This is a genomic window from Altererythrobacter sp. MTPC7 (assembly GCF_042851395.1).
Taxonomy (GTDB): domain Bacteria; phylum Pseudomonadota; class Alphaproteobacteria; order Sphingomonadales; family Sphingomonadaceae; genus CAJXSN01.
The window spans coordinates 56,884-100,449 of sequence record NZ_BTGS01000012.1 but is presented as its reverse complement, the minus strand read 5'-3'; the positions used below and the strand labels follow the sequence as shown (position 1 = coordinate 100,449).

Sequence of the window (43,566 nt, the reverse complement as noted above, 5' to 3'; positions counted from 1 at the left end):
ACCCTATTGGAGTCTCTATTTTTCGTAACGTTCAGGGTCAGAATTGACCCAGAGATGGCTCCGATTACTCCGGAAATGATTTCGCTACCATATTGCGCAAAGAAGTTTTCCAATTCGACCCCCGTCCACAAATTTGAAGGCGATAAAGCCACAGATGTGTGGAAAGTCAATCAAGCGAGAATGAGTGCGCGAAATTGACACTGTGGTTTAATTCCACCGCTCATCCTTCAACCGCCGCACCCTCGCTTCATCGGTCTACTCACCCTTCTTCCCCACGAACAACTCATGCTCCGGGTCGTGATAGGCGCAGTAGCCGTTCGCCTCGTCCTCATCCAGCTGCGCCTCGTGCGCTTCCAGCAGGGTGCGGGCGCGGGGGCTCATCAGGCTCAGGTGCTTCTCGCGCGCCGCGTCGAGTTTCGCGTCGATCGCGTCCAGCACGGCGTCCTCGCTTTCCAGCGTGACGCGGCGTTCGTCCTCCCATTCCTTCCTGCATTCGGCGCGCCACTGCTTCTTCAGCCGCGCCATCTCCATCTTGCCGACGGCGTTCAGGCCTTTCGCCCGGCCTTCCGTGAAGCGGTCCGGTGCGCGGTTCCTCAGCATGAACATCAGCAGGCGGTCGTTATAGACCGTGCGGCTGCCGACCAGCTCGCCATAGGAATAGACCGGCACTTCCACCCCGTTCAGCGCGCGGTCCATGGCGACGTCTTCGACCCGCTGCATCCCCAGGTCGACGGCGGCGGTCCAGGCGGCGGCGAACTCCTCCGCCCCGGGCTGGCGGCGCAGGTAATATGCGCCGACCGTGCTGCGGCGCACCTGCTTGCAGGCGGACGCGACGGAGCCGGTGTCGGCCAGCGCCTCGATGAAGGCGCGTTGCACCTCGGGCTTCCACCCGTTGCTGCGGTCCACCTTGCGGGGCACGGGGGTGAAGCTGGCGATACGCCCGGGAAGGCGATCGGGGAGAGTGGCGGAGTGTTCGGGTGCGTCGCTCATCCGCCCGGATGAAGCACATCACGGACCCTGTAGGACAGCGAATAGGGTTGCCCGCCGGACAACCCTTCGCGCGCTGACTTGTCGCTTACGGCCGCGTCTGTCCGTCGCCGTGGACGAGGTATTTGAAGCTGCAAAGCTGCTCCAGCCCCACGGGGCCGCGGGCGTGCATCTTGCCGGTGGCGATGCCGATCTCCGCGCCCATGCCGAACTCGCCGCCATCGGCAAACTGGGTGGAGGCGTTGCGCATCACGATGGCGCTGTCGATCGCGGTCATGAAAGCCTGCGCCGCGGCGTCGTCTTCCGCCATGATGGCATCGGTGTGGTGCGAGCTGTGGCGATCGACCCAGTCGATGGCTTCATCCAGGCCGTCGACGATCTTCACGGAAGCGATGGGATCGAGATATTCGGTGTTCCAGTCGGCGTCGGTCGCAGGCTTGATCCGGCTGTCGATGCCGACCGCTGCCTCGTCGCCGCGCAGTTCGCAATCCTCGCCCATGATCTCGGCAAGGCGGGGGACGAAGTCTTCGGCCACGGCCCGGTCGACGACGATGCTCTCCGTTGCGCCGCATACGCCGGTCCGGCGCAGCTTTGCGTTGCGGATGATGGTCGCAGCCTTGTCGAGGTCGGCGCTTTCGTGGACGTAGCTGTGGCAATTGCCGTCGAGGTGGAGGAGGGTGGGGACGCTCGCCTGGTCGCGCACCAGTTCAACGAGGCCGCGCCCGCCGCGCGGGATCACGAGGTCTACGAACTTGTCCGCCCTCAGCAGTTCGGCCACGGCGGCGCGGTCGGTGGTCTGCACCGTCTGGACGGCGTTGCGGGGAAGGCCCGCGGCTTCCAGTCCCTGCTGCATGCAGTCGACGATGACGCGGGAGGAGTGGCGGCTCTCGCTACCCCCGCGCAGGATCACGGCATTGCCGCTCTTCAGGCACAGCGCGCTGGCATCGGCGCCAACATTCGGGCGGCTTTCGTAGATCATGCCGATCACGCCGATGGGCACGGCCACCCGGTCGATGACAAGGCCGTTGGGCCGCTCGAACGTAGCCAGCTTGCGGCCCACCGGATCGGGCAGTTCGGCGATTTCCTCCAGCGCGGAGGCCATGCCCCCGATCCGTTCTTCATTGAGGCGGAGGCGGTCGATGAAGCTTTCGGGCTTCTTCCCCTCGACGCTGGCAACGTCCTTGTCGTTGGCGGTGATGATGGCGGAGGACTGGTCGCGCAGCGCCTTCGCGGCTGCGTGCAGGGCGGTGTTCTTCGCCTCGGTGCTGGCAGACAGCAGAGCGCGGGCCGCGTCGCGGGCCTTCGTGCCGAGTTCGTGGATGTGGATTTGCGGGTCTAGGGTCTGGTCGTTCATATCTACCTCAATATCTGGTTCGTGCGCGCGTTCCGCTGCTCCGGCGAGAAATGTCGTGATCGCTGCGCCGTTCAGCGCAGTTCCACCGCGCGTTCATAGGCTGCGGCGAGACAGGCTTCGAACTGGCGCGACATGGTGCCGTCGCCGTTGAGCGCATCCAGTCCGGCAGCGGTGGTCCCGCCCTTGCTGGTGACGGAATTGCGAAGATCTCCCAGCGTGCTGTCCGACTGGTCCTGTGCCATGGCGACCGTGCCCGCCATGGTGCCGAGGACCAGGTCGCGCGCCTGCTCATCGGTGAAGCCCATGCCCTTGGCCGCTTCGACATAGGCGCGGGCCATCTCGAAGATGTAGCCGGGACCGGATCCGGCGACCGCGGTCACGCGGTCGAGCTGGTCTTCCCCGTCCACGACGATGGCCGTGCCCGTCCGGTCCATCATGGACTGCGCGTGGCGCAGGTGATCGGTGGCGGTATCGGGGCTCGCGCAGATGCCGCTCACCCCCTGGCCGATGGCGGCGGGAAGGTTCGGCATCACGCGAATGACGGGTGCGCCGTCCAGCAGACCGGATATGCGGTCGATGGAAGCACCGGCCGCAATCGAAAGGACGTAACCGCCGTCCGCCAGGTGGGCGACATAATCGGGTAGCACGTCGCCGATAATCTGTGGTTTTGTTGCGACGATGACGACGTCGAAACGCTCATCCGAAAGGGAGGATCTTTCCTGGAAAAGACGAACCCCGTCCGGGGCCTGCATCAGGCCGGGATCGACGATTGTGAATTGTTCGTCGCCTTGCTTCCAGTATTCAAGCAAAGCGCTGCCCATCTTACCGCAACCGATAAGTAATACGTTTTTAGTAATAAGTTATACCTCGAATGTCTTGAATTCATCTCCTGCCAAGGAGACTTTTCGTGAACTGAATTTGGATGGATCGGTTCCCCGCGACGAAGCGATGTGTCAGGGGAAATCGGTTTAATCTATCCTTGTAGTATGCCTCGTTTCACCTACATGGCGGGGCGAGATTTTTCAAGGCTGCGCGCCCATGATGCCGCAGTGCAACATACAGGATTTTACATTGGCTGCCCAACGTAACGTCGTCGTCAAGATCGGCTCCACCCTCATCGCGAACAGCGATTCCCTCACGCCGCGCTTCGGGTTTCTCCAGCGCCTGCTGGAAGACATTGCCAGGCTGCGCGAACGGGGCACCAATGTCATTCTGTGCAGCTCCGGCGCCGTGGCTCTCGGTTTGAAGAAGGTAGGGGAAACGCCGGAGACCGCCGGCGTCAGCGACAAGCAGGCGGCTGCTGCCTGCGGGATGCCGGTGCTGCTCAACGTCTACAAGCAGGTGGGCCACGAATACGGGTTCGAGATCGCGCAGATCCTGCTGACGCTCGGCGATTTCGAGGATCACCGGCGCTTCCTCAACACCCGCAACACGGTCAATCGCCTGCTGGAAGCGGGCATCATGCCCATCGTGAACGAGAACGACACGATCACGACGGAGGAAATCCGTGTGGGCGACAATGATCGCCTGGCAGCCAAGGTCGCGCAGATGACCGATGCGAAGGATTTCATCATCCTGACCGAGGTCGACGGCCTCTACGACCGCCACCCGGACGAGGAAGGCGCGAAGCTGATCGAGGAAGTGACGGAAGTGTCACCTTACATGGAAGCGACCAGGGGTGTCAGCTCGCTCGGCACGGGCGGTATGACCACCAAGCTGATGGCTGCCAACATGGCGCAAGAGGCAGGCTGCACGACCTATATCGCGCATGGCGAGGCGGATCGCCCGCTGTCGAGCGTGCTCGACGGGGAACGCAGATGTACCCGTTTCATCGCGCATTCCGATCCGATCTCCGGCTGGGAAAGTTGGATCGCCAACCGGTTGCAGATGGCAGGCAGCCTCGGCGTCAGCGAAGAGGTCGCCGCCGAGATCGCCGCCGGGGACCGGGCCATCCGCCGGTCGGACATCCTGTCGATCGATGGCGATTTCACCCGCGGCGACGTTCTGCATATCTACGATCCCAAGGGCGTCGAGCAGGCACGCGGCCTGTCCGACTTCACTTCGGAGGAGCTGCGCGTGATGGTGGTCAACCCGCATCTCGATGCCAGCGAATTGCTGGGATACAAGACGAAGGGCGAGGTCATCCGCGCGAAGAACCTCGTCTCGCTGGAAGGGCGCCATCTCCTGTGGGACGCGCCGGAAACCGAGGATGGCGGCGTGGTCGCGCCCGGGTAGGCGATATCCCCGGCCGCCGCGGCGGGGTGACGTAACTTCACTTGGCGTTCACGCAGACGCTGGTTATAGGCTGGCCCCATGATTTCCCGCTCCCGCATCCTTCGCAGCGGCAAGACCGCGCTCGTCGCCGGTACGCTGGCCGTTTCCCTGTCTGCCTGTGCGTCGCTCGGCGGCGGAGGTGGCACCGAGGTCGGCGACACCGCCTACATCGCGCGCGACGTCGAGACGCTTTATGCCAATGCGAAGCTGCGGCTGGACCAGGGCAATGCCCGGATTGCCGCCCCGCTGTTCGACGAGGTGGAGCGCCAGCATCCCTACAGCCCGTGGGCCCGCCGTGCCCAGCTGATGAGCGCATTCAGCTATTATGTCGGGCAGGACTATACCAAGGCGATCCAGAGCGCCCAGCGCTTCCTGACGATCCATCCGGGTAACAAGGATGCGCCCTATGCATTCTACCTGATCGCGCTCAGCTATTACGAGCAGATCAACGATATCCACCGCGACCAGAAGACGACGGAGCAGGCGCTTGCCGCGCTGAACGAAGTGCAGCGCCGCTATCCCGATACGCAGTACGCCGCCGATGCGCGGCTGAAGATCGACCTCGTCAACGATCACCTCGCGGGCAAGGAAATGGAAGTCGGCCGGTTCTACCAGAAGACCGGCAAGTGGCTGGCCTCGCAGATCCGGTTCCAGAACGTGGTCGAAAACTACCAGACTACCAGCCACGCGGCAGAGGCTCTCTATCGCCTGACCGAGAGCAGCCTGGCGCTGGGCGTTCCCACCGAGGCGAAGAAATACGCGGCCGTCCTGGGTGCGAATTATCCGGGCAGCGAGTGGTACGACAAGGCCTACGACCTGGTACAGCGTCACGCGGCGGACACGACTGTCGGTTAAGGGTATCCGTGCCGGGAACCCCCGGCAGGTTACAGCATTACATTCCTGCGGGCCGGGCCCCTCTGGCAGGTGTTGAAAGGCATCTGTGATGTCGGACCGCATCGGATTGCCGATGCGCTGCCGGGTAAAATCCCTCCCCCACAGCACCCGGCGCGCACGGCGGTCCGATCGTTCTGTCTCGATCGAGGAGCCTGCCGTGATGCGCCAACCTGTATCCAATTCCCCCGCCGCTGCGGGTCGCCAGATGGCGGCGCCGCTTCCCCCGTCTCCTTCGGCCAAGCCCGCCGGGCGGGCATTCTCCGGCGGGTCGAACCTCTTCCCGCTGCAGGATACGCCGATGGTTCGGCAGGCGCATGCGTCTCGCCGGGAGGCGGACGATGGTTAAGGCCCGCGCGGTCAAGGCCATCGCCCCGATGCTGCGCGATTTCCTGCAGAAGGAAAGCGCAGGCGGCATCACCCTGATCGCCGCAGCCCTTCTTGCGCTGGTGGTCGCCAACAGTCCGCTGGCGAGCGGATATACAAGTCTTCTCGATACACCGGTCATTGCAGGCGTCGGCAGCTTCGTCATCGACAAGCCGCTGCTGCTCTGGATCAATGACGGTCTGATGGCGGTGTTCTTCTTCCTCGTCGGACTGGAAGTGAAGCGCGAGATACTCGGCGGCCAGTTGTCGAGCTGGAACAAGGCATCCCTCCCGCTTTCCGCCGCGATCGGCGGCATGGTGCTGCCTGCCATCGTGTTTCTTGCGATCAATAACGGTTCGCCTGCCAACCAGGCGGGCTGGGCCATCCCGGCAGCGACGGACATCGCCTTCGCGCTCGGCATCCTTGCCCTGCTGGGGCCGCGCGTGCCGGTCGCGCTGAAGGCTCTGCTGCTGGCCATCGCGATCATCGACGATATCGGCGCAATCACCATCATCGCGCTGTTCTATTCGGGCACCATCGACACGGTCATGCTGGGCCTCGGCGCTGGCGTCTTCGCCCTGATGCTGGTGGTCGGCCGGATGCGGGTCGCCTCGTCGATTCCCTATGTCCTGCTGGCAATCCTGATGTGGGTGTTCGTCCTGAAATCGGGCGTCCATGCCACGCTCGCAGGGGTTGCCGCGGCGTCTGCCGTGCCGATGGCTGCAGCCAATGGAGAGCGTCCGCTGGAACGCATGGAGCATGCGCTCCACCCGTGGGTCGCCTTCCTTGTCATTCCCATTTTCGGTTTCGCCAATGCCGGGGTCGGCCTTGTCGGGGTGGACCCCGCGGATATCCTCGCGCCGCTTCCCCTGGGAATTGCTCTGGGGCTTCTCGTGGGCAAGCAGCTGGGCATTCTCGGCTTTGGCTGGCTGGCGGTGAAGGCCGGGTTCGCCAGCCTGCCGGAAGGCGTGAACTGGCGTCAGGTGCACGGCGTATCGCTGTTCGCCGCCATCGGTTTCACCATGAGCCTGTTCATCGGCAATCTCGCCTTCGACAGTGCAGCGCAGGTCGACGCGGTGAAGCTCGGCGTGCTGCTCGGCTCCACCATTGCGGCGGTCGCCGGGTATCTGGTGCTGAAATCGGCCCTGGACAGCGCCGATCCCGTGTCTGGCATTTCGGCTGGCGAAGCGGGCGAGCCGGAAGGACTGCGTTCGTGAAGAAATGCACAATCGGGCGCGCGCCTTTCGGTGACGCGCCCGATTTGCTGCGGTATAGACCGCCGCGATGCTGACCAGACTGTCCATCCGCAACATCGTGCTTATCGAGGCGCTCGACCTGGATTTCGGGCGCGGGCTGGGCGTGCTGACGGGGGAGACGGGCGCGGGCAAGTCGATCCTGCTCGACGCGCTGGGCCTCGTCCTCGGTAACAGGGCCGACAGTGGCCTGGTGCGCGGCGGCGAGGCGAAGGCCAGCGTCACCGCGACTTTCGAATTCGCCAACTGGCCGCGGCTCATCACGGATGCGCTGGACGATGCCGACATCGAGGTCGAACCGGGCGAGCCGCTGATCATTCGCCGCCAGGTGAAGGCTGATGGCGGTTCCAAGGCCTTCGTCAACGATCAGCCGGTCGGCGTGGCGCTGCTGCGCTCGCTCGGCGCGGCACTGGTGGAGCTGCACGGCCAGCACGACGATCGCGGCCTGGTCAATCCGCGCGGCCATCGCATCCTGCTCGACCGGTATGCCGGCGCCGATACGGCCAGGGTCGCGCGCGCCTGGGAAAGCTGGCGACAGGCGAGCGAGGCGCTGTCCGCCGCGCGCACCGCCATCGACGATGCGAAGGCGGAGGAAGACCTGCTGGTTGCCCATCTCGCCGAACTGACTGCGCTGGAACCGCAGGCGGGCGAGGAAGCGCGCCTGGCGGAACAGCGCGCCCTGATGCAGAAGGGCGAGAAGCTGGCCGGCGATCTGGAGGAATTGCGCCATGTCTGGGACGGGTCCGATTCCCCGCTGGCCGCGATGCGGTCCGCCGCCCGCAGGCTCGACCGGCTGGGGCCGGAGCATCCGCTGCTGGCCGAGGCGCTGGCTGCGCTCGACCGCGCAGTGATCGAGGCGGGCGAGGCCGAGGACAAGCTGAACGCGGCGGCAGAGGCCCTGGTCCACGATCCGCAAGCGCTCGACATGGCGGAGACGCGATTGTTCGAACTGCGCGCTCTCGCCCGCAAGCATCGCTGCGAAGTCGACGAGCTGCCGGAAAAGATGCGCGCTTTTCGCGCCGCGCTCGATGCGATCGAGGGCGGGGAGGCGGAACTGGATGCGCTGGAACTGGCCGCCAGGGAAGCCGGCATGACCTATCGCGGCGCTGCCGAGAAACTTCACGCCGCCCGGCTGAAGGCGGCAGCGCGGCTGGACAAGGCCGTTGCCGCCGAACTCGCCCCGCTGAAACTGGACGCCGCGCGTTTCCGCACCGCGATCGAGATCCTGCCCGAAGACAAGTGGGGCGCAAACGGAATGGATGCGGTCGAATTCCTCATCGCAACCAATCCCGGTGCGGATTTCGCCCCGCTGGGCAAGATCGCGAGCGGCGGCGAACTGTCCCGCTTCATCCTCGCGCTGAAGGTCGCGCTGGCAGAGCAGGGCGGGGCGGCGACGGTCATCTTCGACGAGATCGACCGCGGTGTCGGCGGCGCGGTGGCCAGCGCCATCGGCGAACGGCTGGCACGTCTGGCGCAGGACGGGCAATTGCTTGCAGTGACGCACAGCCCGCAAGTCGCGGCCCGTGGGCGCACGCATTACATGATCGCGAAATCGTCCACCGGCACTGTCACGAAGACCAGCGTCGCCCGCCTCGACGAGGCGCAGCGGCGGCAAGAAATCGCGCGAATGCTCTCGGGCGCCGAGGTTACGGACGAGGCGAGGGCACAGGCCGACAGGTTGCTGGAGGGGGTGTGATGACGACTTGGAAAATTACCTCAGGCCGAGGCAGTCGCTATACTGACGAATTCGTGGACGAGGGTGTTGTCGCCGTCGCGTTGGATCCAGACACAGACTTTGTGTCATGCGCTTCCAAGGAAGAGATCGCTGCTCTGGTTTCGGCACGGCATCCGTTGATGACCGACCGACAAATTTCCGTCGCTGCCAGCCAGCACTGGCGTTTTTTGAACGAGGTGAACATCGGTGACTTAGTGCTGGTATATGCTCCGCAAACCCGGCTCTATCATTATGGTGAAATTTTGAGCGACGCTTCGTTCGCTTTAGGGAGAATTCCTGAGCATCCAGTCGTCAGACATGTCAATTGGCGAGGAACGGTTGAACGTGACGCGTTATCGACAACCACGAAAAACAGTCTGGGCGCAATTCTGACACTATTTAAGGTGCCACACAATGCTGCGACTGAAGTCGCGCATGTGTTCGCGGGAGAGTTAGAGTCGCATTCGGCTGGTGATCAAACTGAAGCCGAACTTGAAGAAGTGGTCGATCCTTTCGCCGATATCGAAGAGCTTGCACTTGAGCGGGTGAAGGACCGCATCAACTCGCTGGACTGGGACGATATGCAGGAGCTTGTAGCATCGTTATTGAGAGCACTCGGTTATCGAACTTCAGTTTCGGCAGTAGGACCGGATCGAGGCAAAGATATCGTGGCCTCACGCGACGGATTTGGATTTGAACGCCCTCGCATCGTGGTCGAGGTGAAACACCGACGCGGACAGATGGGATCGCAGGAAATTCGTAGCTTCCTCGGTGGCCGACATGCGGATGATCGCGGTCTTTACGTCAGCACGGGCGGTTTTACGAAAGATGCTCGATACGAAGCGGAACGAGCATCGACTGTCACACATTTAATGACCCTCGATGAGCTGGCTAAGGCAATTGTCGAACAGTACGACAGGCTTGACCAAGATGGGCGGCGTTTGCTTCCGCTCACGAAGATTTATTGGCCAGGTTGATGACCTCTTCCACCGAAGCCGACGCCGCCAACGAATTGATGCGGCTGGCTCGCCAGATCGCGAAGCACGACCGGCTGTATCATGCCGAGGACGAGCCCGAGATCACGGACCAGGAATATGATGCGCTGGTCCGCCGGAATGCTGAACTGGAGGAGGCGTTTCCGCATCTTGTGAGAGACGATTCGCCCAGCCGGAAGGTGGGCCATGCGGTCGCTGCGTCTCCCTTGAGCAAGGTGACGCACGAGGTTCGCATGATGAGCCTCGACAACGCGTTCGCGGACGAGGAAGTCGCCGATTTCGTAGCCCGTGTCCGGCGCTTCCTGTCGCTGGGGGAGGACGAGGCAATCGCCTTCACGGCAGAAGACAAGATCGACGGCCTGTCCTGTTCTCTTCGCTACGAACAGGGAAAACTCGTCCGCGCCGCGACCCGGGGCGATGGGCAAGTGGGCGAAGACGTTACCGCGAACGTGGCGCATATTCCCGATATTCCCCAGACGCTTGAAGGCGAATGTCCCGACATTTTCGAGATCCGGGGCGAGGTTTACATGGCGGCGGCGGACTTCCTCGCCCTGAATGCGCGGCAGGAAGAGGCAAGAGAGAAGCTGTTCGCCAATCCGCGCAATGCCGCTGCCGGTTCGCTGCGCCAGAAGGATGCAGGCGTGACGGCGAAACGACCGCTGAAATTCTGGGCCCATGGATGGGGTGCGGCCTCGGCGGAGCCGGGGGAAACGCAGGTCGATGTCGTGCGCCGGATCGAAGGCTGGGGCGTGCCGGTCTCGCCGCTTTTCACGCGGTGTGAAACGCTGGAGCAGATGCTTGCACATTACGAGAAGATCAACGAGCAGCGCCCTGATCTTCCTTATGAAATCGACGGCGTCGTCTACAAGGTCGACCGCCTGGACTGGCAGAAACGCTTGGGCTTCGTGGCCAAGGCGCCGCGCTGGGCCATCGCGCGCAAGTTCCCGGCGGAAAAGGCCGAAACGGTGCTGGAGGCAATCGACATCCAGGTCGGGCGGACGGGCAAGCTGACGCCGGTCGGCAGGCTCGCGCCGGTACTGGTCGGCGGCGTGACCGTCACCAATGTGACGCTGCACAATCGTGACGAGATCGAGCGACTGGGCGTGCGGCCGGGCGACAGGGTCCGCGTGCAGCGCGCCGGGGATGTCATCCCCCAGGTCGTCGCCAATCTGACGCCGGAGGAAAAGCGCGAGGCCTTCAGCTTTCCCGATCACTGCCCGGAATGCGGCAGCGAAGCGGTCGCGGAAGAGGGCGAGGTCGATGTGCGCTGCACGGGCGGTCTGATCTGTCCGGCGCAGCGCACGGAAAGGCTGAAACATTTCGTCAGCCGCGCAGCCCTCGACATAGACGGGCTGGGCGAGAAGACGATCGCTCAGTTCTTCGCCCTCGGCTGGCTGGAAAGCCCGGCCGACATCTTCCGCCTGCGCGCGCGTCGCGGCGACATTCTCGCGCTCGATGGCTGGAAGGAAAGGTCTGTGGACAAGCTGTTGGCATCGGTGGAAGACCGGCGCCGGCCCGACGCGGCTCGCCTGCTCTTCGGCCTCGGCATACGGCACATCGGTGCCGTCACGGCGCGCGACCTGATGAAGCATTTTCACGAATTGCCCGCCCTTCGCGCCGTTGCCGAGAAAGCGCGTGCGGGAGACGAGGGCGCGGTTTCCGAGCTGACCGATATCGACGGCATCGGCAGCGCGGTGGTCGAGGCGCTGGGGGACTTCTTCCACGAGGAGCACAACCGCGCGGTGTGGGACGACCTGCTGAGCGAAGTCTCGCCGCCGCGTTTCGAGGTCGAGACGCTGGACAGCCCCGTCGCGGGCAAGACGGTCGTCTTCACCGGCAAGCTGGAAACGATGAGCCGCGACGAGGCCAAGGCGCAGGCCGAAAGGCTGGGCGCCAAGGCAAGCGGTTCGGTCAGTGCCAAGACGGACCTGCTGGTGGCAGGCCCGGGCGCCGGATCGAAACTGAAGAAGGCGGAGGAACTGGGCATCGAGGTGATGGACGAGGCAGGCTGGGCCGATCTGGTGGCGAAGGCCGGTTGATGCTGGCCGAACTCCACCCGCAGGCGTTACGCATTGCCGGATTGCTGCGGGAGCGCGGCGAGACCATCGCCGTGGCCGATGGCGCGACCGGGGGCATGATCGCGGCATCGCTGCTGACCGTGCCGGGCGCGCTCGATTTCTTCGTCGGGGGCGGGGTGGTCTATTCCCTGCGCGCCCGCGATGTCTTGTTCGCCAAGCCGCGCGAGGCCTATCGCGGGATGCGGGGGGCGAGCGAGGAGTATGCGCTGCTGCAGGCGCGGTCCATCCGCGACAATTTCGGGGCCGACTGGGGCATCGCGGAAAGCGGATCGGTCGGCGGATCGAGCCATCCGAGCGGTGCTCCGGCCGGGCAGAGCTGCGCAGCGCTTGCCGGGCCCGGCGGCGAATGGACGGCCATGACGCAGACCGGCCGTGACGACCGGATCGCGAATATGGAGGCGTTCACCAGGGCCGCACTCGATCATCTCGAGGCGGTGCTGGCGGATCCGGCCTAGTCGGCCGGCATCAGGTGTATCTCGCGCACGTCGGACGTCTCGCGCTGTTCGATGGCGAAGACCACGGCATCGGCAATATCCTCCGGCTGCAGCTTCGTCGGCTTGGCCTCGTCGAAGAATTCGGTGTTGACCATGCCGGGCGTGATGACGGTGCAGCGTCCACCCCATTCGCGCATTTCCTCGGCCAGGTTCCCGGCGAAACCCTGCACGAACCACTTGGTCGCACTGTAGATGGAGCCCTTGAAATGCTCGCGCCCGGCCTTGCTGCCGGTGACGACGAACATGCCCTTGCGCTTCTTCAGTTCGGGCAACGCGGCATGGGCGGTGTAGAGAACGGCGAGGATGTTGAGATGGATCATGTCGTGCCACTCGTCCGGATCGCCGTTTTCGACGCCGGGATTGGACACGCCCTTGCCGGCATTGGCGAACACCGCGTCCAGCCCGCCGTAAGTTTCGGTCGTCTTCGCAATGGCCGATTGCAGCGCGTTGCGGTCGGTCACGTCGCATTCGATGGCGAGCGCTCCGTCGCCGATCTCTTCCGCCAGTTCTTCCAGCCTGTCCTTGCGCCGGGCGAGCAGGACGACATTCCACCCCTTCGCCGAGGCGGCTCGTGCCGTGGCGGCTCCGATGCCGGACGATGCGCCGGTGATGAGAAGGGTGCGGGGTGTCGTCTGGGTCATGGCAGGCTCTCTTTGTCGGGCAAGAGGTGGGTTCGTGTCGGCAATGCGGGAGCGGGGGCAGGGGTTCCATCTGTGGAGCAGCGGGGCTGCTGCGGAACAAAACGGCTGCGGATCGGGTAGGGAAGGCAGATGATTAAAAGCCCTGCTATTTCCGCACGATCCGCCCGGTTCCTCCTGCTGGCCGCAATTGTCCTGCCCGCCGCCGCCTGCAGTCCGGTGGGTGATGGCGGCGAGGAGGCAGTCGCCCCGTCGCTGGAAGAGCGGATAGAGGAAGTCGCCGAGAAAGTGACCGACGAGCTATCGGCCGAAGCGCAGTGGCTGGATGACCGGTTCTTCGAAATCGGCAGCACGTTCGACGGCTATCTCGGCATCGCGATGACCGACATGCAGACAGGCGAAGTCGTCCACTTCAATGGCGAGGAGGCGCTGCCACAGCAAAGCCTGAGCAAGCTGTGGGTCGCGCTCGCCGCTTTCGACCAGGCGGACGATGGGAAACTCGGCCTTGAAGACCGCGCAACGGTGACCTTCTCCGACCTCACCGTGTTCCACCAGCCCCTGCGCAAGCAGGTGGTCGCAAACGGCAGCTTCACCACCGATTACGCCGACTACATCCGGCGCGCGCTGACAGAAAGCGACAACACAGCCAACGACATGGTCCTGAAAGCCGTAGGCGGCCCCGACGCCGTGCGGGCGGTGCTTCGCCGGAAAGGGCTGGAGGGCATCCGTTTCGGTCCGGGCGAGCGGCGGATGCAGGCCGCGATTGCCGGGCTGGAGTGGGACCAGCGCTATTCCGTCGGCAAGACCTTCTTCGAGGTACGGGACGAGGTGCCGGACGCCGTGCGAAAACCGGCCTTCGATGCCTATGTCGCCGACCCGGTCGACGGGGCGCAGCCGGTGGCGATCGCCAGCGCGCTGGCGAAGCTGGCGAATGGCGAATTGCTGTCGCGCGGCAGCACCGATGCCTATCTCTCTCTGCTGGACGATGTGAAGAGCGGACCGAACCGGCTGAAGGGCGGATTGCCGCCCGAATGGTCGATCGGCCACAAGACCGGGACGGGGCAGGTGTTCGACCCCAAGCCTGTCGGCGGACCGGCAGAGCAGGCCGGATACAACGATGTCGGCATCCTGACCGCGCCCGATGGCAAACGGTATTCGGTCGCGGTCATGATCGGGCGGACGGCCCGGCCCGTGCCCGAACGCATGGACCTGATGCACGAAGTCGTCGGCGCCATCGCAGCCTATCACGGGCGCGTGACCGGAGGGACGTCAGAAAGCGCGTCCTAGACGTGACGCCTCCTGCGTAGCCACAGGATCGACCAGTCGCCGTTCACGATGCGGCCTGCGAAACGGAACCCTGCGCGCAGGTAAGCGGCGCGCACGGCTTTCTCCTGCGTCTCCAGAAGACCGGCCAGGACGATATGGCCGCCCGGCACGACGCTGCCGGCAAAGTCGGGTGCCATCTCGATCAGGGGCCGGGCCAGGATATTGGCCACCAGCAGGTCGTAGGGTCCGCGCGCTGCCAGCAGCGGATCGTGCATCCCGTCGGCAGTCAGGACGAGCAGCTCACCTGCCTTCGATCCCAGGGGCACGGCGTTGGTCGCCGCATTGTCCAGCACCACGTCCTCGCACACGGGATCGATATCCGATGCGGTCGCCTGCGCCGAAGGCCAGAGCGCCATCGCGCCGAAAGCCAGCAGACCGGTTCCGGTCCCGATATCGGCAAGGACGCGGGGGCGCACGCCGCGTGTCCGCATCGCGGCCATCATGGAGAGGCAACCGGCGGTCGTTTCATGCTGGCCCGTGCCAAATGCCTGGCTCGCCGGGATGACGAGCGGGATCGAGCCGTCGTCCGGGGCAGGATGGTCGGGCGTGCGGACATGGAAAGGCCCGGCACGGATCGGGTCGACGCCCTGCTGGCTCAGCGTGAGCCAGTCCTCCTCCTCCAGCTTCTCGGTCTCGGCGGGCGGTGCGCCATCTGTGAACAGGTCGCCCAGTGCCATGCGGTCGGCGGCGTTCGGCTTACGCGGCAGCCATGCCTCGAACACCCAGTCGTCGGGCCGGTCCTCGGCAATTTCGCGGCCGGAGACGACGATCTCGGCATCCCAGTCGAGCACCATTTCCTGCATCGCCAGCGCATCGGTGACGACCGTTTTCGGGGCGTGGATGGAGTATTTCCAGCTTGGCATAAAAGTCCGTTCCTACCTGACGTAGCTGGCGCCGTTGGCGTCCAGCGTCGCGCCGGTGAGGCTGGGCGGGGCGTCGAGCGCGCAAAAGGCGATCAGGGTGGCGATCTCCTCCGGCTCGGCCACCTTGCCGAGCGGAATATCCTTCAGCAGGTCCGGCCCGCCCCGGCTGGCGAGATAATCGCCCGCCATGGACGTATCGGTAAAACCGGGGGCGATGGCGTAGCTCATGATTCCGTCGGCGGCGTGGGCGCGGGCAATGGTCTTGTGCAGGGCCAGCATCTCGCCTTTCGCCGCGGCATAGTGCCAGTGAGCCGGGGAATCGCCGCGATGCCCCGCACGGCTGGCAACATGGACCAGGCGGCCCGGCCTGCCTGCCTCCAGCCAGTGCTGCACGGCGAACCGGCTGAGCTGTGCGGCCGATGTGAGGTTGATCCGCAGCGTGTCCTCCCACGCGTCGAGCCAGCGTATGTCTGCCGAGTTCAGCGAATTGGGATCGAACAGGCCCGCATTGTTGACGACGACGTCGATCGAACCGCCAGCGATCTCCAATGCTTCCTCCCGCAGCATTTGCGGCGCACCGGGCTGGGTGAAATCGGCGGCAATCATGCCGTCCCCGCCGCGCGTGGAGTGGCCGATTACCGTGCAGCCGCGCCCTTCGAGGGCGCGAAGCGCGGCAGCGCCGATCCCCCTGCTGGAACCTGTCAGAAGTATGGTCGTCATGGCATCCCTCCCTAACGACTGGGCCGCACCTGTCGAGGCCAGCCTGCGAAGCTTTCCGCCCGTTTCGGTCATAACGCGCGGGAAAACCGCCCCTATGGCCATAGGCCCTGCTTGCATGGATGGCACGGTTCGCTAAGTGGCGATGCAAGACCTGTCACATCCACGCGCGCGCAGACGTGCGCCACGCGAAGAAGAAGATCGATTGCCATGGCCAACAGACCGCTATCCCCGCACCTGCAAATCTGGAAATGGGGGCCGCACATGCTGGTTTCCATCCTGCACCGGATCACCGGCGACGGGATGGCGATCGTCGGCCTGGCCGTGTTCCTGTGGTGGCTGGGTGCCATGGCCAGCGGGCCGGACGCCTACGGCCTTTTCCAGGCGGTGATGACCTCGCCCATCGGCTACCTTGTGCTGGTCGGGCTGACCTGGGCATTCTTCACCCACATGATGAGCGGGCTGCGCCATTTCGTCCTTGATATCGGGGCCGGGTACGAACTCGACACGAACAAGCTGTGGTCGATCCTGTCGCCCGTCATTGCCATCATCCTGACCGCCGCCTTCTGGGCGCTGGTCGTCTTTTTCTAAGGGGCACGCACCATGGGTAACGGTACATCCATCGGCCGCGTTCGCGGTCTGGGCAGCGCCCACGAAGGCGCGCATCACTGGCTGATCCAGCGCTTCACCGCGATCGGCAATGTCGTGCTGATGATCTGGTTCATCGCCAGCATTCTGCTGATGCCCGACATGAGCTATTCAACGGTCACCGAATGGCTGTCCGCGCCGGTTTCCGCAGCGGCCATGGTCCTGCTGATCATCAGCGTATTCTGGCACGCCCGGCTGGGCCTGCAGGTCCTGATCGAAGATTATGTCCACGAGGCAGGCACGAAATTCGCCGTGCTCGCCCTTCTCAACCTTGCTGTCATTGCGGGCGGCGTTTTCGGCATCTTCTGTGTCGTGAGCCTCGCCCTTGGAGGAGCCGCCTGATGGCGACCGAAACGAACACCACGCCCGCTTACTCCATTATCGAGCACCAGTTCGACGTCGTCGTCGTGGGTGCCGGCGGTTCCGGCCTGCGCGCCACGATGGGCGCGGCCGAAGCGGGGCTGAAAACCGCCAATATCTCGAAAGTCTTCCCGACGCGCAGCCACACGGTCGCAGCGCAGGGCGGCATCGCGGCCAGCCTCGGCAACAACACGCCCGACCACTGGTCGTGGCACATGTACGACACGGTGAAGGGCGCCGACTGGCTGGGCGACCAGGACGCGATCGAATATCTCGCGCGCGAAGCGCCGCAGGCCGTGTACGAGCTGGAGCATGCAGGCGTCCCGTTCAGCCGTAACAAGGACGGCACGATCTACCAGCGTCCGTTCGGCGGCCACATGCAGAACATGGGCGAGGGGCCGCCGGTGCAGCGCACCTGCGCCGCCGCCGACCGTACCGGCCATGCCATGCTCCACGCGCTCTACCAGCAGAGCCTGAAATACGACGCGGACTTCTTCATCGAATATTTCGCGCTCGACCTGATCATGGAAGATACGCCCGACGGCAAGGTGTGCCGCGGCGTGATCGCGATGTGCCTCGACGACGGTACGATCCACCGCTTCAAGGCGCAGGCCGTTGTGCTGGCAACCGGCGGCTATGGCCGTTGCTATTACACCGCGACCAGCGCGCATACCTGCACCGGCGACGGTGGCGGCATGGTGCTGCGTGCCGGCCTGCCGCTGCAGGACATGGAGTTCGTGCAGTTCCACCCGACCGGCATTTACGGCGCGGGCGTCCTCATCACCGAAGGCGCACGCGGCGAGGGCGGCTACCTGACCAATTCCGAAGGCGAGCGTTTCATGGAACGCTATGCCCCGTCGGCAAAGGACCTCGCCAGCCGCGACGTCGTCAGCCGTTCCATGGCGCTGGAAATGCGCGAGGGGCGCGGACACGGGGCGGAAGGGGACCACATCCACCTCCATCTCGACCATATCGACCCGAACGTGCTGGCCGAACGCCTGCCGGGCATTACCGAAAGCGGGAAAATCTTTGCCGGTGTCGACCTGACCCGCCAGCCGCTGCCGGTGACGCCGACCGTACATTACAACATGGGCGGTATCCCGTGTAACTATCACGGCCAGGTCGTGGTCGGTGTGGCAGGCGATCCGGACAAGGTCGTGCCGGGCCTCTACGCCGTTGGCGAAGCGGCCTGCGTGTCGGTGCACGGGGCCAACCGTCTTGGCTCGAACTCGCTGATCGACCTTGTCGTGTTCGGCCGTGCGACCGGCCTGCACCTGAAGGAAACGCTGACCCCGAACGCCTCGCAGGACGCGCTGCCGAAGGACAGCAGCGACCTCGCGCTCGGCCGCCTCGACCATTTCCGCCATGCCGATGGCGATCTGCCGACGGCCCGCATCCGCGAGAACATGCAGAAGACGATGCAGAAGCATTGCGCCGTTTTCCGCGACACGGAAACGCTGGCAGCCGGCAAGAAGCACCTGGCCGAGATCAATCTGACGATGGCGGACATCAAGGTGTCCGACCGCTCCCTGATCTGGAACAGCGACCTGATCGAGACGCTGGAGCTGGACAATCTGATGTCGCAGGCCAGCGTCACCATTGCGAGCGCCGACAACCGCAAGGAAAGCCGCGGTGCCCACGCGCACGAGGATTATCCCGAGCGCGACGACAAGCAGTGGATGAAGCACACCATCGCCTGGTTCGATGGCTGGGGCGGCGGCGCGAAGGGCGCGGGCAAGGGCGACATGAAGATCGATTACCGCCCGGTCCACGAATACACGCTGACCGACGACGCGACCTATATCGAACCGAAGAAGCGCGTTTACTGAGTATCACCGGGCCGGGCGGCGGGGATCATTACTCCAGCCGCTTGGCCTCGACGATCTCGACAGGCTCGGCCAGCATCTGGCCCTTCATCCAGCCGATACCCTTGTCGGGATCGACCGGCGCCGCGTGAATGGCCTCTACCACGTCCATTCCATCCGTGACGAAGCCGAACACGGCATAGCCGTTCTGCCAGACGGGATCGGACGAGGCCGGGTCGGCGTCCATGCCGGGATTGTCCTGCAACTGGATCGAGAAATCGCCGGTCGCGGTGCCCGGCTCGCCCATCGCCATCGACAGCGCACCGCGCGAATGGGTCAGTCCGGTTTGCGTGGTCGGCTCGTGCGCGATCGGGCCAAGAATACGCTCCGGGTCGTTCTGTGTCCCTGCCTGCACCAGTCCGTTCGGCTGATCGCCCCAGTCCAGTCGCATGGCGCGGTAGAAGACCGTCCCGTCGAAGCGATCCTCGTCGACATAGCGCAGGAAATTCCCGGCAGTGATTGGCGCGCGTTCAGTCTCCAGCGCGATGACGATATCGCCCATGGTCGTCTCCAGCACCACGTCGACCGTTTCGGCGGCGGTGCCGGGTTCCATGCCACGTTGGGTGCCGGGTGAGGGCTCCTGCGCCCACAGCGAAGCGGGAAGGGCGAGGGCGGCGAGGGCTGCGAATCGTATGTTCATGCAGGGCAGGCTATCAGAGGCGGCAATGAAGCGCTCCCTGCCTCTTTTCGTGACCGCTGCCATGATGGCTGCCTGCACCACTTCGCTTCCTGCATCGGGCGAAAGCGGGGAAAACCGTTTCTACACTCAGCAGGTCGAGGCAGCCGGCATCCCCATCCGCGCGTCCGCCGCCACCGATCCGGCGGCGCTTTCGGCGGCGAAGGCCATGGTGGAGGGCATGCTCGCCCACCGGCCCGATCTGGCGCGCTGGCTCGCCGCGAACGATTACCGCGTCGCTATCATCGCCGAGGAGGAGACCATTCTCGACGTGCCGGAAAACGCGCACTGGACAAAACCTTCGCCGGACGACCCCCGCCTTACCCGTTGCGAGCGCAAGCATTACTCCGAACGCATCGGGTCCCTGACCGATGCGGCGTACTGGAATGCCCGCGCGCGCGGTATCGGCGGGCCGCGAACCGTCGGCAGCGAGGAAGATATTCTGGGGCTGCGCTCCAGCCGGTATTTCGGGGAGACGATCTTCGTTCACGAATTCGCGCACAATGTCCTGTTCGCGGTAGAGGGCGCGGACCCGGCGCTCTACCGGCAGGTAGAGGCAGCCTACGCCAATGCCCTGGCAAACGGCCTGTGGAAGGACGAATACACCGTCACCACGGTGCAGGAATACTGGGCGGAAGGCACCCAGTTCTGGTTCGACAGCAACCGGTTGCAGGCCTTCGACGGCAGACCGATCCTGAACCACCGCGATGTCGCGGATTACGATCCGGCGCTCTATGCGGTCCTCGCGGCGGCCTATGGCGACAATCACAGCCTCGCCAGCGACCCGTTCCATCTCAGCGAAGCGCGCATTCCCCCGGGCCCGCTGCCGCGGAATACTGCCGAGGTCTGTTGAAGCCTCAGATCACACCGGCAATCAGCCCGCGTTCCTCGGCTTCGTTGCAGTCGATATACCAGTTGTCCGGCGCCTTTTCGCGCAGCTCCTCGAAATCGACATCGCTTCCGTCGACGATGGCGCGAAAGCCCTGTTCCTCGATGTGGATGGAATGCTCTATCTCGTTGAGTGCCGCCTTCAGCTGCGCGGTGCAGCTGCGCAAGGGGCCGGACAGGTTGATGGACTTGGCAATCTGGCGCTCGTGCAGCAACAGGCTGCATCCATCGGCAAGGAAACGATTGGCGATCGGGAAGCTCGCCATGAAGGTCGCGCCCGCGGAATAGACGGCCGCCTTGCCCAGGGAATAGATTTCCCGCCCTGCATCGCGCAGCAGTCGCAGATCGTCGCCCATCGCCCTTGCGACTTCCGGATTGCCGCCCAAGGTGGTCAGTGCGATGACGAGCGGCCCGTCGCCGGGGGCCGCCGATAGCTGGTTGCGAAACTCTGCATACATCGCCTCGTCGACCGAGCCGATCAGGCGAAGCTGCGGGGATGACAGGATCAGGTTGCGGGTGTCTTCATCAATCGTGGGCATGACAGGGAAAGGTCTGGCGAAGCCGGTTCGTTCCTGCAGGATCGTTATTTCTGCCATTCAAAAGACATTCATTTCGTCGCTCTCAAAGCACGGTTCATCGATGCGGAGAGAGTTATGAGAATACAGAGATCGCCCGGGATAAAGCTCCTGTTCGTCGGACTGGTCGGCTTCGTCCTGCTGGTTCCGCTGCTGATGGTCTATGCGCTGGTGAGCGACAGGCAGCACCAGGCGCGCACCGCGCAGGACAGTATCACGCAAGGCTGGGGCGGGCCGCAGATGCTGAGCGGGCCGGTGCTGGTCGTGCCTTATGACGAGGTGACGACCCAGACGGAGAACCGCGGCGGGCAGGTCGTGACCCGCGAGGTGACCAGCCGGCGCGAAGTGGTCATCGCCCCGAGCCTGCACCGCGTTTCCACCGATCTGGAGCCGGAGGTGCGGCGCAAATCGATCTACGAAACCGTGACCTATCTGGCGGCGACCAACGGCGCTGCGCGCTTCGTCCTGCCGGACGATCTGGACCGGCTGGACGTGGAGCGATCTTCGCTTCGCCTTGCGGAAAGCGAGCTACGCTTCGGCGTGTCCGATCCGCGCGGCCTGCAAGGCGATGCCTCGGCTGAGGTCGGCGGCGAGACGGTGGCGCTGAAACCGGGCAGGGGACCGATGGAGAGCGGCGGCTCGGGGTTCCACGGTTATGTCGAGTGGGACGGCGAGGGGCCGCTCGTGCTAGATTACAACTTCACGCTGCGCGGCAGCCGGGCCCTGTCGCTCGTGCCCAATGGCGGGCAAACCGAATGGTCGGTCGAATCCACCTGGGCCCATCCCAGCTTTGCCGGCGGCTTCCTGCCGGATACCCGCTCCATCGGCGATGACGGGTTCAAGGCGAACTGGTCGGTCGCGAACCTTGCGCTAGGCCGCTCGCTTGCCTCGACCAGCGATACCGGCATCGTGGTCAATGCAGGGTCGGTCCCCATGCCGCCCCCACCGCCTGCGCCAAAGATGAGGGGCTACGGCGAGGCGAGCTTCCCCGCGCAAAATGCCGAGGTGCGGCTGGTCGAACCGGTCGATCTCTACAGCCAGGTGGACCGCAGCGTGAAATACGGCTTCCTCGTCATCGGCTTCACCTTCCTGACGTTCCTCATGTTCGACCTCGTCGCAGGGGCGCGCGTGGCAGCGGCGGAATATCTGCTGACGGGGGCAGGGCTGGTTCTGTTCTTCGTGCTGCTGCTGGCTTTCGCAGAGGTCATCGGGTTCGCCGCAGCCTTCGCTGGCGCGACGATCGCCATCGTCGGACTGCTGACAGCCTATAGCGCGGCGGTGCTCGGTACGCGGAAGCGGGCCTTCACGGTCGGGGCGATCCTGCTGGGGCTTTATGCCGCGCTTTACGTCCTGCTCAGCCTGGAAGCCTATTCCCTGCTGGTCGGATCAGTGCTGCTGTTCTTCGCGCTGGCAGGGGTGATGTATGCGACCCGCGGCATCGATTGGTCGAGCGTCGGTGGACGCAAGGACTCGGAACCGATGCTGGAAGAGGAAGGCTGACCGCCGCTGCCTGATCGGCAGACGCGGCGACGATGTGAAGGGGGCGGGGCTCTAGTCCTCGTCCCCTTCCTCGATCGCAGCCGTGATGACCTCCTGCGGGACGGGCGCGGTGGAGATCGGGCGGGCCGGAACCATGCAACCCTGGCTCAGCCCCAGTCCCTTCAGATATCCCCTCCGGGTGGACCCTGCGAGGATCGCGGTTTCCAGCGAGCGCTGGCGCTCGGCGGCGCCGGTCACCTCGCGGATGATGCCGCGAAAAGGAATGAGGGACCCGATGGCGCCCTGCGCGACCTTTTCGGGCGTCAGCCCTTCCTGCTTCGCCAGCGTATCGAAGTCGGGGCCCAGCACGCGGGTCAGGCGGGTGATCTCGACATTGATCGCCGCGCAGCCCGTCAGCGTGTCGCTGGCATAGGGGTTTGCCACCGCTTCCAGCAGGACGGGCGGAATGTCCTGCGGATCGATATTCAGGATATCGAGCGGCGTGCGCGCCACGTCGCGCATGTTCGGGCCGTCGGTGACGATCTCGTCATCCTGCGCGCTGGCGGGCATGGCGAGCAGCGCCGCAAGCGCCGCGCCGAGTGCTGTCTTACAGGTTCTGGAAATAGGCATCGCACACCGTATCATCTGCACTTTCCAAACCGCGCCGCAGGGCGTCCATGCGCTGCTGGCTGGTTCCGTGGGTAAAGCTTTCCGGATTGACCCGCTGACCGGCCTGCCGCTGCAGCGTGTCGTCGCCGATGGCGCTCGCCGCGCGCAGACCTTCCTGCATGTCGCCCGGTTCGATCAGGTTGCGGTTCTTGCCCGCCCAGACCCCGGCATAGCAATCCGCCTGCAGTTCCATGCGCACCTGCAATTCGTTGGAGCGGCGCGGGTTTTGCGCCTGCGCGCTGCGGATCTGCCCGGCCAGGCCGGTCAGGTTCTGGATGTGGTGGCCGTATTCATGCGCCATCACGTAGAGCCGGGCGAAGTCGCCGCCTGCGCCCATGCGCTGTTCCAGCGTGTCGTAGAAACTGGTGTTGATATAGATGCCCTTGTCGGCAGGGCAGTAGAACGGGCCTGCCGCTGCCGGCGCATTGCCGCAGCCCGACCGCACGCCGCCGCCCGTATAAAGGTCCAGCACCGGCTGTTCGAACGGAATGCCGGCGCGCTGGAATTCGGGCGCCCATGTCTGGTTGAGGGATTGCAGGGCATTGCAGGCCTCTGTCGCGTAGGGACCGCGGGTGCAGATTTCCTGCTCGTTCGTGCTGGCTTGCACGCTGCCTGCGCCGGTGGTCTGCTGCACACTTTCCACGAGGCCGATCGTCTGGATCGGATTGATACCGAAGACAAGCGCACCGACGGCCGCTAGGACGATCGTGCCGCAGCCGATCTTTCCCCCGCCACCGCCGGGAAAACCGCCGCCGCCCCCGCTCGATCGGACATTGATATTGCCGGTATTGAACGGATTGAGCCGCATCATATTCCCCCTGGAGTGGTTGCCCCGACCCTGTTGGGACTGGACACGCCGTGCATAGGCCGCAAAACGGTATTTCCCAATAGCTTGGTCCGACCCTTTCACAGCAAACCCCAAGAGGCCTTCAATGTTCCTGTCCGGCAAACGCGCTCTCGTCACCGGTTCGACGTCCGGGATCGGCCTCGCCATCGCGCGGTCGCTCCATGCCGGAGGGGCCGAGATCGTCCTCAACGGCTTTGGCGACGAAAGCGAGATCGCCGCATTGACGCAGGAATTGTCGGCCAGCCATTCCGCCGCCGACCTGACCGATGCCGATGCCATCGAAGGCATGATGAAGGATGCGGGCGGAATCGATATCCTGGTCAACAATGCAGGCATGCAGCACGTCGCGCCGGTAGACGAGTTCCCGCCCGCGCAGTGGGACAGGATCATCGCCCTGAACCTGACTGCGGCCTTCCACACGGTGCGCCATGTGGTGCCCGGGATGAAGGAGAAGGGCTGGGGCCGCATCATCAACACGGCGAGCGCGCACTCGCTGGTCGCATCCCCTTTCAAGAGCGCATACAATGCCAGCAAGCACGGCATCGCAGGCTTTACCAAGACCATCGCGCTGGAACTGGCGCAGACTGGGGTGACGGCCAACTGCATCAGCCCCGGCTATGTCTGGACCCCGCTGATCGAGGGGCAGATTCCCGACACGATGAAGGCCCGCGGTCTGAGCCGGGAAGAGGTCATCAACGATGTCCTGCTGGCGAAACAGCCGACCAAGAAATTCGTCCAGCCGGAAGAAATCGGCGCGCTTGCCGTGTTCCTGTGCCGCGAGGAAGCTGGCAATGTGACCGGCGCGAACTGGAGCGTCGATGGTGGCTGGACGGCCGAATAGCCAGCTTGGCTTGGCGGCGGCTCGGGCGCAGGGGGCACGGATATGAGAAGAACAATCGCAGTCCTGCTCGCGCTTGCCCTTGCGTCCTGCACGACCGTAACCCGCGATGCAGGCGAGCTTGCGCTGGTCCGGACCGCACTTGGCGGCCATATCGCGGAGCTTTCGCGCGCCGAATACGGAGGACGCCTGCCCGGCAGCGAAGGCGACCGGAAGACGCGCGCTTACATCGTCTCGGCGCTGCGATCCTACGGCCTCGACGCTGGCATGCGCGGGTCGTGGGAGCAGCCGGTCGAAATCCCGGTGGAACGGTACCGGCAGATGGGTATCGACCTTCCGGAAGGCGTGGAGACGCTATCCAGCGCGAATGTCGTGGCCCGCCTGCCGGGCACGCAGATCGGTAGCGGAGCCGTCGTCCTGACGGCACATTGGGACCATCTGGGCAATTGCGGCCCGCCCGCCGCGCCCGACCGTCTGTGCAACGGGGCGGTCGACAATGCGAGCGGGGTCGCCGCCTTGCTGGAAATCGCACGCCGCATGGCGGAAGGCGGCCCGGCAGAGCGCGATATCTATTTCGTCGCCACCACGGGTGAGGAAGCCGGCCTGGTAGGGGCAAGAGCCTTTGCCGAAGATCCGCCGACGCCGCTGCCCACGATCGTTGCCGCATTCAACCTGGATTCGACCGCCATCGCGCCGGAGGGGACGCCCGTCGCCGTGCTCGGCTGGGGACAGACCGCGCTCGACAAGGGGATCGAACAGGTGGTGGAGGCGGCGGGCAGGCGGCTGTCGATCCGTCCGCAGCAGGAACGCTGGGTCCCGCGGCAGGACGGGTATGTGCTGCTTCGCCGCGACGTGCCGTCGGTGCTGGTCTCCAGCAGTTTCGCAAGCGATGCCGTCATCAATTCCTTCGTCGATACGCATTACCACCGCGCGACCGACGAATGGGGCGATCACGTCGAACTGGGCGGTGCGGCGCAGGACACCCTGCTCCATGTCGACTTGCTCCGCCATTTCGGCAGCACCACCAGTTACCCCGTCGGGGACGACTGACACGACAGGCCTAGCGGGACGGGCGCGCAGGGGTTAGAGGGCGCTGCACGATTCTCTCCCCATGCAGGCCCGGACAGCGGGCGAAAGGCGCATCGTGTCACGCAGCGAAATTCCCCTCGGCCTTACCTTCGACGACGTCTTGCTTCGTCCGGCGGAAAGCGACGTCCTCCCCTCCATGGCCGACACGCGGACCATGCTGACGAAGGCCATCGGTCTCAACATCCCCGTCGTCTCCAGCGCGATGGATACCGTTACCGAAGCGGACATGGCGATTGCCATGGCGCAATTGGGCGGGATCGGCGTGCTGCATCGCAACCTGACGGTGGAGGAACAATGTGCCGCCGTGCGCGCGGTCAAGCGGTTCGAAAGCGGCATGGTGGTGAACCCGATCACCATCTCGCCCGACGCGACGCTGGGCCAGGCGCAGGAGATGATGACACAGAACCGCATCAGCGGCATCCCGGTGACCGATCGCGGTGGCAAGCTGGTCGGCATCCTGACCAATCGCGACGTGCGGTTCGCGGAAAACCCGCAGCAGCCCGTGCGCGAGCTTATGACGACGGAGAACCTCGCCACCGTGCCGCTCGGCACCGGTCAGGAAGAGGCGCGCCGCCTGCTGCACCAGCGCCGGATCGAGAAGCTGCTGGTGGTGGATGACGGCGGCAAGTGCGTCGGCCTCATCACGGTGAAGGATATCGAGAAGGCGGTCGCTTATCCCGACGCGACCAAGGACGAAAGCGGCCGCCTGCGCGTGGCTGCGGCGACCACGGTCGGGGACAAGGGTTTCGACCGCACGCAGGCCCTGATCGACGCGGAAGTCGACGTCGTCGTGATCGATACCGCACACGGCCACAACGCCGATGTCGGCAAGGCGGTCGAGCGGGTGAAGAAGCTCAGCAATTCGGTCCAGGTCATCGCCGGGAACGTCGCGACGGCAGAAGCGACGAAGGCGCTGGTCGGCGCAGGGGCGGACGGCGTGAAGGTCGGCATCGGGCCGGGCTCCATCTGCACCACGCGGGTTGTGGCAGGCGTAGGCGTCCCGCAGCTGACCGCGATCATGGACAGCGCCGAGGAAGCGGCCAGATCGGGCGTGCCCGTCATTGCCGATGGCGGCCTTCGCACCAGCGGCGATGCGGCGAAGGCCCTGGCGGCCGGCGGTTCCAGCGTGATGATCGGGTCGATGCTTGCCGGTACCGAGGAAGCGCCGGGCGAGACGTTCATCTACCAGGGGCGCAGCTACAAGAGCTATCGCGGCATGGGCAGCGTGGGCGCCATGGCGCGCGGCAGCGCCGACCGCTATTTCCAGCAGGACATCAGCCAGCAGAAACTGGTGCCCGAAGGGATCGAAGGGCAGGTCCCCTACAAGGGGCCGGCGAAGGATACCGTCCACCAGCTCGTCGGCGGGATCAAGGCAGCCATGGGCTACACCGGCAGCAGGACGATCGAGGACCTGCGCACCCGCGCGCAATTCGTCCGCATTACCGGCGCGGGCCTGACCGAAAGCCACGTCCATGACGTCGCGATTACCAGAGAGGCACCAAATTATCCCACGCGCTGAACCCCGTTCCGCCAGCAGGCAGGTAAACCGATGACCCCCGCGGCCCGCGTTCAGGCGGCAATCGAGATACTGGACAATGTGATTGACGGCGCGCGTGGCAACGGTGCGCCCGCCGACAGGATCATCGCCAATTGGGCGAAATCCAATCGCTATGCCGGGAGCAAGGATCGCCGCGCAGTGCGCGAACTTGTCTATTCCGCCATCCGTGCCTGCGGCCCGATCCCCAAGACCGGCCGCGTCGCCATGCTCCGCCTGGCGGAAATGGACGAGACCATAGCGGCGCTGTTCGACGGCTCCCAATACGGCCCGCATGCCATCGGCCGGAACGAGAAACCGGCGCAGGGTGGCGTGGCTCCGGACTGGCTGGTCGAACGCCTGGCCGCATCCGGCGTCGATGCGGCGGCGCAGGAAGCCCTGCTTGGCCGCGCACCGCTCGACGTGCGCGTGAATGCGCTGAAGGCCGATCGCGGAGGACTGGAACTGCCGGTCGCGGGCGAACATCTCGCCCCGCCGCAGGCGCTGCGTTTCGAGCAGGGCACGCAGGTCGAACAATGGCCCGAATATCGCGAAGGAAAGGTCGAGGTTCAGGATCTGGGCAGCCAGTATGCCTGCCTCGCAGCGGAGGTGAAGCCGGGCGAAACCGTCATCGACCTGTGCGCCGGGGCAGGGGGCAAGACCCTCGCGCTGGCAGCGGCGATGGAGAACCGCGGCACGCTGGTTGCCAGCGATACGGACCGCAGCCGGCTGTCCAGGCTCGCCCCGCGTGCCGAGCGGGCAGGGGCAGGCATGATCGAAACCGTGCTGCTCGATGCAGGGCGCGAGATGGACGCGCTCGGCCAGTATCGCCGGGCGGCCGACTGCGTGTTCGTGGATGCGCCCTGTTCGGGCATCGGCACGCTTCGCCGCAAGCCCGAGGCGAAATGGCGGCTCGATTCGCGCAGCCTCGACCGGTATGCCGGTATCCAGGACAAGCTGCTCGACATCGCGGCGGAGCTTGTACGGCCGGGCGGGCGGATCATCTTCGTCACTTGCTCGCTGCTGGATGAGGAAGGTGCGAACCGGTTCGAGGCGTTCCTCGAACGCGCGCCGGGATGGCAGGCGGACACGCGCAAGCTGGGCGCGGGCAAACCGCGGGGGAAGGGTTTGCGCCTGACACCGTCTCACGACGGGACCGACGGATTTTTCATCGCCCGTGCAGCATTGCCGTGTTAGGCCTGTGACCTATGGTCGCACCTGACCCTACACACCCTGTGCGAGACCCCTCTCGCTGGAAGGACCTGCTGATGCGTTTCGCCCCTGCTGCCGCTGCCCTGTCGCTGGTTTTTGCCATGCAGGCGAGCGTGGGTTACGGGGCTGAGCGTGAACCCGCACCGCGCGCGGCGCAGCTTGTCGCGGAAGGGCGCGCAGCTCTTGCCGGCGGGCAGCCGCAGGCCGCAACCGACGCGTTCGAGGCGGCGCTGGCCGTCGATCCGGGCTATACGCCGATCTATCTCGATCTGGCGCAGGCCGCGCGCCGCGAAGGGCTGCAAGGGAAGGCCATCGCCTATTACCGCGAGGTGCTGGACCGAGATCCCAACGACTACGCGGCGCTGTCCGGCAAGGGCGCGGCGCTGGTCGAAAAAGGCGCGATCGAGAAAGCGCGAACCACCCTGTCGCAACTGGAATCGCTGTGCGGTGCCGGCTGCCCGGAAACGCGCCAGCTGGCCGCGATCATCTCGCAGGGGCCCCAACCACGCGTCCTGACCGCAGAGGCCGTCATGCCCGACGCGCAGGTCACGCAGAGCAATTGATGTGACGGACTGGCCAAGGGCCGGTTACGGATTTCATTGCTACCTCTCCCTTGCCAAGCTCTTGGCTAGGGGACCTCAGGTCGCTGAGGCGATTTGCGGCGCAAATTCCTTGACCACGGCGGCATAGACGTCGCGTTTGAACGGGACGATCAGGTCGGGCAGCTTTTCGGGCTCGACCCATTCCCAGCATTCGAATTCCGGCGGATCGTGCGCTTCCAGATCTATGTCGCTATCCTCACCCAGGAAGCGGGCGAGGAACCAGTGCTGTTCCTGTCCGCGGTACTTGCCGCCCCACAGCTTTCCGATCAGATCTTCGGGCAGGTCGTAGCGGACGGGCTTGGGCAATTCTGCGATGATTTCGACCTTGTCGCCCGAAACGCCGGTTTCCTCCGCCAGCTCGCGTAAAGCGGCCTCGCGCCGGTCCTCGCCCGGATCGATCCCGCCCTGCGGCATCTGCCAAGCGCCGAGGTTCTTCGAATCGAGCCGCTGGGCGGCGAAAACCTTTCCCTTGCTGTTGAACAGCATGATGCCTGCACAGGGGCGGTAGGCGGTCACTTCGCTCATGCTGCCGCGCGCTCCAGCTTCACACGGATCGCGCCGAGGAACGCCTCCAGGTCGGCCTGGCCGCTGGGGATCGCTTTCCTCAGCGTCGTGAACCCGTGAATGATGCCGGGAAATTCGAAATAGCTGACCTCCGTCCCCTGCTGGATCAGGTGGGCGGCATATTCGCGGCCCGAATCGCGCAAGGGATCGAGCCCGGCGGTGCAAATGACGGTCGGCGGCGTGTTCGAGCAGTCGCCGAGGATGGGCACGTTGCGCGGATCGTCCGCCGGTCCGGCATATTGCTCCGTGAACCACGCCATCGCCGCGCCCGTCAGCAGGAAACCGTCGGCGAAGCTGGCAAAGCTGTCATGCTGGCTCACATCGCTGGCGACCGGATAGATCGGTGCCTGCACCACCACCGGCACGTCGGCCGGGTCGGCCATCAGCTGGTTGGTGGTGACGATCGTCAGGTTGCCGCCTGCACTGTCGCCCATGATGACGAGGCCGGTGACCTCGCGGCCAAGCTCCGCCGGCGCCGAGGCGACCCAGCGCGCCGCAGCCTCGCAATCGTCGGGCGCGGCGGGGAAGGGGTGTTCTGGCGCAAGGCGGTAATCGACGGACACCACCGGCAAGTCGAGTGCGTGGGAGATCTCGGTGCACAGATTGTTGTAGACCTCCAGGTCGCCGATCACGAAGCCGCCGCCATGCAGGAACAGCACGATCGGCGAAGGGCCGCGGCTTTCCTTCACGTCGTAAAAGCGCAAGGGGATGTCGCCTGCCGGTCCCGGGCAGGTCAGGTCCTTCTGCACGGCCAACTCGCGCGCCGGCGCTTCTGCGATAGCGCCCATTGCGCGCATCTGCTCGCGCCCCTGCACGGCGCCGACTTCCTCCACGCCCTGTCCGTTCATGGCTTCCAGCATGTCCAAGAAGCCGCGAACATCGTCGCGCACGTAATGTTCGATATCGGCCATGGTCTCTCTCCTCGCGATTGTTTTCTTTGACCGCTGCGATAGGCCGCCCGCGCTTCGCAATTCAACCGTCATGGACAAGTGGCACAGAAAAACTTGATTGCCGCGCCCCGGACGCGCACCTAGGTCGCCAGCCACATGAAAGGCCGCGCTCCCGGAACAGGGCGGGCGTGCGCGGAACAACAGGACGATTTATGGCAACGCAGGCGGCTCCCCGCGACGACGCACAGGAAACTCCCGAAGCAGTGGTGGTCCGGTTCGCCGGCGACAGCGGCGACGGGATGCAGCTGACAGGCGGGCAATTCACGCTCAGCACCGCGCTGGCAGGCAACGACCTGGCGACTTTCCCCGATTTCCCGGCGGAAATCCGCGCGCCGCAGGGCACGCTGTTCGGCGTGTCGGCCTTCCAGATCAATTTCGGCAGCCGCCAGATCAACACCGCGGGCGACGCGCCCGACGTGCTGGTCGCGATGAACCCGGCAGCGCTGAAGGTGAACATCGCCTCGCTCAAGCCGGGCGGGCTGGTGATTGCCGATACCGGCGCCTTTACCAAGCGCAACCTGGAAAAGGCGAAATACGAGGCGAACCCGCTGGAAGATGGCAGCCTCGCCAAATACGACCTGCTGGCGTTCGACATTTCGGAACGCACGATCGAAGCGGTGAAGCCCTTCGGCCTCGGCAACAAGGATGCGCTGCGGTCCAAGAACATGTGGACGCTGGGTCTTGCGCTGTGGATGTTCGACCGTCCGCGCGATCCGATCCACCAGTGGCTGCGGGACAAGTTCAAGCGCAAGCCGGAAATCGCCGACGCCAACATTGCCGCGCTCGATGCGGGCCATGCCTATGGCGAAACGGCGGAGCTTGCCGGTCCGCTGAAACAGCTGGCCATGCCGCCGGTCGAAAGCGCGCCGGGCCTTTACCGCACGATTACGGGCGCGGAGGCCGTGTCGCTCGGCCTGGTCGCGGGCGCTCAGCTGGCGGAGCTGCCGATGTTCTTCGGCGGCTATCCGATCACGCCTGCATCCGCGATCCTGCACCACCTCGCGCGGCTGAAGGAATTCGGCGTCACCACCTTCCAGGCGGAAGACGAGATCGCCGCGATCTGCGCCGCCATCGGGGCGAGCTATGCCGGATCGCTGGGTGTTACTTCGTCCTCGGGCCCGGGCATCGCCTTGAAGACCGAGGCGATGGGCCTTGCCATCATGACCGAACTGCCGCTGGTCGTCGTCAACTCGCAGCGCGGCGGCCCGTCGACCGGCCTGCCGACCAAGACCGAGCAGAGCGATCTCTATCAGGCCGTCTATGGCCGCAATGGCGATGCACCGATGCCGGTCATCGCTGCGCGCAGCCCGGGCGACGCGTTCGAATGCGCGATCGAGGCGTGCCGTATTGCGGTGAAATACATGACCCCGGTGATGCTGCTGACGGACGGTTATATCGCCAATGCGGCCGAGCCGTGGAAGGTGCCCGATCCCGCCAGCTACGATCCGTTCCCTGCCAAGTTCATGGAAACGAAGCCCGGCGGCGACGATGCCGAATTGCTTCCCTACGCGCGTGACGAGAAGGGCGCTCGCCCCTGGATCAAGCCCGGCACGCCCGGCCTGATGCACCGCATTGGAGGGATCGAGAAAGCGGCGGGCACCGGTCATATCGATTACGCGCCCGACAACCACCAGGCCATGACCGACCAGCGCCGCGAGAAGGTGTCGGGTGTCGAAGTGCCGGACCAGGAGGTCTGCCGCGGCAACACGTCCGGCAAGCTGGCCGTTGTCGGCTGGGGCAGCACCTACGGCCCGATCCACCAGGCCGTGGGCCGCGCCATCGCCAAGGGATGCGACGTGGCGCACATCCATGTCCGCAACATCTGGCCGCTACCGGCCAATCTGGGCGATCTGCTGCGCGGCTACGACCATGTGCTGGTCCCGGAAATGAACACCGGCCAGTTCAAGACCGTGCTGCGCGACCAGTTCCTGATCGACGCGCAGCCGCTGACGAAGACCAGCGGCCAGCCCTTCGCCATCGCGGAGCTGGAAGCCGAGATCGCAAAGTTTTTCGACGACATTCCCGGCAATGAAGGCGGTCAGGTGGCGGTCAATGACGACCAGCTTCCCAGCCCGGAGACGAACTGATGAAAAACAACAGAACTCTCGTTTTTGCCGCTCTGCTGGCTTTCGCCCTCGTCCTCATCATGCTTTTCCGGTCCTGACCCCATGAACGCTCCTGCAAAAATCGAAACTACGCTCAAGGACTGGGAAACCGACCAGGAGGTGCGCTGGTGCCCCGGGTGCGGGGACTATGCGATCCTGAAGGCGGTGCAGCGCACGCTGCCGCAGCTGGGAGCGGACCCGTCGAACACGGTGTTCATCTCCGGCATCGGCTGCTCTAGCCGCTTCCCCTATTACATGGAAACCTACGGCTTCCACACGATCCACGGCCGCGCGCCTGCGCTGGCGACCGGTGTGAAGCTGGCCAATCCCGATCTCGACATCTGGCTGGTGACCGGCGACGGCGATGGTCTGTCGATCGGCGGCAATCACATGCTCCACGTGCTGCGCCGGAACGTGAACATGCAGATCATGCTGTTCAACAACGAGATCTACGGCCTGACCAAGGGGCAGGCATCGCCCACCAGCCGGGTCGGCACGAAGAGCCCGTCCAGCCCCATCGGTAGCGTCGATTACCCGGCAAACCCCTGCGCCTTCGCACTGGGTGCAGGTGCGCGCTTCGTGGCGCGCGGCTTCGATGTGTCGAAGAAGCTGCCCGAAGTGCTGACTGCCGCCCATGCGCATCAGGGCGCGGCCTTCATCGAGATTTTCCAGAACTGCATCGTCTACAACAAGGATGTTTTCGACGATTTCGCCGCGCCCAAGGGTGCGGAAGACCGCCAGCTCTGGCTCGAAGACGGCGAGCCGATGCTGTTCGGCAGCGAGAAGTCCGGCGGCGTGAAGGGCCTTGCCTTCGATGCGGAGAGCCTCGCGTTCAAGGTCGTCGATGTTGTTGATGGCGACTGGCAGTCCGCCGGGGTGCGTGTCCACGATGTAAAGAACCGCGTCATGGCGCACCTTTTGTCGGAACTGGAATTCGGCGAGTTTCCCATGCCGATGGGCGTCCTCTACGACGATCCCGCCCCGACCTTCGAAACAGCCGTCAGCGCCGAGCGCGAGCAGGCCAGCGCAGGCAAGGAAGCGAACCTCGCCAAGCTGCTCGGCACCGGGCAAACCTGGACAGTGGACGGCACGGCGCAGGACCCGGTGTAACCCAGCGCCCGGTCGATGGATAACCTGACCCACTCCCTCGTCGGCGCATTGATTGGGCAGGCGGGGCTCAAGCGGAAGACCGGGCTGGCCATGCCCGCACTGATCATCGGTGCGAACCTGCCCGATGTCGATGCGGCGTGCTTCTTCTGGCTGGAAGGGCAGGAGCATCTCGGCTTTCGGCGCGGCATAACCCACGGGCCGCCCGCGCTGGTGCTGTTGCCTCTGATACTGGCAGGGCTGCTGTGGGGCTTCGACCGATGGCAGGCGAAACGCGGGAAGCGGCCCGATGGGCGCCTGCCGGTCAGCTTCAAATGGCTCTATGCACTCAGCTTCATCGGCTGCCTGACCCACCCGGCGCTCGACTGGCTCAACGTCTACGGCATCCGTTTGCTGGAACCGTTCTCCAGCCGCTGGTTCTATGGCGACACGCTGTTCATCATCGACGTGTGGCTCTGGGCGCTGATGGGCCTAGCAACATGGTGGTCGCTGCGCCGCGAGAAAAGGGGCGGGGACTGGCGGCGCCCCGCACATATCGCGCTGACCGCTGCCGGAGTGTATATCCTCGCCAACGGCCTCATCACGCGTGACGCCGAACGCTCCATCGTCAAACCGTCATTGAGCGAAGAAGTGGTCATTTCCAGCCCTCCGCCCGTCGCGTTCTGGAAACGCGATGTGATTGCAGGTTCCTTCGGGCACTGGCGACAATCCGGATACTCGGTCCTTGGCGGAATGACGCGTCCGGCCGTTATCGGCGATCCATGCCTGAACTTCCCGGGGGAGCCGGAGGACGACCGCCTTTACCGCGAATATCATGCCTTCCTTTTCTGGTCGCGCTCACCGTTTGCCGAACGTGCGCCGGACGGTTCGATCCTCATCCGCGACGCCCGCTTCTACGATCCGCGCGCCCGGGATCGCTTCACGGTCGCATTGCCGGATGCGGAGTGCGAGGAACCACCGGCGCTTTAACCCCGTTGCCTCGCCAAAGGGGATAGCATGACTTCACCACAGATCGTCTGGCTGCGACGCGACCTGCGCATGAAAGACCAGCCCGCGCTTCATGCTGCGGCGCAGCAGGGGCCGGTCATCCCGGTCTATATCCTCGACGACGAGCGCGCCGGCGACCGCGCGCTGGGCGGGGCGCATCGCTGGTGGTTGCACCATTCGCTCGAGGACCTCGCGAAGAGTTACGGCCGCCGGAACGCACAGATCGTGCTGCGGCGGGGCGACAGCGTCTCCGTGCTGCAAGGCATCGCGCAGGAAACGAACGCTGGCGCGATTCATGCAAATCGTCACTACGAACCCTGGCACCGCGAGGCCGAGGAAGACCTGCACGACGCATTGAAGGACAGCGAGTGCGAGCTCGTCCCGCATGACGGAAACTACCTTATGCCGCCCGGCACCGCGACCACCGGCAGCGGCGATCCCTACAAGATCTACACGCCGTTCTCGAAGGCGATGCTCGATCTCTTGCCGCCGCGCGACGAATTGCCCGAGCCGGACACGATCTCGCAGCCGCCCGACATGCCGGAAAGCGACGACCTGTCGGAATGGGAACTGTTGCCGACGAAGCCCGACTGGGCCGGCGGTTTCCGCGATCACTGGTCGGTAGGCGAGGACGCGGCGCATGAGCGGCTGGACTGGTGGGCCGGTGAGGTCGGCAAGTACGACGAGGGCCGCAACCTGCCTTCGAAAGACGAGACATCGCAGATGTCGCCGCACCTGCACTGGGGCGAAATCTCTCCGATCACCATCTGGCACGCGCTGAAGGACAAGCGGAGCGGCGGCTGGAAGACCTACGAGAAAGAGCTGATCTGGCGCGATTACGCGCAGAACGTGATCATGCAGTTCCCGGACTACCCGAAGGAAAGCTACCGCGATTACGACGAGCAGGTCCTGTGGCGGAACCCCAATCGCGGTCACATCATCCAGGAAGAACTGGAAGCATGGCAACAGGGCCGCACCGGATATCCGATCGTCGATGCCGGGATGCGCCAGCTGTGGCATATTGGCTGGATGCACAACCGAGTGCGGATGATCGCGGCCAGTTTCCTGATCAAGCACCTGCTGATCGACTGGCGGCACGGCGAACGCTGGTTCTGGGATACTCTGGTAGACGGCGATTACGCATCGAACGGCACCAACTGGCAGTGGGTCAGCGGCACGGGCGTCGACAGCAACATGTTCCCGCGCATCATGGCGCCGCTCAGCCAGTCGGAGAAGTTCGACGCTGCGGGTTATATCCGTGAATGGGTACCGGAACTGGCCGACCTGTCCGATGAGGACATCCACGATCCGGCAGATGAGAAGCGCGGCGATTACCCGGTGAAGATCATCGGTCACAAGGAAGCGCGCGAGCGGGCGCTGCAAGCTTACCGCGACAGCAAGGGCTGACGCTGGCTCTCCAGGAAAGCGCGCGTTGCCTGCTGGATTTCCGCAAAGGTCAATCGCGTCAGGTCCATCTCGCCCTGAACCGCCATCATTGCGGCGCGGTCGTTGACATGGGGGAAGGGCCGGTCCGGGACAGGGACGCCCAGAAAACGGCACAGCGGCTCCCAACCGTCCTTTGCCTCGAATTCGAGCAGGCGCCCGGGCGCGATGTCCCGGCGCACGCGCTGGCCGTAACGCTCGAAATGGCGGATCATCGCATCTTTCTGCAACCGCAGGCCGAAAGGCGGGTTGGCCAGCGCAGCCGGTGCCAGCGGAGGGCGCAAGACGAAGCGCACATGATCCGGACTGCCGACGGTTTCCATCACCGATTCATACCAGCGCGCCGGGTCGCGCCTTGTCAGGATGACCTTTGCATCGGGGAAGCGTTGCGCCAGCGTGCTCCACTGCGCGCAGGCGGGCGCATCCAGCGCGGCGTGGTACTCATCCCACAGGGGGTCCAGCAGCGCCGGCTTCATCCGGGCGAAGGTCCATCGCCAGCGATGCTCCGGATGGAGGATGAGCTCGCTCATGTGATAGCATTTGCCGAACCCCAGCATTTCGAGCGCGAATTTGAGCGAAAGGGTCCCGGTTCGGGGGAGCGCCGCACCGACAATCTGCAATGCCATGAGGACGATCTCCCAATTGTCTGCCATGGCAGGTCTTGCACGGTTCGCGTCCCGACTCCATAGGTCGCGCATGGCGACGCGCATGCAACCGGACAATGACAGGGCCTTGTCCCTGACAAAGGGTGCCGAGCGTTTCACCAAGCGGCCCGGCTTGCTCGCCCGTCTCGCCGCACCGCTGCTCGGCAGGATGCTCGACCGGATCGATGCAGGGCTGGCTAAGGGCACCATCCACGGAACCCTGCCCGACGGCTCGAAGCGAACGCTGGGCGGTCATGCGCCCGGCTTCGAATGCGTGTTCGAACTCAGGAGCTGGAACGCTCTGGTGCGCATCGCCAGCAACGGATCCGTCGGCCTCTACCAGGCATGGGAGGCGGGCGAATGGTGGAGCCCCGATCCCGTGCCGCTCTTTGCGATGTTCGTGGAGAATGCGGGTACGCTGGGCAACACCGCACGGGCCAAGGGTCCGTTCCGCCGCGCCTTGCGGGCTGCGCACCTGCTCAACCGCAACACGCATGAGGGCGCGCAGAAAAACATCTCTGCCCATTACGACCTCGGCAACGATTTCTACGCCGCGTGGCTGGACGAGACGATGGCGTATTCCAGCGCCCTGTTCCCGCCGGGCGAGAAAGGCCTGAGCGCGGCGCAGCATGCCAAGTGGCAGGCGCTGGAAGACCGGATCGACGGGGCGAAGACCGTTCTCGAAATCGGCTGCGGCTGGGGCGGGCTGGCGGGCCGGATGCACGGTTCCGGGGCAGATGTGACAGCCATCAGCCTGTCGGCCCGGCAGCTTGAATGGGCGGGCCGCCATCATCCCGGCCCGGACTACCGGATGCAGGACTACCGCGACGTGGAAGGGCCGTTCGATACCATCGTCAGCGTGGAGATGGTCGAGGCGCTGGGCCGCGAATACTGGCCGACCTTCATGGCGAGCGTCGCCGCCAATCTGAAGGACGGCGGCCGCGCCGCGATCCAGTACATATCTTTCCGCGATGACCTGTTCGACGAGTACGCAGCCAGCGCGGATTTCATCCAGGCCTACATCTTCCCGGGCGGACTGCTGATCAAGACGTCAGAGTTCCGCCGGTTGGCACAAGAACACGGGCTCGAATGGAGGGATCAGGTCGATTTCGGTCTCGACTATGCCGAGACCCTGCGGCTCTGGCGACAAAATTTCGATGCGGCGGTGAATGCAGGTATGCTGCCGGAAGGGTTCGACCGCCGGTTCGTCGATCTGTGGCGGTATTACCTGATGTACTGCGAAGGCGGTTTCCGGGGAGGCGGTATCGACGTGCACCAGGTCACGCTGGTGAAGAATTGACGGGAGAGGGAGAAGGACAATGAGGACATTTGCAGGTTTGAGCGTATTGGCAGTGCTGGCCCTTTCGGGCTGCGCCGCGGCCTACACGCAGCCGGAAACGGTCGGGGCTGCTCCGGCGACAACGGCTCCGGCGGCGCAAGTCGAGGAGGGGCCGGTCACCTTCTCCATGCCCGAGGGCGGGATCGACCTGGAAGGCGCAGCAGTGCTGGCGTGGGACGATGCAACCCGTGCTGCGAATTTCCGCCGGATGGAGGATTTCTTCCCCGGTTATGAAATCGCCCCCGCAGCCAATCCCCGCGCGCTACCCGCAGGTGCAGCGCTGCCCGCGAATACCGCCGCCGCCATCGACGCCTACATGGCACGCGGCGACATCGCCGGGGTCATGGTCCTGCAGGACGGCAAGGTGCGGTACGAGAAATACGGCATGGGTTTCGCGCCGGACGAGCGCTGGACCAGCTTTTCCGTCGCCAAAAGCCTGACATCGACCCTGCTGGGTGCGGCGGTGAAGGACGGGCATGTCGCATCTATGGATGATGCAGTTTCCAAATATATTCCGGGACTTGTCGGCAGCGCTTACGACGATGTCACGGTCGAGCAGCTGGCGACGATGACGTCGGGCGTGAAGTGGAACGAGAGCTACACCGATCCCGAAAGCGACGTCGCCCGGATGTTCGATACCCAGCCCGGTCCCGGCGAAGACCAGGTCGTCGAATATATGAAAACCCTCCCGCGGGAAGCGCCGGCGGGGAAGAAATGGGTCTACAAGACCGGCGAGACGAACCTGATCGGCGTCCTGGTGGAAAACGCGACCGGCATGAAGCTGGCCGAATATGCCAGGGATAACCTCGTCGATCCCGCAGGCCTGGAAGGGTCGCTGTTCTGGCAGATCGACCTGTCGGGCCGGAATATCGGGGGCTGCTGCCTGTCCATGCGGCTCGCCGACTATGCGCGGATCGGGCAGTTCGCGCTCGAAGGCGGTGACGGGGTCGTGCCCGATGGCTGGTTCGAGGCTGCCGGCGGCGCACAGGTCGATTTCGGGGAGGCGATGGGAATGCCCGGTTTCGGCTACGGCTACCAGTGGTGGACCTATCCCGGCGGCAATTTCGGGGCGCAGGGCATCTTCGGGCAATCCGTCACGATCATGCCGTCACAGGACCTCGTCGTCGCAATCCTGAGCAATTGGCCAAAGGCCAGCGACCGCGCGCATTCGATGGAACGGCTCGGCCTGCTTGCAGCCATTGCCGCGGGCGCCGGTACGGCGGACTGAGCAGGGGAAGGGGACGCGCTGCCGGTCCCTTCGCCAGCCGAATATCAGTCGGTGCGGAACATCGGCTGGTGGCCGTAGCGGGCCATGAGGTCGTCATGCACGATCGGGCTGAGCAGGTCGGTGAACGCGCAGCCGACGATGGAACTGTCCCACCAGACTACCTTCGCCATGCGGGATTCGAGGCCGGGCAGGGTCAGCCAGCAGACCTGGCCTTCATACATGCGGTTGACTGCCGCAGCGCTGAAGCCGCTGATCGACAGGTCGTGAACCACTGTCTGGAAGGCGCGGCTGCCGCTTGCCCGCAGCTTGCCGGGAAGTGTAATCTTCGTGCGCGGGGCGCAGCGATCTTCCTGCGACGCGATTTCGTAGCTGTCTGGCGTATGCAGCATGGGTGCTGCCTCCTGTCATGCGAATTGCGACCGGCCGCGATGTACCGGTCCCGAAACCTCATGACGGGCTGTCGCGCAGGCGCGCTTACTCTCCGGTAAGCATTATTCCCTAAGCGGAATTAACCCTCTCGTGGTGGCCGGTGGCGAAATCCTCGCCCAGCAAGGCGACGATCCTGTCCGCGACGGCTTCCGGCGGCTTCACCGTCGACGGGTCTTCCCCGGGATAGGCTTTCTCCCGCATCGCCGTGCGGGTTGCGCCCGGATCGATGATGGCGACGCGGATATGTCCAATCTTTTCAACTTCCTGCGCGTAGGAGCTCAGGATGTTGTCGAACGCGGCCTTGCTGGCGCCATAAGCGCTCCAATAGGCACGGGGACTGTCGCCGACGCTGCTGGTCAGGCCGACCACCACGGCGTCCTTCGAACGTTTCAGCATGGCGTCGAAATTCGCCAGCAGGGCCTGCGTCGCCATGACATTGACGGTCATGGCCTGGCCGAACTGCTTGGCGTCGATCTGCGTAACCGGCGTCAGATGAGGCAGGTAAGCACCTGAGATAACGAGATAGTCGAGCGCGTCCCACCGGCCGCGAATGGCTGCCGCAAGTCGGGCGACGCCATCGGGTTCGGTCAGGTCGACAGGTGCAATGGTGGAGCTTCCACCGGCGGCATGAATCGCATCCTCGACATTTTCGAGCGCCTTGACGTCGCGGGCGGTCAGGACGACGTGAACGCCCTGGGCTGCCAGCGCCTTTGCAATAGCCGCGCCGATGCCGCGCGATGCGCCCGTGACGACGGCCAGCTTGCCGGGGTTTTCCGTATCCTGTGACATTCAGGCGACCTTGTTGACGGGGAAGGGGAGCTGCGCGGAATCGTCCGACTTGCCGGCAAGATCCGTCAGGGGCGTGGGATAGTCGCCGGTGAAGCAGGCGTCGCAGAATTGCGGGCAGCCGGAATTGCGCGGCTCCTGACCGACAGCCTTGTAGAGGCCGTCGATCGAAATGAAGGCAAGGCTGTCCGCCTTGATGAAGTCACGCATCGGCGCGACGTCCATTTGCGCTGCCAGCAGTTTTGAGCGTTCGGGCGTATCGACGCCATAATAGCAGCTATGGGCCGTGGGCGGGCTGGCAACGCGGAAATGGATTTCCTTCGCACCGGCATCGCGCATCATCTCGACGATCTTCAGGCTGGTCGTGCCGCGCACGATGGAATCGTCGATCAGCACGATACGTTTGCCTTCCACGAGGCCGCGATTGGCATTGTGCTTGCGCTTCACCCCGGAATGCCGGGCGGTGTCGGAAGGCTGGATGAAGGTGCGGCCGACATAATGGCTGCGGATGATGCCCAGTTCGAACGGCAGGCCCGATTGCTGCGCATAGCCGATGGCGGCCGGAACGCCGCTGTCGGGCACGGGCACGACGAGGTCGGCCTCGCACGGGTTCTCGATAGCGAGCTGGGCGCCGATGGCCTTGCGCGCCTCGTAGACGCTGCGCCCGTCGAAGATCGAATCGGGACGGCTGAAATAGACGTGTTCGAAGATGCAGGGCCGCGAGCGGTTTTCGCCGAACGGACGGAAGCTGGTGACATTGCCGTCGAAATCCACCTCGATCATCTCGCCCGGTTCGACCTGCCGTTCGAATTCCGCGCCGACGACATCGAAGGCCACCGTTTCGGAGGCGAACACCACAGCATCGCCCATGCGCCCCATCTGCAGGGGCCGGATGCCGAGCGGGTCGCGGCAGGCGATCATGCCCTGCGGCGTCATGACGATCAGGGCATAGGCGCCTTCGACCAGTCGCAAGGCGTCGACCAGGCGATCGCGCAAAGTGGGATAGCGGCTGGTCGCGACCAGATGGATGATGACTTCGGTGTCGGAGGTGGACTGGAAAATCGCGCCCTTCTGCACCAGTTCGGCACGCAGCGTTCCGGCATTGGAGATATTGCCGTTATGCGCCACCGCGAATCCGCCACTGGCGAGATCGGCGTAGAGTGGCTGCACATTGCGCAGGCCGCCCGATCCCGTCGTTGAGTACCGGACGTGACCGGCGGCCATCGACCCGGGCAGTTCTGCAATCGCTTCGGGCGCGGAGAAGTTTTCCGCCACATGGCCCAGACCGCGGCGCGCAGTGAAGGTCGTGCCGTCGAAACTGACGATGCCGACCGCCTCCTGCCCGCGGTGCTGGAGGGCGTGAAGGCCCAGTGCCGTGGCGGCCGAGGCGTCCGTCGCGTTGATCGCGCCGAACACGCCGCATTCCTCGCGTAGCTTGTCGCCGTGCTCGTCGTAAAAAGGATGTGAGATTTTCATAAGATCGCCGCGCTCGCTGCCCCGCTCGATGCGCCACGCAATGGCGATGTTGCAGACCTATTACAAGGCCAGCGTGGTTCTCCGGGCGATATCTCCGGTGGACGGTCCGGGCCGATTTGGCGCTCTTTCATTGCCTAGACAGGTCGAGCTACCTAAGGCCGCATCCCAACAGGCACCATAGACGGCACTTCCCATTGTTTCTGAGCCAATTCGAACGAACGATTGCGCGGCGTTACCTCCTCCCCGGAAAGGGTGAGGCGTTCATTGCGCTGGTGGCCGGCATCAGCGTCGGCGTGGTCATGCTGTCGGTCGCGATGCTGGTGATCGTGATGAGCGTGATGAACGGCTTCCGTGCGGAACTGCTCGACAAGATCGTAGGGCTGAACGGCCACGCCATCGTGCAGGCCTATGGCGGACGGCTCGACAACTGGGAAGACGTGCTGGAGGAAATCCGCGAGACCCCCGGCGTGACGAGCGCATCGCCCCTGATCGAGCAGCCCTTGCTCGTCACCTATGAAGGCCGGGTGGAGGCTGCGCTGGTTCGCGGCAATACGCAGGAAGATATTGCAGCGCTGGGCGAGAAGACGGTTATCGGCGACATGGGCCGCGTGCAGCCCGATGCCGGCACGGTCGCCATCGGCGCGCGCATGGCGGAAAATATTGGCGCGCGGGTCGGCGATACGGTGACCATCATCAACCCCCAGGGCCGCTCCACCCCGTTCGGGACCGTGCCGCGGCAGGTCGGATACGAGGTCGGCGCGATCTTCGAAGTGGGCCTGTATGACTACGACCAGTCGTTCATTGTGATGCCGATCCCCGATGCGCAGACCCTGCTGCTGACGGGCGAGACGATCGGCATGATCGAGGTCACGACGGAAGACGCGGACCGCGTCGGCGAGATCATGGCGCCGGTCGAGCAAAGCCTGCGCGGCCGCGCGATCGTGTCGGACTGGAAGACCATCAATTCGACGATCTTCGAGGCGTTGCAGGTGGAGCGGGTGGCCATGTTCTTCGCGCTCAGCTTCATGGTGCTGGTGGCGGCGTTCAACATCCTGTCGAGCCTCGTCATGCTGGTGCGCGCGAAAACCCGCGACATCGCGATCATGCGCACGATGGGGGCGACCCGGAAGAGCCTGCTGAAAATCTTCGTCACGACCGGTTTCACCATCGGGGCCATCGGGACGGTGGCGGGCCTTGTCCTGGGCTTCCTCGTGCTGTTCTTCCGCCAACCGATCGTGAAGGTGATCGAGGTGGTGACGGGGCAGAACCTGTGGGA

The 43,566-nt window shown here is 64.7% G+C and carries 43 protein-coding genes (1 of these 43 only partly in view); 27 read left to right on the top strand and 16 right to left on the bottom strand.

Annotation, left to right across the window (positions count from 1 at the left end; all coding sequences use genetic code 11):
• Positions 1-198 (top strand): hypothetical protein (locus ACGHJ7_RS11530; protein WP_390477705.1); only part of this gene is annotated, 198 nt, incomplete at its 5' end.
• A gap of 57 nt (positions 199-255) precedes the next feature.
• On the opposite strand, the gene ACGHJ7_RS11525 is transcribed toward ACGHJ7_RS11530, so the two are convergent.
• The 3 genes from ACGHJ7_RS11525 to ACGHJ7_RS11515 form a co-directional block, all read right to left on the bottom strand.
• The gene (locus ACGHJ7_RS11525) at positions 256-990 is read right to left on the bottom strand and encodes a hypothetical protein (protein ID WP_390477702.1); all 735 of its coding nucleotides are present in this window, start codon (positions 988-990) and stop codon (positions 256-258) included.
• A gap of 85 nt (positions 991-1,075) precedes the next feature.
• Complete coding sequence (locus ACGHJ7_RS11520) at positions 1,076-2,341, bottom strand: glutamate-5-semialdehyde dehydrogenase (RefSeq protein ID WP_390477700.1); 1,266 nt, start codon at positions 2,339-2,341, stop codon at positions 1,076-1,078.
• 71 nt (positions 2,342-2,412) lie between these two features.
• Positions 2,413-3,177, bottom strand: a complete 765-nt coding sequence (locus tag ACGHJ7_RS11515) for a pyrroline-5-carboxylate reductase family protein (protein WP_390477714.1) — start codon at positions 3,175-3,177, stop codon at positions 2,413-2,415.
• Positions 3,178-3,412: 235 nt separating this feature from the next.
• Here ACGHJ7_RS11515 and proB point away from each other — a divergent pair, with 235 nt between their 5' ends.
• From proB to ACGHJ7_RS11475, 8 genes are all read left to right on the top strand, one after another.
• Positions 3,413-4,576 (top strand): glutamate 5-kinase, encoded by a 1,164-nt coding sequence (gene proB / locus ACGHJ7_RS11510; RefSeq protein WP_390477697.1) that lies wholly within the window; start codon positions 3,413-3,415, stop codon positions 4,574-4,576.
• 78 nt (positions 4,577-4,654) lie between these two features.
• Complete coding sequence (locus ACGHJ7_RS11505) at positions 4,655-5,470, top strand: outer membrane protein assembly factor BamD (protein ID WP_390477695.1); 816 nt, start codon at positions 4,655-4,657, stop codon at positions 5,468-5,470.
• Between the two features lie 199 nt (positions 5,471-5,669).
• Complete coding sequence (locus tag ACGHJ7_RS11500) at positions 5,670-5,855, top strand: hypothetical protein (RefSeq protein ID WP_390477693.1); 186 nt, start codon at positions 5,670-5,672, stop codon at positions 5,853-5,855.
• Positions 5,848-7,089, top strand: coding sequence for a Na+/H+ antiporter NhaA (gene nhaA, locus ACGHJ7_RS11495; protein WP_390477690.1), 1,242 nt, complete (start codon positions 5,848-5,850; stop codon positions 7,087-7,089). The genes ACGHJ7_RS11500 and nhaA overlap by 8 nt, the downstream gene beginning before the upstream one ends.
• Before the next feature lie 67 nt (positions 7,090-7,156).
• Positions 7,157-8,821 carry a DNA repair protein RecN gene (recN, locus tag ACGHJ7_RS11490; protein ID WP_390477688.1) on the top strand — a complete coding sequence of 555 codons (1,665 nt, stop codon included), beginning with the start codon at positions 7,157-7,159 and terminating at the stop codon, positions 8,819-8,821.
• Positions 8,821-9,816 carry a restriction endonuclease gene (locus tag ACGHJ7_RS11485; protein ID WP_390477685.1) on the top strand — a complete coding sequence of 332 codons (996 nt, stop codon included), beginning with the start codon at positions 8,821-8,823 and terminating at the stop codon, positions 9,814-9,816. The genes recN and ACGHJ7_RS11485 overlap by 1 nt, the downstream gene beginning before the upstream one ends.
• Complete coding sequence (gene ligA / locus ACGHJ7_RS11480) at positions 9,816-11,873, top strand: NAD-dependent DNA ligase LigA (protein WP_390477682.1); 2,058 nt, start codon at positions 9,816-9,818, stop codon at positions 11,871-11,873. The genes ACGHJ7_RS11485 and ligA overlap by 1 nt, the downstream gene beginning before the upstream one ends.
• Complete coding sequence (locus ACGHJ7_RS11475; RefSeq protein WP_390477679.1) at positions 11,873-12,367, top strand: CinA family protein; 495 nt, start codon at positions 11,873-11,875, stop codon at positions 12,365-12,367. The genes ligA and ACGHJ7_RS11475 overlap by 1 nt, the downstream gene beginning before the upstream one ends.
• Here ACGHJ7_RS11475 and ACGHJ7_RS11470 read toward each other — a convergent pair.
• Positions 12,364-13,047 carry an SDR family oxidoreductase gene (locus tag ACGHJ7_RS11470; protein WP_390477677.1) on the bottom strand — a complete coding sequence of 228 codons (684 nt, stop codon included), beginning with the start codon at positions 13,045-13,047 and terminating at the stop codon, positions 12,364-12,366. The two genes, ACGHJ7_RS11475 and ACGHJ7_RS11470, sit on opposite strands and share 4 nt — an antisense overlap.
• A 129-nt stretch (positions 13,048-13,176) precedes the next feature.
• Between ACGHJ7_RS11470 and ACGHJ7_RS11465 the strand changes: the two genes are divergently transcribed.
• Positions 13,177-14,331, top strand: coding sequence for a serine hydrolase (locus tag ACGHJ7_RS11465; protein WP_390477674.1), 1,155 nt, complete (start codon positions 13,177-13,179; stop codon positions 14,329-14,331).
• Here the strand turns inward: ACGHJ7_RS11465 and ACGHJ7_RS11460 are convergent.
• Both ACGHJ7_RS11460 and ACGHJ7_RS11455 read right to left on the bottom strand, forming a co-directional pair.
• On the bottom strand, positions 14,328-15,233 hold the full coding sequence (locus ACGHJ7_RS11460) for a 50S ribosomal protein L11 methyltransferase (RefSeq protein WP_390477672.1): 906 nt from the start codon (positions 15,231-15,233) through the stop codon (positions 14,328-14,330). The two genes, ACGHJ7_RS11465 and ACGHJ7_RS11460, sit on opposite strands and share 4 nt — an antisense overlap.
• Positions 15,234-15,245: 12 nt before the next feature.
• Positions 15,246-15,953 carry an SDR family NAD(P)-dependent oxidoreductase gene (locus tag ACGHJ7_RS11455; protein WP_390477669.1) on the bottom strand — a complete coding sequence of 236 codons (708 nt, stop codon included), beginning with the start codon at positions 15,951-15,953 and terminating at the stop codon, positions 15,246-15,248.
• Positions 15,954-16,160: 207 nt separating this feature from the next.
• Between ACGHJ7_RS11455 and sdhC the strand changes: the two genes are divergently transcribed.
• From sdhC to sdhA, 3 genes are read left to right on the top strand one after another with little or no spacing between them, the layout of a single operon-like run.
• Positions 16,161-16,541, top strand: a complete 381-nt coding sequence (gene sdhC / locus ACGHJ7_RS11450) for a succinate dehydrogenase, cytochrome b556 subunit (RefSeq protein WP_390477666.1) — start codon at positions 16,161-16,163, stop codon at positions 16,539-16,541.
• A gap of 12 nt (positions 16,542-16,553) precedes the next feature.
• Positions 16,554-16,940, top strand: a complete 387-nt coding sequence (gene sdhD / locus ACGHJ7_RS11445) for a succinate dehydrogenase, hydrophobic membrane anchor protein (protein WP_390477663.1) — start codon at positions 16,554-16,556, stop codon at positions 16,938-16,940.
• The gene (sdhA, locus tag ACGHJ7_RS11440) at positions 16,940-18,787 is read left to right on the top strand and encodes a succinate dehydrogenase flavoprotein subunit (protein ID WP_390477660.1); all 1,848 of its coding nucleotides are present in this window, start codon (positions 16,940-16,942) and stop codon (positions 18,785-18,787) included. The genes sdhD and sdhA overlap by 1 nt, the downstream gene beginning before the upstream one ends.
• A gap of 28 nt (positions 18,788-18,815) precedes the next feature.
• Here the strand turns inward: sdhA and ACGHJ7_RS11435 are convergent, their stop codons facing one another.
• The gene (locus ACGHJ7_RS11435; RefSeq protein ID WP_390477657.1) at positions 18,816-19,463 is read right to left on the bottom strand and encodes a peptidylprolyl isomerase; all 648 of its coding nucleotides are present in this window, start codon (positions 19,461-19,463) and stop codon (positions 18,816-18,818) included.
• Positions 19,464-19,488: 25 nt separating this feature from the next.
• On the opposite strand from ACGHJ7_RS11435, the gene ACGHJ7_RS11430 reads away from it, so the two are divergent.
• The gene (locus ACGHJ7_RS11430; protein WP_390477655.1) at positions 19,489-20,352 is read left to right on the top strand and encodes a glycoside hydrolase; all 864 of its coding nucleotides are present in this window, start codon (positions 19,489-19,491) and stop codon (positions 20,350-20,352) included.
• 4 nt (positions 20,353-20,356) lie between these two features.
• Here the strand turns inward: ACGHJ7_RS11430 and ACGHJ7_RS11425 are convergent, their stop codons facing one another.
• Positions 20,357-20,926: a peptidase S14 gene (locus ACGHJ7_RS11425; protein ID WP_390477652.1), complete on the bottom strand. Its 570-nt coding sequence runs from the start codon at positions 20,924-20,926 to the stop codon at positions 20,357-20,359.
• 114 nt (positions 20,927-21,040) lie between these two features.
• Here ACGHJ7_RS11425 and creD point away from each other — a divergent pair, with 114 nt between their 5' ends.
• Complete coding sequence (gene creD, locus ACGHJ7_RS11420) at positions 21,041-22,462, top strand: cell envelope integrity protein CreD (RefSeq protein ID WP_390477649.1); 1,422 nt, start codon at positions 21,041-21,043, stop codon at positions 22,460-22,462.
• A gap of 51 nt (positions 22,463-22,513) precedes the next feature.
• On the opposite strand, the gene ACGHJ7_RS11415 is transcribed toward creD, so the two are convergent.
• Both ACGHJ7_RS11415 and ACGHJ7_RS11410 read right to left on the bottom strand, forming a co-directional pair.
• Positions 22,514-23,071 carry a hypothetical protein gene (locus ACGHJ7_RS11415; protein WP_390477646.1) on the bottom strand — a complete coding sequence of 186 codons (558 nt, stop codon included), beginning with the start codon at positions 23,069-23,071 and terminating at the stop codon, positions 22,514-22,516.
• Positions 23,049-23,918, bottom strand: coding sequence for a neutral zinc metallopeptidase (locus ACGHJ7_RS11410; protein WP_390477711.1), 870 nt, complete (start codon positions 23,916-23,918; stop codon positions 23,049-23,051). The genes ACGHJ7_RS11415 and ACGHJ7_RS11410 overlap by 23 nt, the downstream gene beginning before the upstream one ends.
• A gap of 124 nt (positions 23,919-24,042) precedes the next feature.
• Between ACGHJ7_RS11410 and ACGHJ7_RS11405 the strand changes: the two genes are divergently transcribed.
• The 5 genes from ACGHJ7_RS11405 to ACGHJ7_RS11385 all read left to right on the top strand — a co-directional run bounded on the left by ACGHJ7_RS11405 (position 24,043) and on the right by ACGHJ7_RS11385 (position 29,193).
• Positions 24,043-24,798, top strand: coding sequence for a 3-hydroxybutyrate dehydrogenase (locus tag ACGHJ7_RS11405; RefSeq protein WP_390477643.1), 756 nt, complete (start codon positions 24,043-24,045; stop codon positions 24,796-24,798).
• A gap of 42 nt (positions 24,799-24,840) precedes the next feature.
• A complete protein-coding gene (locus ACGHJ7_RS11400) occupies positions 24,841-25,845 on the top strand; it encodes a M20/M25/M40 family metallo-hydrolase (protein ID WP_390477640.1) in 1,005 nt (334 codons plus the stop codon).
• Between the two features lie 61 nt (positions 25,846-25,906).
• Positions 25,907-27,403 carry an IMP dehydrogenase gene (gene guaB, locus ACGHJ7_RS11395; RefSeq protein ID WP_390477638.1) on the top strand — a complete coding sequence of 499 codons (1,497 nt, stop codon included), beginning with the start codon at positions 25,907-25,909 and terminating at the stop codon, positions 27,401-27,403.
• 30 nt (positions 27,404-27,433) lie between these two features.
• Complete coding sequence (locus tag ACGHJ7_RS11390) at positions 27,434-28,615, top strand: RsmB/NOP family class I SAM-dependent RNA methyltransferase (RefSeq protein ID WP_390477635.1); 1,182 nt, start codon at positions 27,434-27,436, stop codon at positions 28,613-28,615.
• A gap of 71 nt (positions 28,616-28,686) precedes the next feature.
• On the top strand, positions 28,687-29,193 hold the full coding sequence (locus tag ACGHJ7_RS11385; RefSeq protein WP_390477632.1) for a tetratricopeptide repeat protein: 507 nt from the start codon (positions 28,687-28,689) through the stop codon (positions 29,191-29,193).
• 75 nt (positions 29,194-29,268) lie between these two features.
• Here the strand turns inward: ACGHJ7_RS11385 and ACGHJ7_RS11380 are convergent, their stop codons facing one another.
• Positions 29,269-29,757, bottom strand: coding sequence for an RNA pyrophosphohydrolase (locus tag ACGHJ7_RS11380; RefSeq protein ID WP_390477630.1), 489 nt, complete (start codon positions 29,755-29,757; stop codon positions 29,269-29,271).
• Positions 29,754-30,707 carry an alpha/beta hydrolase gene (locus ACGHJ7_RS11375; RefSeq protein WP_390477627.1) on the bottom strand — a complete coding sequence of 318 codons (954 nt, stop codon included), beginning with the start codon at positions 30,705-30,707 and terminating at the stop codon, positions 29,754-29,756. The genes ACGHJ7_RS11380 and ACGHJ7_RS11375 overlap by 4 nt, the downstream gene beginning before the upstream one ends.
• Positions 30,708-30,898: 191 nt before the next feature.
• On the opposite strand from ACGHJ7_RS11375, the gene ACGHJ7_RS11370 reads away from it, so the two are divergent.
• From ACGHJ7_RS11370 to ACGHJ7_RS11355, 4 genes are all read left to right on the top strand, one after another.
• A complete protein-coding gene (locus ACGHJ7_RS11370; RefSeq protein WP_390477624.1) occupies positions 30,899-32,833 on the top strand; it encodes a 2-oxoacid:acceptor oxidoreductase subunit alpha in 1,935 nt (644 codons plus the stop codon).
• Between the two features lie 81 nt (positions 32,834-32,914).
• A complete protein-coding gene (locus tag ACGHJ7_RS11365) occupies positions 32,915-33,961 on the top strand; it encodes a 2-oxoacid:ferredoxin oxidoreductase subunit beta (RefSeq protein ID WP_390477621.1) in 1,047 nt (348 codons plus the stop codon).
• A gap of 15 nt (positions 33,962-33,976) precedes the next feature.
• Positions 33,977-34,927, top strand: coding sequence for a metal-dependent hydrolase (locus tag ACGHJ7_RS11360; RefSeq protein WP_390477618.1), 951 nt, complete (start codon positions 33,977-33,979; stop codon positions 34,925-34,927).
• A 27-nt stretch (positions 34,928-34,954) separates the two neighbouring features.
• Positions 34,955-36,352, top strand: a complete 1,398-nt coding sequence (locus ACGHJ7_RS11355; RefSeq protein ID WP_390477616.1) for a cryptochrome/photolyase family protein — start codon at positions 34,955-34,957, stop codon at positions 36,350-36,352.
• Here the strand turns inward: ACGHJ7_RS11355 and ACGHJ7_RS11350 are convergent.
• The gene (locus ACGHJ7_RS11350) at positions 36,331-37,041 is read right to left on the bottom strand and encodes a sulfotransferase family protein (protein ID WP_390477613.1); all 711 of its coding nucleotides are present in this window, start codon (positions 37,039-37,041) and stop codon (positions 36,331-36,333) included. The genes ACGHJ7_RS11355 and ACGHJ7_RS11350 overlap by 22 nt on opposite strands.
• A 43-nt stretch (positions 37,042-37,084) precedes the next feature.
• Here ACGHJ7_RS11350 and ACGHJ7_RS11345 point away from each other — a divergent pair, with 43 nt between their 5' ends.
• Positions 37,085-38,332 (top strand): class I SAM-dependent methyltransferase, encoded by a 1,248-nt coding sequence (locus ACGHJ7_RS11345; RefSeq protein WP_390477610.1) that lies wholly within the window; start codon positions 37,085-37,087, stop codon positions 38,330-38,332.
• 19 nt (positions 38,333-38,351) lie between these two features.
• The gene (locus tag ACGHJ7_RS11340) at positions 38,352-39,599 is read left to right on the top strand and encodes a serine hydrolase domain-containing protein (RefSeq protein ID WP_390477607.1); all 1,248 of its coding nucleotides are present in this window, start codon (positions 38,352-38,354) and stop codon (positions 39,597-39,599) included.
• 44 nt (positions 39,600-39,643) lie between these two features.
• Here the strand turns inward: ACGHJ7_RS11340 and ACGHJ7_RS11335 are convergent, their stop codons facing one another.
• From ACGHJ7_RS11335 to purF, 3 genes are all read right to left on the bottom strand, one after another.
• Positions 39,644-39,988 (bottom strand): PilZ domain-containing protein, encoded by a 345-nt coding sequence (locus tag ACGHJ7_RS11335; protein WP_390477604.1) that lies wholly within the window; start codon positions 39,986-39,988, stop codon positions 39,644-39,646.
• Positions 39,989-40,097: 109 nt separating this feature from the next.
• A complete protein-coding gene (locus tag ACGHJ7_RS11330; protein ID WP_390477601.1) occupies positions 40,098-40,817 on the bottom strand; it encodes an SDR family NAD(P)-dependent oxidoreductase in 720 nt (239 codons plus the stop codon).
• A complete protein-coding gene (gene purF / locus ACGHJ7_RS11325; RefSeq protein WP_390477599.1) occupies positions 40,818-42,290 on the bottom strand; it encodes an amidophosphoribosyltransferase in 1,473 nt (490 codons plus the stop codon).
• Between the two features lie 194 nt (positions 42,291-42,484).
• Between purF and ACGHJ7_RS11320 the strand changes: the two genes are divergently transcribed.
• Positions 42,485-43,566, top strand: partial view of a lipoprotein-releasing ABC transporter permease subunit gene (locus tag ACGHJ7_RS11320; protein WP_390477597.1) — the 5' portion only. Its footprint extends 160 nt past the window's final position; 1,082 of the gene's 1,242 nt are visible here — the first part of the coding sequence; the start codon lies at positions 42,485-42,487; its stop codon lies off the right edge, out of view.

Coding starts and splice junctions, on each gene's coding strand:
- ACGHJ7_RS11405 (WP_390477643.1), top strand. CDS start 24,043: ATGTTCCTGTCCGGCAAACGCGCTCTCGTCACCGGTTCGACGTCCGGG.
- ACGHJ7_RS11485 (WP_390477685.1), top strand. CDS start 8,821: ATGACGACTTGGAAAATTACCTCAGGCCGAGGCAGTCGCTATACTGAC.
- ACGHJ7_RS11360 (WP_390477618.1), top strand. CDS start 33,977: ATGGATAACCTGACCCACTCCCTCGTCGGCGCATTGATTGGGCAGGCG.
- ACGHJ7_RS11380 (WP_390477630.1), bottom strand. CDS start 29,757: ATGAGCGAAGTGACCGCCTACCGCCCCTGTGCAGGCATCATGCTGTTC.
- ACGHJ7_RS11475 (WP_390477679.1), top strand. CDS start 11,873: ATGCTGGCCGAACTCCACCCGCAGGCGTTACGCATTGCCGGATTGCTG.
- ACGHJ7_RS11460 (WP_390477672.1), bottom strand. CDS start 15,233: ATGCCAAGCTGGAAATACTCCATCCACGCCCCGAAAACGGTCGTCACC.
- ACGHJ7_RS11390 (WP_390477635.1), top strand. CDS start 27,434: ATGACCCCCGCGGCCCGCGTTCAGGCGGCAATCGAGATACTGGACAAT.
- ACGHJ7_RS11505 (WP_390477695.1), top strand. CDS start 4,655: ATGATTTCCCGCTCCCGCATCCTTCGCAGCGGCAAGACCGCGCTCGTC.
- nhaA (WP_390477690.1), top strand. CDS start 5,848: ATGGTTAAGGCCCGCGCGGTCAAGGCCATCGCCCCGATGCTGCGCGAT.
- ACGHJ7_RS11350 (WP_390477613.1), bottom strand. CDS start 37,041: ATGGCAGACAATTGGGAGATCGTCCTCATGGCATTGCAGATTGTCGGT.
- sdhA (WP_390477660.1), top strand. CDS start 16,940: ATGGCGACCGAAACGAACACCACGCCCGCTTACTCCATTATCGAGCAC.
- ACGHJ7_RS11520 (WP_390477700.1), bottom strand. CDS start 2,341: ATGAACGACCAGACCCTAGACCCGCAAATCCACATCCACGAACTCGGC.
- ACGHJ7_RS11435 (WP_390477657.1), bottom strand. CDS start 19,463: ATGAACATACGATTCGCAGCCCTCGCCGCCCTCGCCCTTCCCGCTTCG.
- ligA (WP_390477682.1), top strand. CDS start 9,816: ATGACCTCTTCCACCGAAGCCGACGCCGCCAACGAATTGATGCGGCTG.
- ACGHJ7_RS11430 (WP_390477655.1), top strand. CDS start 19,489: ATGAAGCGCTCCCTGCCTCTTTTCGTGACCGCTGCCATGATGGCTGCC.
- ACGHJ7_RS11340 (WP_390477607.1), top strand. CDS start 38,352: ATGAGGACATTTGCAGGTTTGAGCGTATTGGCAGTGCTGGCCCTTTCG.
- ACGHJ7_RS11345 (WP_390477610.1), top strand. CDS start 37,085: ATGGCGACGCGCATGCAACCGGACAATGACAGGGCCTTGTCCCTGACA.
- ACGHJ7_RS11525 (WP_390477702.1), bottom strand. CDS start 990: ATGAGCGACGCACCCGAACACTCCGCCACTCTCCCCGATCGCCTTCCC.
- ACGHJ7_RS11500 (WP_390477693.1), top strand. CDS start 5,670: ATGCGCCAACCTGTATCCAATTCCCCCGCCGCTGCGGGTCGCCAGATG.
- ACGHJ7_RS11470 (WP_390477677.1), bottom strand. CDS start 13,047: ATGACCCAGACGACACCCCGCACCCTTCTCATCACCGGCGCATCGTCC.
- ACGHJ7_RS11330 (WP_390477601.1), bottom strand. CDS start 40,817: ATGTCACAGGATACGGAAAACCCCGGCAAGCTGGCCGTCGTCACGGGC.
- ACGHJ7_RS11385 (WP_390477632.1), top strand. CDS start 28,687: ATGCGTTTCGCCCCTGCTGCCGCTGCCCTGTCGCTGGTTTTTGCCATG.
- recN (WP_390477688.1), top strand. CDS start 7,157: ATGCTGACCAGACTGTCCATCCGCAACATCGTGCTTATCGAGGCGCTC.
- ACGHJ7_RS11365 (WP_390477621.1), top strand. CDS start 32,915: ATGAACGCTCCTGCAAAAATCGAAACTACGCTCAAGGACTGGGAAACC.
- ACGHJ7_RS11415 (WP_390477646.1), bottom strand. CDS start 23,071: ATGCCTATTTCCAGAACCTGTAAGACAGCACTCGGCGCGGCGCTTGCG.
- purF (WP_390477599.1), bottom strand. CDS start 42,290: ATGAAAATCTCACATCCTTTTTACGACGAGCACGGCGACAAGCTACGC.
- ACGHJ7_RS11400 (WP_390477640.1), top strand. CDS start 24,841: ATGAGAAGAACAATCGCAGTCCTGCTCGCGCTTGCCCTTGCGTCCTGC.
- ACGHJ7_RS11455 (WP_390477669.1), bottom strand. CDS start 15,953: ATGACGACCATACTTCTGACAGGTTCCAGCAGGGGGATCGGCGCTGCC.
- ACGHJ7_RS11465 (WP_390477674.1), top strand. CDS start 13,177: ATGATTAAAAGCCCTGCTATTTCCGCACGATCCGCCCGGTTCCTCCTG.
- ACGHJ7_RS11375 (WP_390477627.1), bottom strand. CDS start 30,707: ATGGCCGATATCGAACATTACGTGCGCGACGATGTTCGCGGCTTCTTG.
- ACGHJ7_RS11410 (WP_390477711.1), bottom strand. CDS start 23,918: ATGCGGCTCAATCCGTTCAATACCGGCAATATCAATGTCCGATCGAGC.
- ACGHJ7_RS11335 (WP_390477604.1), bottom strand. CDS start 39,988: ATGCTGCATACGCCAGACAGCTACGAAATCGCGTCGCAGGAAGATCGC.
- creD (WP_390477649.1), top strand. CDS start 21,041: ATGAGAATACAGAGATCGCCCGGGATAAAGCTCCTGTTCGTCGGACTG.
- guaB (WP_390477638.1), top strand. CDS start 25,907: ATGCAGGCCCGGACAGCGGGCGAAAGGCGCATCGTGTCACGCAGCGAA.
- sdhD (WP_390477663.1), top strand. CDS start 16,554: ATGGGTAACGGTACATCCATCGGCCGCGTTCGCGGTCTGGGCAGCGCC.
- ACGHJ7_RS11355 (WP_390477616.1), top strand. CDS start 34,955: ATGACTTCACCACAGATCGTCTGGCTGCGACGCGACCTGCGCATGAAA.
- ACGHJ7_RS11425 (WP_390477652.1), bottom strand. CDS start 20,926: ATGCCCACGATTGATGAAGACACCCGCAACCTGATCCTGTCATCCCCG.
- sdhC (WP_390477666.1), top strand. CDS start 16,161: ATGGCCAACAGACCGCTATCCCCGCACCTGCAAATCTGGAAATGGGGG.
- ACGHJ7_RS11370 (WP_390477624.1), top strand. CDS start 30,899: ATGGCAACGCAGGCGGCTCCCCGCGACGACGCACAGGAAACTCCCGAA.